The 57,671-nt window shown below is 44.9% G+C and carries 48 protein-coding genes and 2 pseudogenes (1 of these 50 running past the window's edge); 37 read left to right on the top strand and 13 right to left on the bottom strand.

The genetic code is table 11. The features are described 5' to 3' along the window. Positions 1-1,328 carry the 3' portion of an oligoendopeptidase F gene (pepF, locus tag ACLTL4_RS00920; RefSeq protein ID WP_173897483.1) on the top strand. The gene continues 463 nt to the left of window position 1, outside the view, so only the last 1,328 of its 1,791 coding nucleotides appear in the window; the start codon falls outside the window, past its left edge; it ends in the stop codon at positions 1,326-1,328. A gap of 73 nt (positions 1,329-1,401) precedes the next feature. Here the strand turns inward: pepF and ACLTL4_RS00915 are convergent, their stop codons facing one another. Genes ACLTL4_RS00915 through ACLTL4_RS00905 form a run of 3 tightly spaced genes read right to left on the bottom strand, consistent with a single transcriptional unit; the run spans position 1,402 to position 4,473 of the window. Next, positions 1,402-2,406: a Cof-type HAD-IIB family hydrolase gene (locus ACLTL4_RS00915; RefSeq protein WP_173895807.1), complete on the bottom strand. Its 1,005-nt coding sequence runs from the start codon at positions 2,404-2,406 to the stop codon at positions 1,402-1,404. Positions 2,407-2,417: 11 nt separating this feature from the next. Then, positions 2,418-3,263: a PHP domain-containing protein gene (locus ACLTL4_RS00910; protein ID WP_173866028.1), complete on the bottom strand. Its 846-nt coding sequence runs from the start codon at positions 3,261-3,263 to the stop codon at positions 2,418-2,420. A 31-nt stretch (positions 3,264-3,294) separates the two neighbouring features. Continuing rightward, positions 3,295-4,473: an FtsW/RodA/SpoVE family cell cycle protein gene (locus tag ACLTL4_RS00905; protein WP_173897484.1), complete on the bottom strand. Its 1,179-nt coding sequence runs from the start codon at positions 4,471-4,473 to the stop codon at positions 3,295-3,297. Positions 4,474-5,241: 768 nt separating this feature from the next. Between ACLTL4_RS00905 and ACLTL4_RS00900 the strand changes: the two genes are divergently transcribed. The 3 genes from ACLTL4_RS00900 to ACLTL4_RS00890 are packed head-to-tail and all read left to right on the top strand — an operon-like array spanning position 5,242 to position 6,393. Next, positions 5,242-5,364 carry a spore coat associated protein CotJA gene (locus tag ACLTL4_RS00900; RefSeq protein ID WP_147631673.1) on the top strand — a complete coding sequence of 41 codons (123 nt, stop codon included), beginning with the start codon at positions 5,242-5,244 and terminating at the stop codon, positions 5,362-5,364. Continuing rightward, entirely contained in the window at positions 5,361-5,750 is a 390-nt protein-coding gene (locus ACLTL4_RS00895) for a spore coat protein CotJB (RefSeq protein ID WP_330589858.1), read from the top strand. Before ACLTL4_RS00900 ends, ACLTL4_RS00895 begins: the two co-directional genes overlap by 4 nt. Before the next feature lies 1 nt (position 5,751). Beyond that, positions 5,752-6,393, top strand: a complete 642-nt coding sequence (locus tag ACLTL4_RS00890; protein ID WP_022118196.1) for a manganese catalase family protein — start codon at positions 5,752-5,754, stop codon at positions 6,391-6,393. A 101-nt stretch (positions 6,394-6,494) separates the two neighbouring features. On the opposite strand, the gene ACLTL4_RS00885 is transcribed toward ACLTL4_RS00890, so the two are convergent. Continuing rightward, positions 6,495-7,385 (bottom strand): Uma2 family endonuclease, encoded by an 891-nt coding sequence (locus ACLTL4_RS00885; RefSeq protein WP_330589857.1) that lies wholly within the window; start codon positions 7,383-7,385, stop codon positions 6,495-6,497. Positions 7,386-7,711: 326 nt separating this feature from the next. On the opposite strand from ACLTL4_RS00885, the gene ACLTL4_RS00880 reads away from it, so the two are divergent. Continuing rightward, positions 7,712-8,599: a peptidoglycan recognition family protein gene (locus tag ACLTL4_RS00880; protein WP_250840897.1), complete on the top strand. Its 888-nt coding sequence runs from the start codon at positions 7,712-7,714 to the stop codon at positions 8,597-8,599. A 107-nt stretch (positions 8,600-8,706) separates the two neighbouring features. On the opposite strand, the gene bilR is transcribed toward ACLTL4_RS00880, so the two are convergent. Then, a complete protein-coding gene (bilR, locus tag ACLTL4_RS00875) occupies positions 8,707-9,816 on the bottom strand; it encodes a bilirubin reductase (protein WP_147631607.1) in 1,110 nt (369 codons plus the stop codon). 251 nt (positions 9,817-10,067) lie between these two features. Between bilR and ACLTL4_RS00870 the strand changes: the two genes are divergently transcribed. From ACLTL4_RS00870 to ACLTL4_RS00775, 20 genes and pseudogenes are all read left to right on the top strand, one after another. Continuing rightward, complete coding sequence (locus ACLTL4_RS00870; RefSeq protein ID WP_412291229.1) at positions 10,068-12,998, top strand: Ig-like domain-containing protein; 2,931 nt, start codon at positions 10,068-10,070, stop codon at positions 12,996-12,998. Between the two features lie 246 nt (positions 12,999-13,244). Continuing rightward, positions 13,245-13,478, top strand: coding sequence for an acyl carrier protein (acpP, locus tag ACLTL4_RS00865; RefSeq protein ID WP_022118600.1), 234 nt, complete (start codon positions 13,245-13,247; stop codon positions 13,476-13,478). A 67-nt stretch (positions 13,479-13,545) separates the two neighbouring features. Beyond that, positions 13,546-14,472 (top strand): enoyl-[acyl-carrier-protein] reductase FabK, encoded by a 927-nt coding sequence (fabK, locus tag ACLTL4_RS00860; RefSeq protein ID WP_173897488.1) that lies wholly within the window; start codon positions 13,546-13,548, stop codon positions 14,470-14,472. 3 nt (positions 14,473-14,475) lie between these two features. Further along, complete coding sequence (gene fabD / locus ACLTL4_RS00855; RefSeq protein WP_173897489.1) at positions 14,476-15,402, top strand: ACP S-malonyltransferase; 927 nt, start codon at positions 14,476-14,478, stop codon at positions 15,400-15,402. Further along, positions 15,399-16,139: a 3-oxoacyl-[acyl-carrier-protein] reductase gene (gene fabG / locus ACLTL4_RS00850; protein WP_147631604.1), complete on the top strand. Its 741-nt coding sequence runs from the start codon at positions 15,399-15,401 to the stop codon at positions 16,137-16,139. The genes fabD and fabG overlap by 4 nt, the downstream gene beginning before the upstream one ends. A 21-nt stretch (positions 16,140-16,160) precedes the next feature. Further along, positions 16,161-17,393, top strand: a complete 1,233-nt coding sequence (gene fabF, locus ACLTL4_RS00845; RefSeq protein ID WP_173866021.1) for a beta-ketoacyl-ACP synthase II — start codon at positions 16,161-16,163, stop codon at positions 17,391-17,393. Between the two features lie 12 nt (positions 17,394-17,405). Next, positions 17,406-17,885 carry an acetyl-CoA carboxylase biotin carboxyl carrier protein gene (accB, locus tag ACLTL4_RS00840; RefSeq protein WP_173866020.1) on the top strand — a complete coding sequence of 160 codons (480 nt, stop codon included), beginning with the start codon at positions 17,406-17,408 and terminating at the stop codon, positions 17,883-17,885. 23 nt (positions 17,886-17,908) lie between these two features. Beyond that, on the top strand, positions 17,909-18,337 hold the full coding sequence (fabZ, locus tag ACLTL4_RS00835) for a 3-hydroxyacyl-ACP dehydratase FabZ (RefSeq protein ID WP_173866019.1): 429 nt from the start codon (positions 17,909-17,911) through the stop codon (positions 18,335-18,337). Positions 18,338-18,350: 13 nt separating this feature from the next. Next, positions 18,351-19,703, top strand: a complete 1,353-nt coding sequence (locus tag ACLTL4_RS00830) for an acetyl-CoA carboxylase biotin carboxylase subunit (protein ID WP_173866018.1) — start codon at positions 18,351-18,353, stop codon at positions 19,701-19,703. Positions 19,704-19,715: 12 nt separating this feature from the next. After that, positions 19,716-21,437, top strand: coding sequence for an acetyl-CoA carboxylase carboxyltransferase subunit alpha (locus tag ACLTL4_RS00825; RefSeq protein WP_173866017.1), 1,722 nt, complete (start codon positions 19,716-19,718; stop codon positions 21,435-21,437). A gap of 39 nt (positions 21,438-21,476) precedes the next feature. Beyond that, positions 21,477-22,523 carry an NAD(P)H-dependent flavin oxidoreductase gene (locus ACLTL4_RS00820; protein WP_022118610.1) on the top strand — a complete coding sequence of 349 codons (1,047 nt, stop codon included), beginning with the start codon at positions 21,477-21,479 and terminating at the stop codon, positions 22,521-22,523. A 149-nt stretch (positions 22,524-22,672) separates the two neighbouring features. Further along, a complete protein-coding gene (gene gltX, locus ACLTL4_RS00815; protein WP_215659769.1) occupies positions 22,673-24,124 on the top strand; it encodes a glutamate--tRNA ligase in 1,452 nt (483 codons plus the stop codon). Positions 24,125-24,127: 3 nt separating this feature from the next. Beyond that, positions 24,128-26,002: an ATP-dependent helicase gene (locus ACLTL4_RS00810; protein WP_412320157.1), complete on the top strand. Its 1,875-nt coding sequence runs from the start codon at positions 24,128-24,130 to the stop codon at positions 26,000-26,002. Then, positions 25,999-26,955, top strand: coding sequence for an AAA family ATPase (locus ACLTL4_RS00805; protein WP_022118613.1), 957 nt, complete (start codon positions 25,999-26,001; stop codon positions 26,953-26,955). Before ACLTL4_RS00810 ends, ACLTL4_RS00805 begins: the two co-directional genes overlap by 4 nt. Continuing rightward, positions 26,952-28,727: a cobaltochelatase CobT-related protein gene (locus ACLTL4_RS00800; RefSeq protein ID WP_412320155.1), complete on the top strand. Its 1,776-nt coding sequence runs from the start codon at positions 26,952-26,954 to the stop codon at positions 28,725-28,727. The genes ACLTL4_RS00805 and ACLTL4_RS00800 overlap by 4 nt, the downstream gene beginning before the upstream one ends. A gap of 94 nt (positions 28,728-28,821) precedes the next feature. Continuing rightward, positions 28,822-29,667, top strand: coding sequence for an energy-coupling factor transporter ATPase (locus tag ACLTL4_RS00795; RefSeq protein WP_412320154.1), 846 nt, complete (start codon positions 28,822-28,824; stop codon positions 29,665-29,667). Further along, a pseudogene (locus tag ACLTL4_RS00790) lies at positions 29,658-30,520 on the top strand (energy-coupling factor transporter ATPase). The gene ACLTL4_RS00795 and the pseudogene ACLTL4_RS00790 overlap by 10 nt, the downstream one beginning before the upstream one ends. After that, positions 30,514-31,320 carry an energy-coupling factor transporter transmembrane component T family protein gene (locus tag ACLTL4_RS00785; protein WP_173866012.1) on the top strand — a complete coding sequence of 269 codons (807 nt, stop codon included), beginning with the start codon at positions 30,514-30,516 and terminating at the stop codon, positions 31,318-31,320. Before ACLTL4_RS00790 ends, ACLTL4_RS00785 begins: the two are co-directional and overlap by 7 nt. 212 nt (positions 31,321-31,532) lie before the next feature. Continuing rightward, positions 31,533-32,294: a tRNA pseudouridine(38-40) synthase TruA gene (gene truA, locus ACLTL4_RS00780; RefSeq protein ID WP_147631595.1), complete on the top strand. Its 762-nt coding sequence runs from the start codon at positions 31,533-31,535 to the stop codon at positions 32,292-32,294. Positions 32,295-32,416: 122 nt separating this feature from the next. Further along, complete coding sequence (locus ACLTL4_RS00775; RefSeq protein WP_412320153.1) at positions 32,417-34,540, top strand: hypothetical protein; 2,124 nt, start codon at positions 32,417-32,419, stop codon at positions 34,538-34,540. Positions 34,541-34,663: 123 nt separating this feature from the next. On the opposite strand, the gene ACLTL4_RS00770 is transcribed toward ACLTL4_RS00775, so the two are convergent. Beyond that, complete coding sequence (locus ACLTL4_RS00770; protein WP_022119471.1) at positions 34,664-35,005, bottom strand: DUF1292 domain-containing protein; 342 nt, start codon at positions 35,003-35,005, stop codon at positions 34,664-34,666. A gap of 179 nt (positions 35,006-35,184) precedes the next feature. Here ACLTL4_RS00770 and ACLTL4_RS00765 point away from each other — a divergent pair, with 179 nt between their 5' ends. The 4 genes from ACLTL4_RS00765 to ACLTL4_RS00750 all read left to right on the top strand — a co-directional run bounded on the left by ACLTL4_RS00765 (position 35,185) and on the right by ACLTL4_RS00750 (position 40,265). Then, positions 35,185-35,940 (top strand): exodeoxyribonuclease III, encoded by a 756-nt coding sequence (locus tag ACLTL4_RS00765; protein ID WP_022119472.1) that lies wholly within the window; start codon positions 35,185-35,187, stop codon positions 35,938-35,940. A gap of 128 nt (positions 35,941-36,068) precedes the next feature. Further along, positions 36,069-37,904, top strand: a complete 1,836-nt coding sequence (locus ACLTL4_RS00760; protein WP_147631589.1) for an ABC-F family ATP-binding cassette domain-containing protein — start codon at positions 36,069-36,071, stop codon at positions 37,902-37,904. After that, a complete protein-coding gene (locus ACLTL4_RS00755; RefSeq protein WP_412320152.1) occupies positions 37,904-39,769 on the top strand; it encodes a hypothetical protein in 1,866 nt (621 codons plus the stop codon). The genes ACLTL4_RS00760 and ACLTL4_RS00755 overlap by 1 nt, the downstream gene beginning before the upstream one ends. Continuing rightward, the gene (locus ACLTL4_RS00750) at positions 39,723-40,265 is read left to right on the top strand and encodes a DUF5662 family protein (protein ID WP_147631586.1); all 543 of its coding nucleotides are present in this window, start codon (positions 39,723-39,725) and stop codon (positions 40,263-40,265) included. The genes ACLTL4_RS00755 and ACLTL4_RS00750 overlap by 47 nt, the downstream gene beginning before the upstream one ends. On the opposite strand, the gene ACLTL4_RS00745 is transcribed toward ACLTL4_RS00750, so the two are convergent. Beyond that, entirely contained in the window at positions 40,266-40,745 is a 480-nt protein-coding gene (locus ACLTL4_RS00745; RefSeq protein WP_173866007.1) for an S-ribosylhomocysteine lyase, read from the bottom strand. A 210-nt stretch (positions 40,746-40,955) separates the two neighbouring features. Between ACLTL4_RS00745 and ACLTL4_RS00740 the strand changes: the two genes are divergently transcribed. Beyond that, positions 40,956-41,456 carry a heme-degrading domain-containing protein gene (locus tag ACLTL4_RS00740; protein ID WP_022118942.1) on the top strand — a complete coding sequence of 167 codons (501 nt, stop codon included), beginning with the start codon at positions 40,956-40,958 and terminating at the stop codon, positions 41,454-41,456. Here ACLTL4_RS00740 and ACLTL4_RS00735 read toward each other — a convergent pair. Further along, positions 41,401-42,321: an RluA family pseudouridine synthase gene (locus ACLTL4_RS00735; RefSeq protein WP_173895783.1), complete on the bottom strand. Its 921-nt coding sequence runs from the start codon at positions 42,319-42,321 to the stop codon at positions 41,401-41,403. The two genes, ACLTL4_RS00740 and ACLTL4_RS00735, sit on opposite strands and share 56 nt — an antisense overlap. A 103-nt stretch (positions 42,322-42,424) precedes the next feature. On the opposite strand from ACLTL4_RS00735, the gene ACLTL4_RS00730 reads away from it, so the two are divergent. Then, positions 42,425-43,795 carry a sodium-dependent transporter gene (locus ACLTL4_RS00730; RefSeq protein ID WP_412291221.1) on the top strand — a complete coding sequence of 457 codons (1,371 nt, stop codon included), beginning with the start codon at positions 42,425-42,427 and terminating at the stop codon, positions 43,793-43,795. 128 nt (positions 43,796-43,923) lie between these two features. Here ACLTL4_RS00730 and ACLTL4_RS00725 read toward each other — a convergent pair whose 3' ends face one another. From ACLTL4_RS00725 to ACLTL4_RS00710, 4 genes are read right to left on the bottom strand one after another with little or no spacing between them, the layout of a single operon-like run. Next, the gene (locus ACLTL4_RS00725; RefSeq protein ID WP_412291220.1) at positions 43,924-44,430 is read right to left on the bottom strand and encodes a flavin reductase family protein; all 507 of its coding nucleotides are present in this window, start codon (positions 44,428-44,430) and stop codon (positions 43,924-43,926) included. Between the two features lie 16 nt (positions 44,431-44,446). Then, positions 44,447-46,330, bottom strand: coding sequence for an extracellular solute-binding protein (locus ACLTL4_RS00720; RefSeq protein ID WP_412291219.1), 1,884 nt, complete (start codon positions 46,328-46,330; stop codon positions 44,447-44,449). Further along, positions 46,327-47,142: an ABC transporter permease gene (locus ACLTL4_RS00715; RefSeq protein ID WP_412291218.1), complete on the bottom strand. Its 816-nt coding sequence runs from the start codon at positions 47,140-47,142 to the stop codon at positions 46,327-46,329. The genes ACLTL4_RS00720 and ACLTL4_RS00715 overlap by 4 nt, the downstream gene beginning before the upstream one ends. Continuing rightward, on the bottom strand, positions 47,132-48,205 hold the full coding sequence (locus tag ACLTL4_RS00710; protein ID WP_412320151.1) for an ABC transporter ATP-binding protein: 1,074 nt from the start codon (positions 48,203-48,205) through the stop codon (positions 47,132-47,134). Before ACLTL4_RS00710 ends, ACLTL4_RS00715 begins: the two co-directional genes overlap by 11 nt. Positions 48,206-48,483: 278 nt before the next feature. Here ACLTL4_RS00710 and ACLTL4_RS00705 point away from each other — a divergent pair, with 278 nt between their 5' ends. Then, a complete protein-coding gene (locus ACLTL4_RS00705) occupies positions 48,484-49,545 on the top strand; it encodes a lactonase family protein (RefSeq protein WP_173866001.1) in 1,062 nt (353 codons plus the stop codon). A 168-nt stretch (positions 49,546-49,713) separates the two neighbouring features. On the opposite strand, the pseudogene aroC reads toward ACLTL4_RS00705, so the two are convergent. After that, positions 49,714-50,780: pseudogene (aroC, locus tag ACLTL4_RS00700) on the bottom strand (chorismate synthase). A gap of 287 nt (positions 50,781-51,067) precedes the next feature. Between aroC and ACLTL4_RS00695 the strand changes: the two are divergent. The 5 genes from ACLTL4_RS00695 to ACLTL4_RS00675 all read left to right on the top strand — a co-directional run bounded on the left by ACLTL4_RS00695 (position 51,068) and on the right by ACLTL4_RS00675 (position 57,252). After that, positions 51,068-51,319, top strand: coding sequence for a LysM peptidoglycan-binding domain-containing protein (locus ACLTL4_RS00695; RefSeq protein WP_173895774.1), 252 nt, complete (start codon positions 51,068-51,070; stop codon positions 51,317-51,319). Positions 51,320-51,484: 165 nt separating this feature from the next. Further along, positions 51,485-52,318 carry a hypothetical protein gene (locus ACLTL4_RS00690; RefSeq protein ID WP_147631571.1) on the top strand — a complete coding sequence of 278 codons (834 nt, stop codon included), beginning with the start codon at positions 51,485-51,487 and terminating at the stop codon, positions 52,316-52,318. Positions 52,319-52,356: 38 nt separating this feature from the next. Continuing rightward, positions 52,357-53,793, top strand: coding sequence for a pyruvate kinase (pyk, locus tag ACLTL4_RS00685; RefSeq protein WP_022118664.1), 1,437 nt, complete (start codon positions 52,357-52,359; stop codon positions 53,791-53,793). Between the two features lie 3 nt (positions 53,794-53,796). After that, on the top strand, positions 53,797-55,812 hold the full coding sequence (locus tag ACLTL4_RS00680; protein WP_173895772.1) for an LTA synthase family protein: 2,016 nt from the start codon (positions 53,797-53,799) through the stop codon (positions 55,810-55,812). A 168-nt stretch (positions 55,813-55,980) separates the two neighbouring features. Next, positions 55,981-57,252 (top strand): diaminopimelate decarboxylase, encoded by a 1,272-nt coding sequence (locus ACLTL4_RS00675; protein WP_173867048.1) that lies wholly within the window; start codon positions 55,981-55,983, stop codon positions 57,250-57,252. Positions 57,253-57,671: the final 419 nt, after the last annotated feature.

Here is a 57,671-nt window from a genome sequence, read left to right as displayed (position 1 = left end):
AAGAACTTCTGGCAAGGGTAAGTGAACTTGGCCGTGCCCCTTCTAATATTTACGGTATGTTTAATAATGCAGATATTACCTTTCAGCCGGTAAAAGATGAAAATGGAAATGAGCAGCCGCTGACGCAGGAACGCTATGTACATTATCTGGAAAATAAAAACAGAGAGATCCGAAAAGAAGCGTTTACAAACCTGTATAGCGGCTACAAAGGGTTTGCAAATACGATTGCGGCCGTTTTTGATGCAAATGTGCGTCAGGCAGCTTTTTTTGCAAAAGAACGCAAATACAGTTCTTCTCTGGAAGCAGCACTGGATGGCGGAAATATTCCAATCAGTGTTTATACTAATTTGATTCGCACCGTAGAAGAACATCAGCAGCCGATGCAGCGTTATCTGGAACTGAGAAAAAGGCTGCTGGGCGTAGAACAGCTTCATATGTATGATGTCTATGTTCCGATGATTGAAAAGACCGAGAAAAAATATTCTTTCGAAGAGGCAAAACATATGGTGCTGAATGCACTTTCCGTTCTTGGAAGCGAATACACAGGCCTGCTTGAGAAAGGATTTCATGAGCGTTGGATCGATATTTATGAAAATGAGGGAAAGCGTTCAGGAGCCTATTCCTGGGGAGCTTATGGAACGCATCCGTATGTCCTTCTGAACTATCAGGGAAATTTAAACCATGTATTTACGCTGGCCCATGAAATGGGGCACGCTCTGCATTCCTGGTATTCCGATCATGCCCAGAATTATCTGAATGCCGGATATCGCATATTTGTTGCAGAAGTGGCATCTACCTGTAACGAGGCACTGCTGATCCATGATCTGATGGAAAAGACCGAAGATAAAAAAGAAAAGGCATATCTGATCAATTATTTCCTGGAGCAGTTTCGCACAACTCTGTATCGTCAGACCATGTTTGCACATTTTGAGCAGGAAATGCATCAGAAAGTGGAACAGGGCGAAACACTGACAGCGGATGTGTTGTGCGATGCTTACTATGCATTAAATCAGAAATACTATGGAGAAGCAATGGTTTCGGATGATCTGATCCGCTATGAGTGGGCAAGGATTCCACATTTTTACACACCGTTTTATGTTTATCAATATGCGACCGGATTTTCAGCGGCCATTGCGATCAGCACCAAGATCCTTGCAAAGGAAGAAGGGATTGTTGAGAAATATAAAGCCTTTTTAAGCGGTGGCTGTTCTATGGATCCGATCGACCTGCTGAAACTCTGTGGTGTTGATATGGAAAAGAAAGAACCGGTAGAAGAGGCATTGAAGGTGTTTGAACAATATCTTACAGAACTGGAAAAACTCGTATAAAAATGGGAGATGTGCAGTGAAAGGCACATCTCCTTTTTAAGCGGCGGATTGCAGAGGTACTTATCCGGATATCTTATTTTAATACAAATTTATGGATGATCTCGGCAACGCCGTCGTGGTTGTTGTCATTTTCTGTGATATAGTCAGCAGCCTGCTTCACTTCTTCTTCGGCATTTCTCATAGCACAGCCGATATGGGCGGCCCGGATCATGGAAATATCATTTTCGGCATCTCCGGCAGCAATGGTATTACACAGTGGGATTCCGGTGTATTCACAGAGAAAACGAACGGCAGAGCCCTTGTCAATACCGGGAGCGACGTGCTCCAGGTATTCATTGCTGGAGAAGAAACGGTTGATCTTGCCGTCTGCAAAGTCAGCGGTCTTTTCGAGATAATCACGGAGATGCTCCTTGTTTTCATAATTTACAACCAGCACTTTGACCGGTTCTGATTTCAGAAAAGCGGTCACATCCGGAACGACTTTGTATGGAATCTTGACGATGGAAGAGTAGCGTTTTACCTCTTCGGTATCGTGCTCTGTAACGATCTCACTGTCGGAATAGGTCTGGCAGTGAAGACCGCACTGAAGGGCTTCGTCAAAAATGCGGCGAACGAGCGGCATTGCAAGCGGTTTTTTGAAAATACTCTTTTTGCGGTACATATCGTAGATTTCACCGCCGTTAAAAGAAATCACAAAACAGCCCTTTTTCGTAAAACCAAGTTCTTTTGCCTGCATGATCGCACTGGCAAGAGGGCGGCCGGTGGAGATCACGATATGGTGTCCGGCTGCAAGAGCCTCTTCGATCGCCTGACAGTTGCCGGCAGAAAAAGTCTTTTCGTCGGTAAAGAGCGTTCCGTCCAGATCCAGGAAAACTGCCTTGGTATTTTTTTCTTTTTCCATTAATTCTTCCAGGGCATCGTCACTGTCGCTGATCCACACATCTTCTTCTTTGGCAGTAAGGCCGAGATATTCACGCAAAGTACATGCTTCATCACTGAAGTTCCATTTGTCTGTTAAAGAAAAGATATCATCAAATGGGACTTCTCCCATCATAAAACGTTCTCTGAATTTCATCATAAAAACTCCTTTTAGTATTGTCTGTCACGATGTTTTCTGAGGTTCTCAAAAGTCGTGTCCGGTATGCGAAGATTGCCGCGTCCCACACCCAGATCAATCCCCGGTATATTGCTGCCGTGAAAATCAGAACCACCGGAAACGGCAAGTCCCATAACCTGGGCGAGCCGGCGTACACGGTTTTCCTGAGAAACCGAGTGACGTGAATACATGGCTTCGATCCCGTTGAGGCCTTCTGGCTTCAGGGTACGGATCAGTTCCTTTAACTGAGAATCAGAAAGGTGGTACTGCATTGGATGTGCAAGGACGGCAATTCCATCCAGTTTATGGATCAGGTGCACGGCCATTGCCGGGGTTACCTTTTCACGTGGGACAAAACAAGGTCCGTCATTTCCAATATAATGAAAAAAAGCATCATTCATAGATGGAATACAGCCCTTTTCATATAAAAAACGTGCGAAATGTGCTCTTGTCAGAACGGCATCACCAAACATTTCCTGCAAAGCCTCGATAGTGATCGGAAATCCACAGTCGGCAAGCTTTTCAGCCATTTTACGATTCCGTTCAAAACGGGCATTGCGGAAATGATCCAGTTCCTGGCAGAAAGAAGTATCGTGCCAGTCAAAATCGAGACCGACGATATGGATATCCTGACCATTGTATTCAGTAGAAAACTCAATGCCGGAAATGACTTTTATTGGTTTGTCCTCGGCAGCCTGAAACGCCTCACCGAGACCATCTACGGTGTCGTGATCGGTCAGAGCGAAAGCCGTAAGATGATTTTCCATGGCATGTTCTACCAGCTGCGTTGGTGTCAGTGTTCCGTCTGAAAAGGTAGAATGAACATGAAGATCGATCATAATTAAGAACCTCCCTTTGCAGAAATAATCATCAGTTGTCTTTTATCCGGATCTGCCGCGAGACATTCAGGGCGATTCCCATTTCCGTCATCAGGAAGAGAATCGAAGTACCGCCGTAACTGATAAATGGGAGCGTAACACCGGTTGTAGGAATCACGTTCAATACAACGGCAATATTCAGAATGACCTGCAAAGCGATATGTGCAAAAATACCGGTAACGATCAGAGAACCGAGCAGATCCGGTGCATTCTGTGCGATAAACATCAGTCGGTACAGCAGAAAAACAAACAGGATGGTCAGAAGAACAGCACCAAAGAGTCCAAGTTCTTCGCAGATGATTGAAAAGATCATATCATTCTGAGCTTCCGGGATAGACTGGATTTTCTGAGTACTGTTGCCAAGACCCTTGCCGAACAGACCGCCGGAGCCGATAGCGTATAATCCCTGAAGTACCTGATAGCCGCCGCCATCGGAATATTTTTCCGGATCGATCCATGCAAGGACACGGTTGAAACGGAAGTTTCCACTTGCACCAAGCGAAGAAACATATCCACGCACGCCTACGATACCGACAGGAAGACCAATGCCGGCTGTTAGAACAAACGGTGCAGTCTTTGGATGTGCAACAAAAATCAGTGCACAGGTAATGCCGAGGATGATGATGGCGGTACTTAAGTTTTCGGTAAATTTCCAGGTCAGAAGGAACGTAAGTGCACCAAAAGCAAAAAGAACAAAAGGTGCCTTAAAGCCTTTTAACTTTTTGCCGAACTGCACGATCAGTACAGAAAGGAACAGAATGATCGCCAGTTTGGCAGGTTCTGCTGACTGAAACTGGATCGGACCAATTTTGATCCATCGTTTTGCACCGTTTACCTCGTGACCGATGAATTTGGTAACCAAAAGCAAAAGATTGCTGAAAAGGTAAAAATAGCCGGCATATCTGGCGTAAAAATGGTAATCGATCATGGAAAAAACAAAAATCGCTACCAATCCACCAACGCTGAACAATGCCTGCCGGAAAAGAAAATATGTATCACTTCCATACTCAACCTGGGCATCATAAGCACTTGTACTGTAAAGCATGATAAGCCCAAAACAGGTGAGAAGGACTACACAGGCCAGAAGATTGTAATCATAATACTGACCGTTTCTTGTCAGAAGTCTTACCTTACGTTTCCTCCTGACGGTTTTTGTGTTTGTCTGTGCCATATAAAATCCTGCCTTTCTATTAGGATTACTATGTATCATAACATATTTTAAAGTCAAAAGGAACCCATATCGAGCACCATTTCAGGAAAAAATTTCACTTAGCATATAGTAATCTGATATTAAGGGGCTGCCGTGACAGCAATAGATAACGTGGCGATGCACCGATTTCGCTATCTGGTCCGCCGTACTGCAATAACCTATAATCAAAAAGCATATTGAAAATGAAGAATGCATATGCTATAATGCCATTAGGCAAAGAGAAGTAGGTAGTCCAAATGATTCGACTACAAACGAAAACCCCAGAGCGGCAACTCTGGGGTTTTCTATTCTCTTTTTAATGGCAGAACAAATCCATAGGCTGGTTACCGACTATTTATCACTATCCAACCATTTGATGATGCAATGGCAAATTACACCACCCACAACAGTGACAATAAGAGAAGTAAGAAAATCCAAATGATTCACCTCCTTCCTGTTACCAGTATTGGAGGCGGTAACGCATCTATACTATCACACTCTTTTAAGTATTTCTACCTGTATTTTCATTATACCCTCTCCGTTTTTTCAAATATACCCATCCTGCACTGCTTTTCAGCGTTTGAAACACCCCGAACGGAACAGGTAAAAACTGCAAGGAACTATTTGCATCATTTTTCATAAACTTATATTGAACTGATTATTTAATAGGAGGAAACACAGTTGCAGTATCAAAATTCTTGCTGTCAGAGATCAGAAAAAGAATCTTGCCTGGAACAGTATCCGATTGCTATGGCATACGTTCCGTGGCAGAAATTTGATAAATCGTTTTCTTTATGTCATGCTTTAAAAGTAGGCACCATATTTCCATGCCTTGAAAAAACATTTTGCGGAAAAGGAGGCAGATGTCGATGAATGGCTGCAATCATTACAGAACCAATAATTCCTGTATGCGAAATGCAAATAACAGACAACCGATGAATAATCGACCTCGAATGGAAATGCAGACAGACAAAAATATGGAATGCAAAAGAAGACAACAGCCGGACAAAAAGAGTTTGCTGAATGAAATCAATGAATGCAGTTTTGCAGTCAACGATATGCTCCTTTATCTGGACACACATCCGTGTGACGAAGCAGCTCTTTCTTATTTCATGGAACACAAAAACCGTCGAGTTGCCGCACTGAAAGAATATGCAAAGTATTATGGTCCGCTTACCATTGATACCGCAGACGATGAAGCGAGCGAGAGTTTTTTATGGGTAGAAACACCTTGGCCATGGGAAGGAGGCGGCTGCTGATATGTGGAATTATGAAAAAAGACTGCAATATCCGGTTAATATCAAAAACCCGGATGGAAGAATCGCCCAGATCATCATGAGTCAGTACGGCGGACCGGATGGCGAGATTGGTGCATCGCTGCGTTATCTGTCCCAGCGTTTTTCCATGCCGAATCGAAAAATTATGGGTGTTTTAAATGACATCGGCACGGAAGAACTGGCACATCTGGAAATAGTATCAACAATCGTTCATCAGCTTACGCGTGGTCTTTCAGTAGAAGAAATTGAAAAATCCGGTCTGGCACCGTATTATGTGGATCATACCGTAGGAATCTGGCCGCAGGCTGCCGGTGGTATTCCATTTAATGCATGTGAATTTCAGTCAAAAGGGGATGCGATCACCGATTTGTATGAGGATATGGCTGCTGAGCAAAAAGCACGCAGCACTTACGATAACATTCTGAGAATGGTAAAAGATCCGGATGTCGCAGATCCGATCCGTTTTTTAAGGGCGAGAGAAATCGTGCATTTTCAGCGATTCGGTGAAGCACTTCGCATTTTACAGGATGAACTGGATTCTAAGAATTTTTATGCATACAATCCGAGTTTTGATAAACCAGTCAGCTGTCCTGTTTCTTCTGGTGGATGCATAGAAAGCAATTAATATGAAAAACAGAAAAGGGCTGTCGTGAAAGCGGCAGCCCTGCAACATCGGACTCTTACATTACAGATGAATTACTTGCTAATGTGATAGAATTACCGGAACTATTTCAGCAATTCATGAATATTGATTGAGAAGTCTGGATAAATCCCTACAGGAATATCCTCTTCAAAAGAGTAAAGGTTGTTATTTTCCTCTTCATTTTCGAAGCAGAAAACATTTACAATCTCTTTTGATGGGTTCACGATCCAGTATTCGCGAACACCGGCATTACGATATTTAAAAAGCTTGATGCCATAGTCACGTTTTTGTGTAGCAGGAGACACAATTTCAATAATAAAATCCGGTGCACCTTCAATACCTCTTTCGGATATTTTCTTCGAGTCACACAGAACAGAGATATCAGGTTCGACATAAGTTTTATCATCAGCGTTGAGTCGTACGGCAAGAGGTGCCGGAAGTACCTGAGAATCATTATGATTGTTTCGAATGTATTCGTGAATCGTTCCGGATAATTCCATAACAAGATGTTGATGTATATAATTTGGTGATACCATATTATAAATTTGACCATTGATTAGCTCCGCACGTTTGCCTTCCGGAAGTGCATCGATGTCTTGTGTAGTATAAGAATGCTCTTTTGACAATTCGGTTTGAGCGATACGAGTCGGATATTTCGGATTATCAATTTGATAATTTTTTAGAGATTCTAAATCTGGAGATGCTTTTTCGTATAGTGCATTAAAACCTCCTGTGCGAGATAATTCCATAATAATATGAGAGACGGACGCAATATAATTTTTGAAATAAGCAATTTCTAAATTACTGTATCCTTTTATATCTTGCCATTTGTATTCTGGAAGCCAGCAAGTAGCATGATGGAACCCGCCGGTGTCATTTGGTGTTTCAATATATACTTTTACTGTTCCGTCGATCTTCATTTCAGAATGTGTAATTTCTGTATCATCATTTAATGTCATAAACGGATACATCATAATAAACAACTCCTTTCAAAATAGGTAACTTATGCACTTAAAAGATTTCGTTTTCTGTTTCTATGAAGCGACTTCGTTTTCAAATAATGAAATCGTGGAATTTTTTTGCTTGAAAATAAAAATATATGGTTTGAATTTAGTATAATATAAGTATGAAGATGAATCAATATAAAATAATCAACACAAATAAAAAGTATTGATTTATATGCATGATATGTATAGCAATTGAAAATTGCCGGTTAGTATTTTTAGAAGAAATAAATCATCCGGATAAGCTTTTACAAAAAAGCTGCATACAATAAAGAAAAAGAAATTGTATGTGTAATATGAACAAAATTAATCGTATGATTTCAAAATATAACTATACACCCGGGAACAGTTCCAGAATCAAATATATCGTCATTCACTACGTTGGTGCACTGGGCGGAGCAAAAGAGAACTGCATCTATTACGGAGGCAGGGACCGCGGATCATCGGCACATTATTTTGTCGGGTTTGACGGTGAAATCTGGCAGTGTGTGGAAGATCAGAACATTGCCTGGCATTGCGGGGCGAGTAGCTATAAACATCCGGAATGCAGAAATGCCAACAGTATCGGGATTGAAATGTGCGTGCGAAAAAGGGGAACACAAACACTTGGAGCAACGGACAGGGACTGGTATTTCGAAAATAAGACGGTGCAGTCAACTATTGAGCTGGTCCGGTATCTGATGGAAAAATATCACATTCCGGCAGATCATGTGATACGCCATTATGATGTGACAGGGAAAATCTGTCCGAATCCGTATGTATATAATGAAGGAAAAAGCACCTGGGACACTTTCAAAAAGGCAATTTCGGCAAAAAATGCGGATCATGAAACGAAAAAGCAGGTGCCGGAAGTCTGGTATCGTGTCCGCAAAACCTGGAAAAATGCCGGCAGTCAGGTTGGAGCATTTAAGACATTGAAACAGGCGAAACAGTGTGCGGATCAATATGCCGGGTATCGTGTATACAATACTTCCGGAAAGAAAGTTTATGTCTCTTTGAAATTACCATATAAAGTGCAGGTTAAAACCGGAACCATTCCGGTCAGAAGCGGACCGGCAAAAACTTATCGCCGTGTGAAACAGATTTCAAAAGGAGTTTTTGAGATTACCGAAGAAAAAAATGGATTTGGAAAGCTGAAAAGCGGGGCAGGATGGATTTACCTTAAGAAAGTGGAGAGAGTATAAATCACACATGTTCAGAGATTTGGTGAAGAACTGATATCATAAATAGAGGGGCCGCCCTTTTTGACACCCCCATAATTGCCACAGACTTGCTGCTGTGAAATTTTTTGTTAACTTAAATTTTTCTCGTAGATACAATGTGTGCCCTGATGCTGCTGTAAGCTTCCGAGACATTTTTTATTGCAGCGAACACAGCGATGAATTTCTGTGATCTGTCTATTTTTTACTTTATCTGGCCATTCAGGGTCAGCAAGCAGCTGACGGCTCATGGCGGCACAGGTGATACGGCCGTTTGCAAGCTGTTCTTCTATAAAATCAGGCTGGTTCAGACCGCCAACACCGGTGATTGGCTTATCTGTATAGTTCCGGACTTCATCGCAAAATTTCAGGAAGCATCCCTGTTCTTTAAAATATGGATGATTTGCCGGCGGAATGGTATCTTCCAGACTGGAATGATTTGCAAGAGTGACATGAAAACTGGTTACACCGGCGTCTTCCAGCAAAGGAATAAAGATTCCAAGCTCAGATTCAAGCACACCGGCATTTCCATAGTGCGGATTTTCCTGACGGACAGCCAGTTTATAATCGATCGGAAGATCCGGCAAACGTTTGCGTATGGCCTGAACGGCTTCTGTGGCAAAACGTGCACGATTCCTGGCATTGCCGCCGTATTCATCCGTGCGATGATTAAAGATGACGGAGCTGAAACTGCCGCACATACGGTCTCCGTGAACCTGAACCATATCAAAATCGGCTTTTACTGCCAGTACAGCAGCTTCTCCAAATCCCTGTATGATTTTATGTATTTTGTGCTGGGACATTTTTGTGATATAAGGAGAAACTTCATTATTTAAAAGTGTACGTAGTTGCTGCATTGTGATTTTTTTGGACAGAACGCCAGGGACGTATTTCAGCATGGCGAGCATATTGGAGTCGGATTGATGAAGCTGAGCACAGATACGGCAGTTTTCCTGATGAACGATCCGGGCAAGCTTCTGATAATAGGCAAAGCCTTTTTTATCAAAGAGAGATTTTTCAAAAGTACTTTTTCCTACGGGTACATCACCGACAATGATCATGGCACAGCCACCGGCGGCGATTTTTCGAATTTTTTCAAAATATTCTTCGTCAGACAGACCGAATGTGGTAGGTGCGAAGATGATGCGGTTTTTCAGCTCTAAACCACCATAATTGACAGGATTGTTGATTGCCTGATACATTTTTTTCACCTCTTTTGACTGGAGAGTATAGTTCACGGCTGTATTTTTGTCAAGAGTAAAATATCACGAAATTTGTTCGCACAACAATATGCAAAATACAGACAGAAGAAAGAAAAAATATATTTACATTTTACCAAAAAACAGTTATCATAAACAAAAACTATTATACAAAATCACCAGGAAAGGATGTGCGTATCGGATTATATTATAAAAACAGAGATCGTTTTGAAAAAGAAAAAAGGAGGAAATGAATGAAAAAGTCGATATTCGGGTTCATTTTGGCAATCTTGCTGATCTGTCCGTTTATGTCACAGGTACTGCGGGCGGAAGCGAGAGACACAGACAGTAAAGTAACAGATGCAGATAAGATATTTTATTATTCTTTTGATAACATAAGCGGCGGTCTGATCGCAGATGAATGGGGCAGCAGAAATGCAGTGATTTCCGGTGGAAAGATCAGTACCGGAAAATCCGGCAGTGCACTTGAAGTTGAGAAAAATACAACAGGAGCTTCCGTTTCGAATGCTTCTGTTACAAACGATGCGTGGACGGTCAGCTACTGGGTATACAGTAAGGCTCTTTCAGAGAGAAGTTCTGTTCTGATGAGCAGCGATGGAAAATATTCTTTCGATGCTGCGATCAGTTCCTCCAATCTGAAATCCGGTGTACATGTAGGAACCAGAAGCGGTGATGTCCTGACATTTCAGTATACACTTCCGGCAGAAACATGGGTACATATGACATGGACACAGGATAAGACAAACGGTCTGTCTCTCTATGTAAACGGAACGTTTGTTCAGACAAATACCTGGACAAAAACAAATAATTTCCCTTGCCCGGCTGATCTTTTCGGCGGCAGCGGATTTGAAGGTAAGATTGACGAACTGAAAATTTATAACCGCGTACTCACGGAAAATGAGATTCTGGCGGGTATGATGGGCAAAGGACTGAATATTTCCGAAACCAAAAAAGAACTGAAAGTCGGTGAAAATTGGCAGATCGTGACAAATCTGATCAGTGATCAGGAAGATAAAACGATCACTTATACCTCCTCAAATCCGGAGATCGCAGCCGTAAGCGAAGATGGAACCGTACAGGCAAAGAAACGCGGTACGACGCAGATCTTTGTGAAAAATGCAGCATCCGGTTATGAAGAAACCGTAGAGATCAGTGTTATCAAAGAAATCACGATCCATAATACAGTTCCGGTTTATAAGCTGGATGACTCCAAACTTTCTGATATTGATAAAGATGAAACCAATGCACAAGGAAGACGTTACCTTGGTCAGCCGGATATGGTCATGCTGGATGACAACCGTACGCTGATCACAGTTTATCCGGTCGGACACGGACATGGTAAACTGGTTATGAAGGTAAGTGAGGATGCCGGAGAAACCTGGACGGAAAAGACCGATATCCCGTCCTCCTGGACAAAATCGCTGGAGACACCGACGATTTATAAACTGCATCTGGACAATGGAACGACAAGGCTGATGCTGATCACAGGTCTGCCAAACTGGGGAAATGGTGAGACGGATGCGAACGGTCACATTGGCGGATGGAATACTTCCTATTCTGACGATGGCGGAAAGACATGGAGCGAATATAAAAACTGGCATGAAAAGAAAAAAGACGGAACCACAAACTATACCATCGTTGCGATGGCAAGCCTTATACAGTTAAAAGATAAAAACGGAAACAATATCCAGAAATGGATGGGCGTTTACCATGATGTAAACTATGTCAACTACAAAACCTATCTGACCTTTGACGAGAGCGGAAATGAACAGTGGTCCGATCCGGAACCTTATCTGAATGAATATCGTACAACAGAGAGCAAGTATCAAATGTGCGAGATCGGAATGTTCCGTTCACCGGACGGAAAACGCATTGTCGGGCTGGCAAGAAGCCAGTCCCATAACAATCCGTCCACATTGATCTATTCAGATGATGAAGGAGAAACCTGGTCTGAGCCGATGGATCTTCCGGGATCCCTTGCCGGAGAACGCCACAAAGCACTGTGTGATCCGATCAGCGGCAAACTGGTGATCACATTCCGTGAAATCCAGTATGACCTCAATAAAAACAATCAGTTTGACGGTGGGAATGACTGGATGGCAGGTGACTGGGTTGCATGGGTAGGAACTTATGAAGATCTGATGGAACAGAATGACGGTCAGTGCCATATCCTGCTCTGTGAGGACTGGGCAAATAACCGTTACTCCGGGGATACCGGATATACCGGAATGGTCGTTTTACCGGATGGAACTTTTGTTATGGATTCTTACGGACACTGGGACAAAGAATTTTCACAGAGCTGGCAGGGTAGTGACGGCAGCGGTTATAATGTCAAGACAGACCTGTGCTACATCAAACAGGCAAAATTTAAACTGGCAGATGTGATCGGTGAGTCTGCGATTGCAGTTAAGGATGTCACGCTGGATCTATCCGAAGTAAAACTGACAGAAAGGGGACAGACCGTACAGCTTACAGCAACGGTAGCACCGAAGAATGCAACGAATAAGCAGGTAAACTTTTCGAGTGACAGGGAAGAGGTGGCAACCGTGGATGAAGAAGGGAAAGTTACCGCAAAAGCAGACGGAACAGCTGTTGTAACGGTTACAACGGTAGACGGAAATAAGACGGCAATCTGCAGCGTTACGGTAGAAATTCCAAAAGATCCAAAACCAGATCCAACACCGGCACCGAAACCGTCTGTTCCGGATAACCAGGAATCGACAACGGGTTCCACAATGACGGTTGGCAGTGAACAAAAGTCAGGAAAAGGCATTTACCGCATCACCGGAACCAGGAAAACAGTCACATTTGTAAAACCGCTGAATGATAAAAATACATTTTTTAACGTGCCTGCAAGTGTAAAACTGGCGGATGGACGTTATAAAGTAACCGCAATTGACAAGAATGCATTTAAAAATAACAGAAAGCTGAAGAAAGTTACGATTGGAAATAAAGTAACCAAGATTGGTGCCGGTGCATTTAGCGGGGCGAAAAATCTGAAAGCGATCACGATAAAATCAAAATTGTTGAAGAGCGTCGGAAAAAATGCATTGAAAGGTATCCATAAAAAATGCACGATTAAAGTTCCGAAAACAAAGTTAACAGCTTATAAGCGACTGCTGAAGAAAAAAGGCCAGAAAGCAAGCGTAAAAATTACAAAATAAGAACAGTTGCTTACCACATATAGAGAAAGAATCTTTGCCAGTTGAAACAAAACTTTGATTATCAAAATATTTTTCTTGACAAATGATTTTTCTTGCATTATACTTTGAAAGTCAAAATATTTGAGATGCATAATAAAATACAAGATGTCAGGGAAATAATCTTATCTTGTGGGCAAGAAGGATGCTTTGTATGCAAGTCCCTGGCACGATGCAAATAAAACCATGAAAAATAAAGGAGAAATCAAAATGTTTGAAAAAATGAAAGAATTAATCGCAGAACAGTTAAATTGCCCGGCAGAGGAGATCAAAATGGAAAGTTCTTTTAAAGAGGATCTGGGTGCAGATTCCCTGGATTTGTTTGAACTTGTGATGTCCCTGGAAGATACTTACGGTGTGGAAATCCCATCCGAAGAACTGGAACAGCTGACGACGGTTGAAAGTGTTGTGGATTACCTGAAACAGAAGGGCGTAGAAGCGTAAGCGTAAATAGCAGGAAAAGCATAAAAGCCTGTTTTGGAATCCGTAACAACAGATGGAGGAGTATAACATGAAATCAGAAGTGACAGAACTTCTTGGAATAAAATATCCGATCATTCAGGGCGGTATGGCATGGGTGGCAGAACATAATCTTGCGGCAGCGGTGTCAAATGCCGGAGGGTTTGGTATTATCGGAGCTGCAAATGCACCAGCCGAATGGGTGCGTGATGAGATCCGCAAGGCAAAAGAACTGACGGACAAACCGTTTGGTGTCAATGTCATGCTGCTGAGTCAGCATGCGGATGAAGTGGCACAGGCAGTTGCAGAAGAAGGCGTAAAAGCGGTTACGACCGGTGCCGGAAGTCCGGAAAAATATATGAAGATCTGGAAAGAGGCGGGTATTCTCGTCATTCCGGTGGTAGCTTCCGTGGCACTTGCAAGAAGAATGGAACGCATCGGAGCCGATGCACTGGTTGCAGAAGGAATGGAATCCGGCGGACACATCGGTGCTCAGACGACGATGACACTGGTTCCGCAGATTGTGGATGCGGTAAACATTCCAGTTATCGCAGCCGGAGGCATCGCCGATGGCAGAGGATTTGCAGCAGCAAGGATGCTTGGAGCAGATGCCGTTCAGATGGGGACACGTTTTATCGTTTCAAAAGAATCCATTGTTCACGAAGCTTATAAAGAACGTGTGCTGAAAGCAAGAGATATCGATTCGGAAGTTACCGGCATGAGCACCGGACATCCTGTCCGCTGTTTGAGAAATCAGATGACCAGAGAATATCTGAAACTGGAAAAAGAAGGGGCTTCGTTTGAAGAACTGGAGCTGATGACGCTCGGCACACTGCGTAAGGCAGTTGTGGAGGGAGATGTGACAAGAGGAACCGTTATGGCAGGTCAGAGTGCAGGTCTGGTGAAACAGGAACAGACTTGCAGTGAGATGATCGAAGAGATCATGGATCAGGCAAAAAAACTTCTGAAAGAGGCATAGAAGATGGGCAAAATTGCATTTGTATTCCCGGGGCAGGGTGCACAGCATGCCGGCATGGGAAAAGAATTTTATGAGAGAAGTGAAAAGGCAAGAGAGATTTTTGACCTCGCTTCGAAAGCGACCGGGCTGGACATTCCGGCACTCTGTTTTGAAGAAAATGAAAAACTGAACGAAACGCAGTACACGCAGATTGCAATTCTCGCCTGTGAAGCAGCGATCCTTGGAGCAGTGCGGGAAGCAGGGCTTGCTGCGGATGTCAGTGCGGGGCTCAGCCTCGGAGAATATGGTGCACTGATCACGAGCGGTGTGCTGGATATGGAAACAGCATTTCGCGTGGTGCGTCAGAGAGGCGTTTTTATGCAGGAAGCAGTTCCGACAGGCGGAGCGATGGCGGCTGTGATCGGTATGGATGGAGAACAGATCCGGAAAATCTGTCAGGAAACAGAAGGCAGAGTTTCGGTGGCGAATTATAACTGTCCGGGGCAGGTCGTGATCACGGGAGAAGATACTGCTGTTGAGAGAGCGGGCATGGCTTTAAAAGAGGCCGGTGCAAGAAGGGTGCTGCCGCTCAAGGTCAGCGGTCCGTTTCATTCTCCAATGCTGGAAGGGGCAGGAAAAAAACTGGCAGAAGTCTTAAAAACGGTAACGGTACAGGCACCGGTAACCCCATATGTGACAAATGTCACAGCAGAATATGTGACAGAAGAGGAAGCAATCAAAGAACTTCTTGCAAAGCAGGTAGCATCTTCTGTGTTATGGCAGCAGAGTGTGGAGCGTATGATCGCAGATGGCGTTGATACATTTGTGGAGATCGGACCTGGGAAAACGCTAACTGGTTTTCTTCGAAAGATCGACTGCAGTGTCAAGGGATTTTCCATTGAAAAACCGGAAGATCTGGAAAAAGTACTGGAAAGCAGAGGTAATCGATAATGGAAGAAAAAATCGCACTGGTGACCGGTGCATCCAGAGGGATCGGTTCTCAGATCGCAAAAACACTGGCAAAGAAAAATATTTTTGTTGTGGTAAATTACAGCGGTTCAAAAGAGAAAGCAGAGCAGACGGCAGAAGAGATCATAAATGCGGGAGGAAAAGCCGTGGTTTATGGCTGTGATATTTCAGATTTTTATGCCACAGAAGATATGGTCAAAGAAATCGTAAAGCAATATGGACGGCTGGATATTCTCATCAATAATGCCGGAATTACAAAAGACAATCTGATCATGCGGATGAGCGAAGCAGATTTTGACCGTGTGATTGAAGTCAATTTAAAAGGTGCATTTAATACGATCCATGCAGCGGCAAGACAGATGATCCGCCAGAAAAGCGGAAAAATCGTAAACATCGCATCCGTATCCGGTGTGCTTGGAAATGCCGGTCAGGCAAATTATGCAGCTGCAAAAGCAGGGATCATCGGCCTTACCAAAACCATAGCCCGCGAATTTGCAGGCAGAAATATTCAGGTAAATGCCGTTGCACCAGGATTTATTGAGACAGATATGACAGAAAAACTTTCTGATACTATAAGAGAACAGGCAACACAGCAGATTCCGATGAAAAAATTCGGGCATCCGGAAGATGTAGCGGAAGCAGTGGCATTTCTTACATCTGATGCGGCATCCTATATCACAGGTCAGGTGCTCTGTGTGGATGGCGGCATGGCGATGTAATGTAAAAACAGGAGGCAAGATATGAGACGAGTTGTAGTGACCGGTATGGGAGCCGTGACACCAATTGGCATCGGTGTTGAGAATTTCTGGAACAGTGTCAAAGAAAAAAGAACCGGATTTGATAAGATCACCAAATTTGACACCACAGGGTTCAAGGCAAGCTTGGCGGCAGAGATCAAAGATTTTGATCCGAAAGAATTTATGGATTTCAAGGCAGCAAGACGTATGGAGTTGTTCTGTCAGTATGCAGTGGCGGCTGCAGCGGAAGCAATGAAGAATGCGGGCATTGATATGGAAAAAGAAGATCCTTACCGTGTGGGCTGTTATGTCGGTTCCGGTATCGGAAGTCTGCAGGCAATGGAACGGGAGCATAAAAGACTGCTGGAGCGTGGAGCATCCAGGATCAATCCGCTTCTTGTTCCGCTGATGATCTCTAACATGGCATGCGGAAATGTTTCCATTCAGCTGGGACTGAAAGGCAAAAGCCTGAATGTGGTGACTGCCTGTGCGACCGGAACTCATTCCATCGGCGAAGCGTTCCGCAGTATTCAGATCGGAGATGCCGATGTGATCGTGGCAGGCGGTACAGAAGCAGCTATCTGTCCGATGGGTGTCGGAGGCTTTTCCGCTCTGACGGCACTGTCTTCTGCGACAGATCCGAAACGTTGTTCCATCCCGTTTGACAAGGATCGCAGCGGATTTGTGATGGGTGAAGGTGCAGGTGTTGTTATTTTAGAAGAACTTTCTCATGCACAGGCAAGAAACGCCAATATTCTGGCGGAAGTGGTCGGCTATGGCTGTACCAGCGATGCTTACCATATCACATCACCGGCGGAAGACGGTGAGGGTGCGGCAAGAGCGATGAGTGATGCCGTTGCAGAGGCAAACATTGATAAAACAGAGCTGACCTATATCAATGCACACGGAACCAGCACACATCACAACGACCTCTTTGAGACCAGAGCGATCAAAAAAGCCTTTGGAGAGCATGCGTACAACATCCGCATCAATTCCACGAAATCCATGGTCGGTCATATGCTCGGTGCAGCCGGTGCGGTGGAATTTATCACCTGCGTCAAAGAACTGGAAGAAGGTTATATCCATCCGACCGTCGGATTTCTGGAAGCAGAAAAAGAGATGGATTTAAATTATGTGCCAGATACAGAAATCAGGGAATCGTTTGATTATGCCTTAAGCAATTCCTTCGGATTTGGCGGACACAATGCAAGTATTCTGATCAAAAAGTATCGCTAGGAGGAATCAGATATGGAGATCGAAAAAATTCTTACGCTGATCGATAAAGTTTCTGCATCCGGGCTGACTGAATTTACTTTAGAAGAAGGCAATCTTCAGCTTTGCATGAAAAAAGAAAAAGTCGTAAAGATCTGCACGGAAGATACCGCAGCAGAGCAGGGCGAGGTTTTTATGGAAGCAGGGAAAAACAGTGTCGCATCCCGTAATCCTGCAAACCATGATCCGGAAGAATCTTTTACAGGGAATATCGAAAATGAGGAAAATCTCGTCTGCTCACCGCTGGTCGGCACGTTCTATCTGGCACCGTCTCCGGAAGAAGATCCATTTGTAAAACCGGGAGATACGGTGACAAAAGGTCAGACGATCGGCATCATTGAAGCAATGAAACTGATGAATGAAATTGTGGCAGAGTGTGACGGTACCGTAGAAAAAGTACTTGCGGAAAACGGTGAGATGGTAGAATATGGACAGCCACTATTCTGTATTAAATAATATCGTCTTTGGAGGAAGAAAAAATGTCAGTGATGAAAGCAAAAGAAATCATGGAAGTGATCCCACACAGACAGCCGATGCTTCTGATCGATACGATTGAAGAACTGACACCGGGCGAGCATGGAATTGGCAAGAAGTGTGTCAGTTACAACGAACCCTATTTTGCAGGTCATTTTCCACAGGAACCAGTTATGCCTGGTGTACTGATGATTGAGGCTCTGGCTCAGGTCGGTGCAGTTGTGATGTTATCGTGTCCGGAATATAAAGGGAAAACAGCTTATTTTGGTGGCATCAACCAGGCAAAATTTAAACGGAAAGTGGTTCCGGGGGATGTCCTGATGCTGGAAGTGGAAATGATCAAGAAGAAAGGTCCGATCGGGATCGGAAAAGCCGTGGCAACGGTTGAAGGGGAAGTAGCCGTATCTGCAGAGCTGACCTTTGCGATCGGATAAAAAGGAGAGAAAGATGTTTCAGAAAATATTGATCGCCAACCGGGGGGAAATTGCACTTCGGATCATACGTGCATGCAGAGAACTTGGCATTCGTACCGTTGCCATCTATTCACAGGCGGATGCGGAAGCACTGCACGCTCAGCTGGCAGACGAAGCCATCTGTATCGGACCATCTGCCGCAGCGGAGAGTTATCTTGATATGGAACGTATTTTAAGTGCCTGTATTGCAGCAAAAGCAGATGCCATTCATCCGGGATTTGGATTTTTGTCGGAAAACAGTAAATTTGCAGATATGTGCAGAAAATGCGGGATCACCTTTATCGGTCCGTCCGCAGAGGTGATCGAACGCATGGGAAACAAATCCGAAGCCAGAAATACTATGATAAAAGCCGGCATCCCGGTTGTGCCGGGAACCGAAAGACCACTCACTGATGCCGGGAAAGCAAAAGAGGCGGCAGATCAGATCGGCTATCCGGTCATGATAAAAGCGGCACTTGGAGGCGGAGGAAAAGGCATGCGGCTTTCGCAGACAGCGGAAGATTTTCTGGAAAATTTCAAGGTAGCACAGCTGGAAGCAATCCGCGGTTTCGGAGACGATTCCATGTATATCGAGAAATATATCGAAGAGCCGAAACATATTGAGTTTCAGATTCTTGCCGATAAATTCGGCAACGTCATTCAACTTGGGGAGCGTGACTGTTCCATTCAGAGAAATCATCAGAAAGTGATTGAAGAATCTCCAAGCAGCGTGCTGGATGAAAGACTGCGAAAAGAAATGGGAGCGGTGGCAGTGCGTGCCGCAAAAGCGGCAGCTTACGAAAATGCCGGAACGATTGAATTTCTTCTGGATAAGCAGAAGCGTTATTATTTTATGGAGATGAACACCCGGATCCAGGTAGAACATCCGGTGACCGAAATGGTATCTGGCGTGGATCTGATCAAGGAACAGATTTATATTGCAGCCGGTTTGCCGCTTGATCTGACGCAGGAAGAGATCACGTTACGCGGTCATGCACTGGAATGTCGCATCAACGCCGAAGATCCAAAGAAGAATTTTATGCCGTGTCCTGGAAAGCTCGGTCAGATACATTTGCCGGGTGGCTTTGGCGTGAGGGTTGATACTGCTATTTACGGTGGATGTGAGATATCGCCTTACTATGATTCAATGGCGGCAAAAGTGATTGTTCATGACAGGACAAGACAGGGGGCGATCCAGAAAATGAGAAGTGCCCTTGGCGAACTGGTTTTGGAAGGGATCACAACAAATCTTGATTTTCAGTTTCAGATTCTGGATGATGAGGATTTTATCAATGGAAATTTTGATACTTCTTTTATAGAGAAAAAGTTTCAGATGGAAAAAGAATAAGGAGGCCAAAGCATGGCAATTTTCAAATCCATGTTTAAAAAGACAGGCTATATAAAAATTGGATCGCAGCCAGAAGAGAAGGGACCGTCTGTACCGGATGGTATGTGGCTGAAGTGCTCAAAATGTAAAAAAATGGTCTATCGGGAAGATGTAAAAGAAAAGTTTTACACCTGTCCGAAATGCGGTGACTATTTTCGAATCAAGGCAAAGACCAGACTTCGCCTGCTGCTTGATAAAGGAAGCTTTCAGGAATGGGGAACGGATATCGAAGAGAAAAATCCGATTGATTTTCCGGAATACGAAGAAAAACTTTCTGATACAAGAAGAAAAACAGGATTAAAGGAAGCCGTTACGATCGGAAAAGGAAGCATCTGTGGATGGGAAACGGTAATCGGTGTGTGCGATGCCAGATTTCTGATGAGCAGCATGGGATATGTAGTAGGAGAGCGTATCACGCAGGCATTTGAACAAGCGACAGAGGAAAAACTGCCAGTGATCCTGTTTTGTTGTTCCGGTGGGGCGAGAATGCAGGAAGGGATTATTTCTCTGATGCAGATGGCAAAAACAGCAGCGGCAATCAGACGTCACAGCGATGCAGGCCTTCTTTACATTCCGGTGCTGACGGATCCGACAACGGGTGGTGTGACGGCAAGTTTTGCCATGCTTGGCGATGTGATCCTTGCAGAGCCAGGAGCCCTGATTGGATTTGCAGGTCCGCGTGTGATCCGTCAGACAACCGGTGAAAAACTGCCGGACGGATTCCAGAGAGCGGAGTTTTTGCTGGAAAAAGGCATGATCGATGCGATTATTGAGCGTAAAAATATGAGAGAAGAACTTGGAAAATTACTTAGGCTTCACACTCAGAAAGCAGCAAAAACCTTTGCATCAAAAGCAAGCATGTTCCAGACAGATCTTATAGAAGAAAAGCACTCTGATAAAGAAAATAAAAAGGAGAAAAGTGCCTGGGAGCGGGTGGAACTGTCACGCAGTCCGGCAAGATGCACGGCGGGAGATTATATCGATCAGATTTTTGAAGATTTTACTGAACTTCACGGGGATCGCTGCTTTGGAGATGATGGAGCTGTGATCGGCGGGATTGCCACACTTTCGGGTATTCCGGTTACAGTCATCGGACAGCAGAAGGGGAAAAATACCAGGGAAAATATCCGCTGCAATTTTGGCATGGCATCTCCGGAAGGCTATCGTAAGGCACTTCGTCTGATGAAACAGGCAGAAAAATTCCATCGTCCGATCATCTGTTTTGTGGATACGCCGGGGGCTGCCTGCGGGATCGGAGCAGAAGAACGCGGACAGGGCAGAGCGATCGCAGAAAATCTCAGTGAGATGTCAGGTCTGAAAGTTCCGGTACTCAGCATTGTGATCGGAGAAGGCGGAAGCGGAGGGGCACTTGCCCTTGCCGTGGCAAATGAAGTCTGGATGATGGAAAATGCCACCTACTCGATCCTTTCGCCGGAAGGATTTGCATCGATTCTCTGGAAAGACGGAAAACGTGCAAAAGAAGCGGCAGGGATCATGAAGATCACGGCAAAAGATTTAAAAGAACTTGGTGTGATCGAGTGGATCGTTCCGGAAGTCGAACCGGCACAGAAGAAAAATCTGGAAACGATTGCAGGAAACATGAAAGAACATATGCTCTGTTTCCTGGAAAAACAGGAAGAAAAAAGCGAAGATCAGCTTGCCATAGAACGCTACGAGCGTTTTCGCAGGTATTAGATGTCTGACTTTGACATCGTACAAAAGGACGGAATATATATGGACAGAAAACCATTAAAAATCGGAGACTTAACTGCAAGGATTCCGGTGATCCAGGGCGGAATGGGTGTTGGGATCAGTCTTTCGCATCTGGCAGGCAGTGTGGCGGCAAATGGCGGTGTCGGTATCCTTTCTGCCGCACAGATCGGATTTCGCGAGCCAGATTTTGAAGAACATCCAAAAGAAGCGAATCTGCGTGCCATACAGTCCCAGCTTGCAAAGGCAAGAGCACTTGCAGGCGGCGGAATCGTCGGATTTAATATCATGGTTGCCACAAAAGATTATGCAGATTACGTGAAGGCTGCTGTAAAAGCCGGGGCGGATCTGATCATTTCCGGGGCAGGGCTTCCGGAAAAACTCCCGGAATATGTAAAAGGCAGCAACACGAAGATCGCACCGATCGTTTCCACAGAAAAAGCGGCCAAAGTGATGCTGCGGATCTGGAAAAGAAAATACAATGTTGTGCCGGATCTGTTGGTGATCGAAGGACCAAAAGCAGGCGGACATCTGGGCTTTCACCGGGAACAGCTGGAAATGTTTACGGATGAGACCTATGCACAGGAAGTAAAAAAAATCCTGACCGTAGTAAGAGAAATCGAAGCGGACAGCCACAAAAATATACCGGTCGTGCTGGCAGGCGGGATCTATGACCGTGCCGATATGGATCGGGCTCTGGCACTTGGCGTGGATGGCGTACAGATGGGGACACGCTTTGTCACGACATACGAGTGTGACGCAGATCTGTCTTATAAACAGGCGTACATCGACTGTAAAAAAGAACAGATCGGTATTGTCAAAAGCCCTGTCGGCATGCCGGGGCGTGCTATTTTCAATACCTTTATCAAACATGGTTCGCATAAAATTGATAAAAAATGTCTCCATTGCCTGGAACACTGTAATCCAAAAGAAATCCCTTACTGTATCACACGTGCATTGATCGCGGCGGCGAAAGGAAATCTGGACGAAGCACTGCTGTTCTGTGGGGCAAATGCCTGGAAGGCAGAAAAACTGGAGCATGTGGCGGACATTATGGAAGAACTAAAGTAAAATCTTCGGAATTCTGGAAATGCAGATATCTGTCTGTTTTCAGAATTCCGGGGATTTTTTTCTCTGTACAAATTACAAAACAGAGTATATAATGAAGTGAAATGACGTTTTGGGAAGCATAGAAAAGCCCAAGGATGAGGAGGAAAGATATGAGCAAAGTCAGAACACGTTTTGCACCAAGTCCGACAGGAAGGATGCACGTAGGAAATTTAAGAACTGCATTATATGCATATCTGATTGCAAAACATGAAGGAGGAGACTTTATTCTCCGTATAGAGGACACCGACCAGGAGCGTTACGTGGAAGGTGCATTGGATATTATTTACCATACACTCAAAGAAACAGGTCTGGTTCATGATGAAGGTCCGGATCTGGATGGCGGCGTTGGTCCGTATGTACAGAGCGAGCGTCAGGCACAGGGCATTTACCTGAAATATGCCAAAGAGCTGGTTGAAAAAGGGGAAGCCTATTACTGTTTCTGCGGCAAAGAGCGTCTGGAATCTTTAAAACAGGAAGTTGCCGGAAAAGAAATTATTGTTTATGACAAACACTGTCTGCATCTTTCCAAAGAAGAAGTAGAAGCCAAACTGGCAGCAGGCGTTCCGTATGTTATCCGTCAGAACATCCCGAATGAAGGAACGACTTCTTTCGAAGATGAGATTTACGGAAAGATTGAAGTTCCGAACTCAGAGCTGGATGATATGATTCTGATTAAATCTGATGGATATCCGACCTACAATTTTGCAAATGTAGTTGATGACCACCTGATGGGCATCACTCATGTGGTAAGAGGAAATGAATATCTGTCATCTTCACCGAAATACAATCGTCTGTATGCGGCATTTGGCTGGGATGTTCCGGTTTATGTGCACTGCCCGCTGATCACAAACGAAGAGCATAAAAAGCTGAGCAAACGCTGCGGTCATTCTTCTTACGAAGACCTGATCGAGCAGGGATTTGTGACAGAAGCAGTTGTAAACTATGTGGCACTGCTTGGATGGTGTCCGTCTGACAACCGTGAGATCTTCTCTCTGGAGGAGCTGGTAGAAGCTTTTGATTATCATCATATGAATAAATCACCGGCTGTTTTTGATATGGGCAAATTAAGATGGATGAACGGTGAATATATCAAGGCAATGGATTTTGATAAATTCTACGAGCGTGCACTGCCATATCTGAAAGAAGCGATCCACAAAGATCTGGATCTGAAAAAGATCGCATCTCAGGTTAAGACACGTATCGAAGTATTTCCGGAGATCAAAGAGCTGATCGATTTTTATGAAGAAGTTCCGGAGTATGATACACAGATGTATTGCCACAAAAAAATGAAAACAACAGAGGAAACTTCTCTGAACCTGTTAAAAGAAGTACTTCCTCTGCTTGAGGCACAGGATGATTACAGCAACGATGCACTGTTTGAGGCACTGGTAGCATTCGGTAAAGAACATGGATATAAGACCGGGTATATCATGTGGCCGATCCGTACTGCTCTTTCCGGTAAACAGACAACACCGGCAGGTGCAACCGAGATACTGGAGATTCTTGGAAAAGAAGAATCCATCAAACGCATCCATGCGGCAATAGAGAAATTGGAGAAATAATCTATGAGTTTGAGTGAAACTCAGTCCAGGGCAGTCGCCCATGGAGCAGGTCCCTGCATCTGTCTTGCAGGGCCTGGCTCCGGAAAAACCACCGTTATCACCGAGAGAACAAAATACCTGATCGAAAAGCAGGGGATCAGCCCATCGGAAATCCTGGTCATCACGTTTACCAAAGCAGCATCCATCGAGATGCGGGAGCGTTTTCACAATGCAATGAAGGGACGTTATGCACCGGTTACTTTTGGTACCTTTCATGCGGTATTTTTTACGATCCTCAAAGCTGCCTATCACTATACGGCAGAAAATATTTTAAGAGAAGAAGAGAAATATACGATCCTGCGTGATATTTTGGAACCGATGGATCTGGAGATCGAAGATGAGAAGGAGTTTCTTTTGGGTGTCACAGAGGAGATCAGTCTGATCAAAAACGAGCGGATATCGCTTGAGCATTATTATTCTTCTAATTGCCCGGAAGATGTGTTCCGCAGTATTTTCAGAGAATATCAGCAGGCTCTGATACGGAAACGGAAACTGGATTTTGATGATATGCTGGTCTGCACTTACGAACTGTTAAAAGCAAGACCGGATATCTGCAGGGGATGGCAGAAACGTTTCCGCTATATTCTGATCGATGAATTTCAGGATATCAATGCGATCCAGTATGAGACGGTCAAACTTCTGGCACAGCCTGGAAACAATCTGTTTATCGTCGGCGATGATGACCAGTCTATCTATCGTTTTCGCGGTGCAAAGCCGGAGATTATGTTGAATTTTCAGAAAGATTTTCCGAAAGCTGTGATGATCCAGCTTGCAGAGAATTACCGTTCGACGGAGTGCATCATCAAAGGAGCCGGCAGGGTGATCGCTCACAACACCAACCGTTTTCAGAAAAGCACACATGGCATCCGCGGAAACGGAGAGAAGATCACAATCTCTTTCTTTCAGAATCAGGCAATGGAGGCTCTGGCGGTTGTCAAAAAAGTGCAGGATATGCTGCGAGACGGAAGAGAGCCGCAGGAGATCGCAGTTCTGTTCCGGACGAATACCGGAGCACGTATTTATCTGGAAAAATTCATGGAATACAACCTCCCGTTTCGGATGCGGGACGGACTGCCGAATATTTACGAACACTGGATCGCAAACGATCTGTTTACTTACATACGCATTGCAAACGGAAATCGCAGCCGGAAAGATTTTCTGCAGATCATAAACCGTCCGAACCGTTATATCAGCCGTGATTATCTGGATTCCCAGACGGTTACACTGGAAGGACTGCGGCAGAAATGTCAGGGGCGGGACTGGATGGAAGATCGGATCGACCGCCTGGAATATGATCTTTCCTGTATTGCGAAAATGAAGCCTTATGCGGCGATTAATTATATCAGGAATGCGGTAGGATATGAAGAATATTTGAGAGAATATGCACAGTTTCGCAGGATCAAGCCGGAAGAGCTGTATGAGGTTTTAGATGAACTTCAGGAAGCAGCCAGAAGTTTTGATACTTTTGATGCCTGGTGTGTCCATATGGAAGAATATAAAGAAGCTTTGCAGAAAAAGAGCAGTGAGCAGAAAGAAGAAGCAAAGGTGGTTGTTTTTACAACACTGCACAGTGCCAAAGGTCTGGAGTTTCCGGTGGTATTTCTTGTGGATGCAGTGGAAGGCAATATGCCGCACCGGAAAGCAGTGATGGATGCGGATATCCAGGAAGAACGCCGTCTGTTTTATGTGGGCATGACGCGGGCAAAAGACAAGCTCTATCTGTATTATGCAAAAGAACGCTATGGGCAGGAGCTGTCCTGTTCCAGATTTATTGAAGAACTGCGAGGAGACGGCACACCAAAACCCGGACAGGGAGAAAAAAGGAGACAGACGATATGACATCAAATACAGAGAAAAGTTTGCAGATTTTAAAAGAAGAGATACAAAGGCTGGAAGAACAGGGCATTTCCGGGCATATTTTAGAAGAACTTATGGAATTTCGAAGAGAAAATGATACGGGCGATGCGGCAGAAGAACGCTGCATCCGTCCGCAGATCCCGTTTTTCGGAAAAGAGGTTTTGGAAATGGCGATCGCGGCTCTGTTAGCGGGCGAAAACGTGCTGCTCTGCGGTGGAAAGGCCACCGGGAAAAATATTCTTGCAGAAAATCTTGCCTGGCTTTTTAGAAGGCCAACTTATAATATTTCTTTTCATGTCAATACAGACAGCAGTACACTGATCGGTACGGATACGTTCCGCAACAACGAAGTCCAGCTGCGGGAAGGTCCGATTATCCAGTGTGCAAAAACCGGAGGTTTTGGGATTCTTGATGAAATCAACATGGCAAAAAACGATGCCGTATCGGTGTTGCATGCAACTTTGGATTACCGCAGAGCAATTGATGTGCCGGGATACGAAAGAGTTGCACTTCATCCGGCTACGCGTTTTATCGGTACGATGAACTACGGCTATGCCGGCACAAAAGAGTTAAACGAAGCACTTGTTTCCAGATTTGTGGTCATCAATATGCCGTCACCGGATGAGGAAACTCTGAATCATATTTTAAAGAGCATGTATCCAACCTTAAAAGAATCTGCGGCAGAGCAGTTTGTCGGTCTGTTTCTGGATCTTCAGACAAAAGCCCAGAACAGCGAGATTTCTGCCAAAGCACTGGATCTTCGAGGGCTCCTGGCGGCGATCGGGCTGATGAAGATCGGACTTTCACCGATCCGGGCAATCCATATGGGCGTGGGCAACAAAAGCTTTGACCTGTTCGAAAGGGAGATGGTAGAAGATATCATTATGACCAGAATCCCGTCATCGCTTGAAGCAGCGGAGGTGTTTGAAGATTGACAAACGAAGAGCTGGAACATGGCAGTTTTGAGATTGAGAACCGCATCCGCAACCTGATGTGGACGATCAGCGGAGATTATGATCTGGATACGAAGCCGGATGTGACATCTTTTTACAAATCAAAATACATTTCTATTTACGATGCCATCAAGCAGGGAGCTTTTTCCAGGTTTTTTGACAAGGATGCTTTTGCACTCTATCTTCTGAAAAAAGTGTATCTCGGGGCAGATGAAAGTCAGCTTGTGACATTGGGACAGATCTGTGTGGAGGCGGCATGCCATGACAAGATCGCAAAGGAGCGGCCCGGTGTCCCGGATATCCGCAAAAAAGCGTTTGAGGCGATCATGGACCACGATTTTGAAAAAATGCTGGACACGTATACCGGAAAAGTCAAACTTGCCTATATGAGAGAAGCACTGACCGGGAGTGCTCCGGCGGACAGCCGCGTGATCCGCCCGTTTGAACAGCTGAAAAGGCTGGAACAGGCACAGAAAACGGAAGAACTGGTGCAGGCGGTTGATTGGTTTTACAATCAGATGGTTGATCCGACGTTTGAAAAGAGAGTCGGAGATCTGGAAAAAGTCCTTTCCGTCAGCACAGAAGAATTATCCGGCTTTGACTGGCAGGATTTTCTGGAAGAAGAAGCGGCGGAAGATGCTTATCGGAGGATGCAGCATCAGCTGGCAGATGCCATGACTTCTTTTTCTGAGAAGGAAAAAGAAAAAAAGGAACAGGAGCAAAAGGGCGGTACGCAGGTGATCGGGCTGGATGATGAAGCAATTGCAAAAATGAACAGTTACATTGAACTCAATTATGGCAGGAGTTACCTGACACCGCTGGTGGCAGAACGCATCAACCATCAGATCTGCACAGGGGCACATGCAGACTGTACTTTATATTTTACAGATGGGATCCTTGCAAATATGGTGAAAGTCAACGCCCAGTCAGAGTATGCCAGAAGGACGAAAGAAGTCAACTGGCGTGTATACGAGCAGAACCGCAGAATGGCAAAACAGAATATTGATATGCTGACCAATGTTTTAAAACGTGCACTGGTAGCCAGGAACGAAAAAGAAACCTATGTGGGAGAATCTGGTAGAATCCTGCCAAATCGCCTCTGGAATATCGGACGGACAGAGAACAGAAAATTGTTTCTGCAGGAGAGCAGGCGTTATAATACCGATTTTGTGGTTGAAGTGCTGATCGACGGCAGCGGTTCCCAGAGAAGCAGACAGAGCCATGTGGCACTGCAGGCTTTTATGATCAGTGAGGCACTCACCAATGTTGGAATCCCACACCGGGTTATGAGTTTCTGCACGTTCTGGGATTATACGGTCATGCGGAGATTTCGGGAATACGAGGATGGAAGAGAAGCAAACCTGCGTATTTTTGAATTTTACGGCTCTTCCAACAACCGGGACGGACTGGCTGTGCGTGCTGCAGCCGCAGGGCTTCTGAAAAGAGACGAAGAAAACAAAATCCTGATCGTGTTAAGTGACGGAAGACCAAATGATATTGTAGTCAATCGCCCGAACAGCCGCAATCCCAGGCCTTATTTCGGTGATTATGGCACAAAAGATACGGCAATGGAAGTACGGCATCTGCGAAATGCGGGTGTATCCGTACTCGGTGTTTTTACTGGGGAGGAAGGGGATCTTCAGGCGGAGCGGAGAATTTTCGGCAAAGATTTTGCCTATATCCGCAGAATTGATAATTTTTCGGCAGTAGTCGGAAGATATTTAAAAAAACAGCTGGAAGAGACTTGTAATTAACATCTAAATCCTTTACAATAAAATGCGAGTGCAAAAAAGCACTCCGAAAACTTGCGTAAAAGTATCTTAAAAATACAGGAAAGTATGGTGGACCATGGGAATCATTGAGGCGGCGAAGCTGGCATTTGAATATAAAAAGTATGACGAAAATGGGGGAGTCGAAGAGACGATCCGTGCCGTGGACGGTGTGGATCTGGATGTGAAAAAAGGCGATTTTGTGGCAATTCTGGGGCATAATGGTTCCGGAAAGTCCACGCTTGCCAAGCAGATCAATGCGATTTTGACACCGACAGACGGTACCTTGTATGTGGACGGTATGGATGTGCGGGATGAAAAGAATATCTGGGAGGTACGTAAAACGGCCGGGATGGTATTTCAGAATCCGGACAACCAGATCATCGGTACGGTGGTCGAAGAAGATGTCGGATTCGGACCGGAAAACATGGGAATACCGACCGAGGAGATTTGGGAGAGAGTTGAAGAGAGTCTCAAAAGTGTCGGCATGTGGGAATATCGCAAAAATTCTCCAAACAAACTTTCCGGCGGACAAAAACAGCGTGTGGCGATCGCCGGCGTGGTTGCAATGCATCCAAAATGCATCGTTCTGGATGAGCCGACCGCAATGCTGGATCCGAACGGCCGAAAAGAAGTGATTCGTGCCGTGCGTGCGTTAAATCAGGTAGAAAAAGTAACTGCCATTTTGATCACGCATTATATGGAAGAAGTTATCTATGCAGATAAAGTAATCGTGATGGATGATGGAAAAATCGTTATGCAGGGGACACCGTTCGAGATTTTTGCTCAGGTGGACACTCTGAAAAAATACCGTCTGGATGTGCCACAGGTGACTCTTCTGGCACACGAACTGAGAAAAACCGGTGTTGATCTGCCGGAATGTGTACTAAGTACGGAGGAGTTGGTAAAGGCATTATGTCAATGAAATTAAAAAAAGTAAGCTACGTTTACAGTGAGGGCGATGCGTTTGAGAAAAAAGCACTCGATGAGATTAGTCTGGAAATTCCGGACGGACAGTTTATCGGGATCATCGGTCATACCGGCTCCGGGAAATCTACGCTGATCCAGCATTTAAACGGACTGCTTCGGGCAACTTCCGGTGCGATTTATTATGATGGAGAAAATATTTATCAGGAAGGTTACGACATGCGTACCCTGCGAAGTAAGGTCGGTCTGGTCTCCAGTATCCGGAGCACCAGCTTTTTGAAGTCGATGTTTTTTCTGATGTCTGCTTTGGACCGAAAAATCTGGGATTATCCAAAGAAGAAGTGGAAGAGCGGGCAAAAAAAGCACTGACACAGGTTGGCCTGGATGAAAGCTATTATAAGAAATCACCGTTTGAACTTTCAGGCGGTCAAAAAAGGCGTGTGGCGATTGCAGGTATCCTTGCGATGCATCCGCAGGTGTTGATCCTGGATGAGCCGACCGCAGGCCTTGATCCGAAAGGACGCGATGAGATCCTGGATCAGGTAGCACTGCTTCAGAAAGAACGTAAGATCACAGTTATACTGGTGTCGCACAGCATGGAAGATGTTGCCAGATATGTAGATCGTATTATTGTAGTAAATGACGGAAAGATTTTGTTTGATGATACACCAAAACAGGTCTTTCAGCATTATAAAGAGCTGGAAAGCGTCGGACTTGCAGCACCTCAGGTCACTTATGTGGTAAAGGCTCTGAAAGAAAAAGGCTGGGATATTGACACGACAGCAACCACGGTAGAAGAGGCAAAAGAAGCCATTCTTTTGGCAATCAAGAAAAGGGAAAAGATATGTTAAGAGATATTACATTAGGACAATACTATCCGTCTGATTCCGTAATCCACAAAATGGATCCCCGCGTCAAACTGTTTGGGACGATCGTATTTATTATTTCACTGTTTTTGTTTCAGAAGATCAGTGTCTATGTTGTGGCAACACTGTTTCTGGCTGCTGTGATCATGATCTCAAAAGTGCCGTTTTCTTTTATGGTCAAAGGATTGAAGGGGATTTTTGTGCTGATGATGATCACCGTTGTGTTTAATCTGTTTCTGACACCGGGAACGACAGCATTTGCGATCTGGAAATTAAAAGTTACCTGGGAAGGTATCCGGCAGGCTGCTTTTATGGCTGTGCGCCTGACCTATCTGATCCTTGGATCTTCAGTGCTGACGCTGACTACGACACCGAATAATCTGACGGACGGACTGGAAAAAGCCCTTTCCCCGCTGAAAGTCATCAAAGTTCCGGTGCATGAGATATCCATGATGATGTCCATCGCACTTCGTTTTATCCCGATCTTGCTCGATGAGACAGACAAGATCATGAAAGCTCAGATGGCAAGATGTGCCGATTTTGAGAGCGGCGGACTGATCAAGAAAGCAAAAAGCCTGGTACCGCTGCTTGTTCCGCTTTTTATTTCGGCATTTCGCCGGGCAAATGACCTTGCGATGGCGATGGAAGCCAGAGGGTACCGCGGCGGTGAAGGAAGAACGAAGATGAAGCCACTGATCTATAAAAAAAGAGACCATGTTGCATATGTGATACTGCTGACTTATCTGGTATGTATTATTACAACGGGCAATATCATAGCATTTTAACCAAATCAAGGAAGTCCTCTGCTTCAATCGCGAATATCCGCTTGACAAGAAGCCCTGATTCATGAAAATTATTTCGTGAAACAGGGCTTTTAATAAAGAAAAAAACAGAATTCAAGTCGAACGCATATAAGATGCGGCATGCGATTCTGGACAGCTCGGCTGATATACATCTAAAATAAAAGCCATATCAGATGGCAGAATGGAGAAAAAATATGAAACGAGTGAAACTCATTGTAGCATACGACGGAACAAATTATCATGGCTGGCAGACACAGCCAAATGCAGTTACCATAGAAGAAGTCTTAAATCATCATTTATCAGAACTGTTAAAAGAAGAAATCAAAGTGATCGGGGCGAGCCGCACCGATGCAGGTGTGCATGCTCTGGGAAACGTGGCTGTTTTTGATACCAGTGCACGTATGCCTGCCGACAAGATTTCTTATGCATTAAATACAAGGCTGCCGGAAGACATCCGTATCCAGGACTCCTGCGAAGTGCCGTCTGATTTTCATCCGCGTTTTCAGAAAACCACCAAAACCTATGAATATCGCATCCTGAACCGCCGATTTCCGGATCCGACCAGAAGATTAAATTCTTTTTTTTATTATTATCCATTAGATGTAGTGAAGATGCAGGAAGCATCGTTGTATCTGGTAGGAGAACATGATTTTAAAAGCTTCTGTACCGAGAAACCGGAAGTAACAAATACAGTTCGCACAATCTATTCTCTGAATGTGATAAAAGAAGGTGATATGATCATAATACGTGTCACAGGCAATGGATTTCTTTACAACATGGTCCGCATTATTGCCGGCACGTTAATCCGCGTGGGAGGCGGATTCATCGAGCCGCAGCAGATCAAAAAAATCCTTGAGGCAAAAGACCGGACGCTCGCAGGGGAGACAGCGAGACCGGAAGGGCTGACACTGATCGGGATTCGCTATGGTGGGAATATTCAGGGCGAACGCATGTGAGACCTGACAATAAATGATTACAGGGGGTTTGTGAAGTTAGTGCAGATGTGAGAAAAATCACAGCGAAATATCAGAAATGTTGTAGAATAAAAACCGTGATCAAAAATCAGGAGGTGGATATTATGAAGAGAAGGAAAAACATACTGGCAGTGCTACTGGCAGTCACAGTTATGGCAACTGCGATGCCGGGCAGTGCGATAGCAGCACCGGTGGACGGACAGACAACGGAAGTCTCTGCCAAAGCCGGAACAGAAAAAGCAGAGAAAAAAGAGCAGATCCGTGTAATCAGCATTACGGATCCGAAACTGGAAAAAGGTTCTTTTGCCAGGGGAACAAAGGTCAAAGATATGAAACTTCCGGATAAGCTTTCTGCCAGAGGCTATAAAGAGAAAGACAGCAAAAAAGCAGAGGATATCAAGATCAAAGATGTTACATGGAAAACAGACTATAAAGAGGATTCCACAGCAGGCAAGTATACCTTTACCGCACAGATTACGGATGATTATAAGCTGGCAAAAGATGTGGTGCTTCCGAAACTGACGATTGAGATCACAGAAGCTCAGACAAAGACAACCGAAAAACAGCCAGAGACAAAGGCTGCAGAGACAAAACAGCCAGAGACAAAGGCAACCGAAGTAAAGAAGCCTGAGATGAAAACAACCGAAAAAACGCCAGAAGTGAAGAAACCGGAAACAAAGGCAACGGAAAAGAAGCCTGAGACGAAGATCAGTGAGAAGCAGCCGGAGACAAAGGCAACCGAAGCAAAGAAGCCTGAGACGAAAACAACCGAAAAAACGCCAGAAGTGAAGAAACCGGAAACAAAGGTAACCGAAAAAACGCCAGAAGTGAAGAAACCGGAAACAAAGGTAACCGAAAAAGAAACAGAAGTCAGGAAACCGGAAACAAAGGCAACGGAAAAGAAGCCTGAGACGAAGATCAGTGAGAAGCAGCCGGAAACAAAGGCAGATGCAAAAGCAAAAGATGCGAAGTCAACGGAGTCTGAAAAAGAATCCGAAACGAAACAGTCAGAGACGAAGGAATCCGAAACGAAACAGTCAGAGACGAAAGAATCGGAAACAAAAGAATCTGAAACAGAAAATACGAATCTGAAGATCACTGCTTTTGAAGTGAAAGATGCCAAAGTGACGATCGATGAGGAAAAACAGACAATCACCGTTCTTATGCAGAAGAGCGATACAGATCTGAAAAAACTGGCACCGAAGATCACGGTTCCGGCAGGTGTGACCGTAGATCCGGCAAGTGAAAAAGAAGTAGATTTCTCTGCATCAGATAAAATACCGGTCATCTATAAACTTACCAGAACCGCAGAAGACGGAAAAACCGTGACAAGAGAATATAAAGTTGCGGCGACCATCTGCAAACATGACTGGAAAGAAGCGACCTGTACGGAGGCAGCCATCTGCAAGCTCTGTGGGGTAACAGGAGAAGCGGCTCTTGGGCATGACTGGAAGGAAGCAACCTGTACAGAAGCGGCCGTCTGCAAACGCTGTGGCATCAAAGGATCAGCAGCTCTTGGGCATGACTGGACAAAAGCAACCTGCAAAGTAAAGAGCACCTGCAAACGCTGCAAGATCACACGAGGCAAACTGGCTGCTCATACCTGGAGCAAATGGAAAGTCACAGCCGAAGCAACGCATGAGAAGAAGGGGAAAAAAGAACGTAAGTGTGGCATATGCAAGAAGAAAGAGACCAAGACACTGCCAAAGATCAACTTGATCGGAGAAGCAGACAACAATAAGATTGAAGGACTGACAAATGGCGGCAATTATGCGACCGGTGCCAACATTACCTTCAAGGCAGTTGGTGACCGGATGGATAACAAAGCACCGATCGAAGGAGATGTGCGTTATCTTCCGGTATCCTGGACCTGCGGAACAGGAAAAGGAGATCTGAACGAAACAAACGCCTATGCCAGAACACTCCAGTTTACAACAGCCGGAACCTATACACTGAATGTGACATATGAGCGTCAGCTCTATAAAGACGGCAAGTGGATTGCCAAAGGGGATGCCGATGTACAGACAGTACAGCTGAATGTGACCGGCAATACAATCACCAACAGCACGAACAAAGGTGCTTCTGGTTCAAACTCGAATGTCCGGGTGGCAGCTGTAACCGGTGACAATTCCCCGATTGTTTTACTTTCAATCGTGCTTGCAGCGTCTCTTGCAGCACTCATCGCATTGTTTGTATCCGGCATACGACGCAAAAACAACAGAAAATAAGCCATCTGTCAAACTGTGACGGAAAACAGCAGAAATGATTTTTAAAGGAGTTAAAAAATCCCCTGCAGACAAAAACCTGCAGGGGATTTTAACATACACAGAAAAATTGCTCCATGAAAAAGATTAGTTTTCCATATCTTCAAATTCTGCATTATCCAGCCATTCATCGAATGCATCCGCAACCATTTCATATTCTTCGTCACTTTCGATGTTATCCAGTGTCGGATTTCCGTTTACTTCCTGGAAACGGTACAGATACACGTCACCTTCTTCAGAAGCATTGCCCTTTTCATCCAGCGGAAGCAGTGCAATGTATTCTTTTTCATCTGCTTCAAAGATCGTCAGGATCGCACACTCCATCATGGAACCATCGTCCAGTGTCAGAGTAACGGTTGCTTTTTCACAGTCACTTTTGGAACCGCATGCATCGCAGGAACCAGCACATCCGTTTTCAAAATCGCTCATTCGTATTTACCTCATTTCTTTATAGTTATGCTACTGTTCGTTGCAGCAAGAATGCCCAGGCATTCTTGGATTCGCTGTAACACTTCCTCCACTTTAACAGACAAGTACAAGAAATGCAAGTAGATTTGTAAAAGAAAAGATGATATGATAAAAAGAAAGCAGAGGAAGGAGCATGATGGATGAAACTGATATCGTGGAACGTAAACGGGCTGCGTGCCTGTGTACAGAAAGGATTTTTAGATATTTTTAAGGAGCTGGATGCGGATATGTTCTGTATTCAGGAAAGCAAACTCCAGGAAGGGCAGATCAGCCTTGAACTGGAAGGTTATCATCAGTACTGGAATTATGCGATAAAAAAAGGCTATTCCGGAACGGCCATCTTTACCAGAAGAGAGCCAATGTCCGTGGCATACGGCATCGGTATCGAAGAACATGACCAGGAAGGCCGCGTGATCACCCTGGAATTTGCAGAATTTTACCTGGTGACGGTCTACACGCCAAATTCGCAGAGTGAACTTGCAAGACTGGATTATCGTATGCGATGGGAAGATGCATTTCTTTCCTATCTGAAAGGGCTGGAAGAGAAAAAGCCGATTGTATTTTGCGGAGATCTGAATGTGGCACACAAAGAAATTGATTTGAAGAATCCAAAAACCAACCGAAAAAATGCCGGTTTTACGGATGAGGAACGCGGAAAATTTTCTACATTGCTGGGACAGGGATTTATCGACACCTATCGCTATTTTTATCCGGATCAGGAAGGAATCTATTCCTGGTGGTCTTATCGTTTCCAGGCAAGGAAGAAAAATGCCGGATGGCGTATTGATTATTTCTGTGTCTCGGAAAGTCTGAAGGAAAAACTGGTGGATGCCAAGATCCACACGGAAATCATGGGTTCTGATCATTGCCCGGTAGAGCTGGATATTGATCTTTGAAACGGAAAAAGAGTGTGAATATAATGCAAGGTGCATTGTGAAAAGAGACAATTTACAGTTTCTTATTGCAATGCATCTTTTGCTTTAGTATAATTGTATAGAAGACAGAGACAAGGAGCCGGCATTTTATGAATATTATCAATATAGAACATATCAGCAAGATTTTTGGCGGAAAAGTGATTTTTGATGACGTTTCCTGTGGCATTTCCGAAGGAGAGAAGATCGGTGTGATCGGTATCAACGGAACCGGAAAAACAACACTTTTGCGTGTGCTTGCTGGACTGGAACAGCCAGATGAAGGGCAGGTAATCACACAGAACGGGATCCGGATCGCATACCTGCAGCAGAATCCGGCATTTCCGGAAGAAAAAACCGTACTTTCCTATGTGACAGATGGTATGTGGGACATGGACTGGACACTGCAAAGTGAAGCAAAGAGCATGCTCAATCAGCTGGGCATTGTGGATCATGAGCAGCCGCTGGCAGAGCTTTCCGGTGGTCAGAGGAGAAAGGCGGCACTTGTACGGACACTGGTGCAGGATTTTGATGTACTGCTGCTGGACGAGCCGACCAACCATTTGGATAATGAGATGCTCACATGGCTGGAAGACTATTTGAATCGTTATAAAGGAACCGTGATCATGGTAACGCATGATCGCTATTTCCTGGATCGTGTGAGTAATCGGATCCTGGAGCTGGATCATGGGAAAATTTACAGTTATGAAGCAAATTATTCAAAATTTCTGGAGCTGAAAGTGCAAAGAGAAGAGATGGCACTGGCAACGGAGCGAAAAAGACAGAGCGTCCTTCGTATGGAACTTGAATGGGCAAAACGCGGCTGTCGTGCGAGAAGTACCAAACAGCGTGCGAGACTGGAGCGTCTTGAGGCTTTAAAAGCGGGAAAAGCACCGGTCAGTGACGCCACACTTGAGATTGAAGCAACAGCTGCAAGAATGGGCAGAAAGACAGTAGAACTGCATCATATCAGCAAACGCTACGGAGAGAAAGTACTGATCGATGATTTTGATTACATTGTTCTGAAAAATCAGCGGCTTGGCATCATCGGACCGAACGGATGCGGCAAATCAACGCTGATCAAGATCATTGCCGGGCTGATCGAGCCGGACAGTGGGAGCGTGGAGATCGGTGAGACGATTCAGCTTGGATATTTTGCACAGGAAGTGCCGGATATGAATACCGAGCAGCGGGTGATCGATTACATCAAAGATGTGGCAGAGTATCTGCCGACAAAAGACGGGAAGATCTCGGCATCTCAGATGCTGGAGCGATTTCTGTTTACACCGGAAATGCAGTATGCACCGGTATCCAAGCTTTCTGGCGGGGAGAAAAAAAGACTGTACCTGCTGAAAGTTATTTTTACCGGGGCAAATGTATATCTGTTTGATGAGCTCTCCAATGATATTGATATTCAGACGCTGACGATTCTGGAGGATTTCCTGAACAGTTTTCCGGGGATTGTGATCACCGTATCCCATGACCGCTATTTTCTGGACAATGTGGTGGACCGCATTTTTGAATTTGACGGAAACGGTCATTTGCAGCAGTACGAAGGTGGTTATACCGACTATCTGGAAACAAAACAGAAAAGAACATCACAAGAAACATCGGAAAGCGGGAATGCACTTTTCGGGAAATCCGGAAAGGGAAAGTCTGAGGAAGGGAGTTCAAAATCTTCCAGAGACTGGAAGCAGAACCGTAAGACAAAACTGAAATTTTCCTATAAAGAACAGAAAGAATTTGAAACGATCGATGACGACATCGCACAGTTAGAAGATGGGATCGCCGCTCTGGAAGCTGAGATTCTGGCAAATGCAACAAATCCGGGAAAATTAAACGAACTGATGAAAGAAAAAGAAAAGGCGGAGCATGCACTGGAAGAAAAGATGAATCGATGGGTTTATTTAAATGATCTGGCGGAAAAAATAGAGTCACAGAAAGGTTGATGAAAGTGGAAACATTCCAGGCAATGGGAGCCGTTCCGGTCAAAGACGGAATCGTCTTTTCGATGGAACGCAAAAACAACGAAGAAGCCAGCCTGCTTCTTTATAAAAAAGGCAGTAAAGAAGTAATACAGGAAATACCGTTTCCTGCAACAAACACGATTGGAGATATCGTCTGTGTCAAAGCAGAAAAAATAGCATCTGCACGATATGAATACAATTTTTGCATAGATGGAAAAGTAACTTTGGATCCTTATGCAAAAGTACTGATCGGAACCGGGAAATTTGGTGAGGAGCATCCGGAGGGACACGAAGTCCGCTGTGCGATGATCGCCGGAAATTACGACTGGGAGGATGACCGGAAACCGCAGATCGCATACGAAGATGCCGTGATGTACAGCTTTCATGTACGTGGGTTTACAAAACAGCGTTATTCCGGTGTGCGTCATAAGGGAACCTTCCTTGGAATCACCGAGAAGGCGGAATATTTCAAAGAGCTTGGCATCAATCAGATCAAGCTGATGCCGGCCTATGAATTCACTGAAATGGAGTCTGTGAAAACACATGCCCGGTACCGTAAAGAAGAAGAGCTTCCGAAGCGTCTGAACTACTGGGGCTATACAAAGGCCTTTCATTTTGCCCCGAAACGTGCCTATGCAGCGACAAAAGATCCGGTGCGTGAATTTAAAGATATGGTAAAGACCATGCACCGTCTTGGTATCGAAGTTCTGATGGAATTTTATTTTCCGGAAGGATGCAGCCCGCGTTATATTACAGAATGTCTGCAATACTGGGTGCAGGAATATCATGTGGATGGATTTCATGTCCGCGGCGTGCAGGGCATCTGTAACCTGATGGCGACGGATCCACTGTTTGCAGATACCAAGCTTTTAAATATTTATTTCCCGGTGGAGGAGATCTATGGCAAGAAGAATCTGCCAAAAAAACGGATGGTGGCAGAGTGCAACGATGGGTTTATGATCGATGTCCGGCGTTTCTTAAAAGGAGACGAAGAGAGCCTGAAAGCATTTGCAGAGCGGATGAGGCGGAATCCAAAGGGCAGCGGGCTGATCAATTACATAGCAAGCCATGACGGGTTCACATTATGTGACCTGGTATCTTATGAAGAACGTCACAATGAAGATAACGGCGAGCAGAACCGTGACGGAAGAGTGCAGAATTACAGCTGGAACTGCGGAGAAGAAGGAAAAAGCCGCAAAAAGAAAATTCTGGAGCTTCGAAACCGTCAGATGAAAAATGCATGGTGTATGCTGCTTTTGTCGGCAGGAACGCCGATGATCCTTGCCGGAGATGAGTTCTGCAACTCGCAGCTTGGCAACAACAATCCATATTGTCTGGACAATGAGATTTCCTGGCTTGACTGGAAAGGATATAAATCCGGAAACAGTGAAATGTTCCGGTTTGTAAAAGATCTGATCGCATTTCGCAAAAAGCATAAAATCCTGCATATGGGACAGGAACTGAGCATGACGGACAGCTTATCCTGCGGTTTTCCGGGGATTTCCTATCACAGCAGCAGTGCGTGGTACGGGGAACTGGACGGGCAGAACCGTAAGATCGGTGTCATGTACTGCGGCAAATATGCCGATGAGGATGAACTGATCTATATTGCCTATAATATGCACTGGATGGAGCATACTTTTGCACTTCCGGCTTTGCCGAGCGGCTATCGCTGGAATGTGGCTCTGGATACGAGTGAGGGCATTTTGGAAGAGGACAAATGGCGTCTGTTGCCGGACAGCAGACAGGTACAGGTATCGTCAAGGACGGTAACTGTGTTGATTGGAAGGAAGCATAAAGATGTTAAAGAAAGTAATCGGACACTTCACAACCATCACAAGGCATAAGATCCTGGTGATGAAAGAGTGTTTTAAAATCGGACTTTACAAACAGGGACTGACACACGACCTGTCAAAATATTCGCCGACGGAGTTTCTGGTCGGATGCAAATATTATCAGGGCAACCGCAGTCCGAACAATGCAGAGAGAGAAGAGACCGGCGTATCCAAAGCATGGTTGCATCACAAAGGACGCAACCGCCATCATTTTGAATACTGGATCGATTACAGTGTGGAAAAAGACGGCAACCCGATGACCGGTATGCCGATGCCGAGAAAATATATCGCAGAGATGATGATGGATCGTATGGCGGCATCCAAGATCTACAACGGAAAAAACTATAACGATCATTTCCCGCTGCAGTATTATGAAAAGGGGAAGCACCATTATATGATGCATCCCCAGACAGAAAAAGATCTGGTAAAACTGTTGACAATCCTCGATAAAAAAGGCGAAGATTATCTTTACCGTTATATCCGGCAGGTTTACCTGAAAGGAAAGTGATCATTCCGGATAGATCAGGCGGTCTGCTTTGATATCGGTCAGAACTTCATCTAAATATTTTTTTGCCAGGTAGTTTGCCATGGAAAGATTCATATCCAGATAATTGCCGCAGTCTTTTGGTGATGCCCCAGGTACTTCATCGTGGAAATCGCGGATAAAGGTAAACATTTCTGTGACCAGAGGGACGATGTCTTTGGATTCATAATCTCCTGCGAGAAGCAGATAAAAACCGGTGCGACATCCCATCGGGCCAAAGTATACAGTTTTATCAGCAAAAATCGGATGATTGCGAAGGAAAGTAGCACCGAGATGCTCGATCGTGTGGAGTTCAGCGGTATTCATGACAGGCTCCTCATTTGGGGAAGTCATGCGAAGATCAAACGTTGTGATCGTATCTGCACCGATGTGGTCCTTGCGGGATACATAAATGCCCGGCTGCAGTTTGATATGGTCTATGGTGAAACTTGCTATTTTTTTCAATGGAAAAACCTCTCTTTCTGTTTTTTTCAATATTTTTGATGTGGGTATCAGACGAGAAGGCACATATTGCGGCTTCCTGTTTTGATCCAGACATCCTGTCTTCAGTATAGCATTTTGAAAGGCATGTGAAAAGCAGAAATTTGTTGAGTCCGGACAAAAAGAGTGGTAGAATAAAAGACAGTCATAGTGATACAAAAGGAGTGATAGCATATGACGATTGATGAATTATTGGGGCTGCTTGATATGCAGGAAGAGATTTTGCAGTTTTCTCACTTTACAAATGCAGATGCATGGGAGGTGGGTAACTGTATCGTGGCGGAAGCAATCAAAAGAAAACTTCCGGTGGCAGTCAGTATCCGTCTGAATAACGGGCTGACGGTATTTCAGTATGCATCTGACAGTGTGAACCTTCAGAGCGAACGGTGGCTTCAGCGAAAAATGAATACCGTGCGTACCTTAGAGAGAAGTTCCCTTTATACGAGTGTGCTTCTGCGTAAAAGTGAAGAGACGCTCGCAGACTGGTATCTTGATGAGAAAGATTACGCAGCCTGCGGAGGAGGATTTCCGATCCGCATCGAAGAAGTAGGTGTGATCGGAGCCATTCTGGTCGAAGGGCAGGATCATTTTTCTGATCACGATCTGATCGTAAAGAGCATCAGCCGTTATCTGCATATTGATGAAGTTCCACGCATCCGCACGCAAATGTTTTAAAATCATCCGGAATCGGGGCAGTAAAATCCATGGGCTTTCCACTGATCGGGTGGCAGAAAGTCAGCCGACAAGAGTGGAGAGCCTGTCTTTTTATAAGCCGGTAATCCGGATTGTAAAGATAGTCTCCGGGAAGCGGGTGGCCGATGTGGTTCATATGAACCCGGATCTGATGCGTACGTCCCGTTTCCAGCTGTAAAAGCACAAGAGAATAAAAACCGTCAAATTTAAGCAGGCGATAATGCGTTATTGCCCGTTCACCATGGACAAAATCAACCTGCCGCAGGATGGCAGAATCACAGGCTCTTGCGATCGGTGCATCGATCGTACCACATTTTGGAATCTCTCCTGTAGCGATGGCAAGATACTGCCGGTGGATCTTACGTTCTGCACTCATTCTGGAGAGCAGGGCACCGCTTAAACGGTTTTTGGCCAGGATCAGAAGTCCGGTGGTATCACGGTCCAGTCGGTTGATGCAGCGATAAACAAAGGTTTCTCCTTTTTGCCCAAAATACCAGGCAGCAGCGTTGGCGAGTGTATTCTCATAATTATGGATCGATGGATGGATCGGCATATCCGATGGTTTATTGATGATCATCAGATCTTCATCTTCATAGACAACCGGAAAAGGAAGGTTTACAGGAACGATATGTTCCGACGGTGTTTCTTCCGGTATCACAATGGTCAGCCGGTCATCCGGCTGAAGGACATAGTTCATATAAACGCCTAAACCGTTTACAAGAACCGTGTCGTCGGTATGCTTCAGACAGGTCAGAATGTGGCGGGAATAGCCGTGATTTCTCAGGTAATCCGTTATTTTTGTGCCGGATTCTTCGGCAGATATGGAGTAAACAAATGTACGTGTCATAGAAAATCCTTTCAGAGTTACTTTTTGTAAAACTAAAGAAGAGTATAGGGCACAAATTTTTGCTTGTCAAAGAAAAGATGAAAAAGAAAGGAAAAAGTAAGAAATGGAACGAGAGAAGTTTGGTTCAAGACTTGGTTTTATCTTGATCTCGGCAGGATGTGCCATCGGTCTTGGAAATGTATGGAGGTTTCCGTACATTGTTGGAAAGTACGGAGGAGCGGCGTTTGTACTGATCTACCTGGCGTTTCTTCTGATCCTCGGTCTGCCGGTCATGGTAGCTGAGTTTGCGGTCGGACGTGCGAGTCAGAAAAGTGCAGCCTGTTCGTTTGATGTTCTGGAGCCGAAAGGAACGAAATGGCACTTGTATAAATATGGTGCGATCGCCGGAAATTATTTGCTGATGATGTTCTACACAACGATCGCTGGATGGATGATCCTGTATTTTGTGAAGATGGCAACGGGACAGTTTGATGGCTTAAATTCCGATCAGGTAGGGGAGGCCTTCAGTCATATGCTCGGACAGCCGGTACTGATGACGGTATTTATGGCGATCGCTGTTTTGCTTTGCTTCGGCATTTGTGCAAAAGGTCTTCAGAAAGGTGTGGAGCGTATCACAAAAGTGATGATGGTATGTCTGCTCTCCCTGATGGTCGTTCTGGCAGTTCGTTCGGTCCTGCTTCCGGGCGGACAGGAAGGACTGAAGTTCTATCTGTATCCAGATTTCGGAAAAGTAAAAGAAGCTGGGATCGGTGAAGTGGTCTATGCTGCGATGGGACAGGCATTCTTTACACTCAGTATCGGAATCGGGGCACTGGCTATCTTTGGAAGCTACATTGGAAAAGAGCGTGCCCTGACAGGCGAGGCAGTCAGCATCTGTGTGCTGGATACCTTTGTGGCACTGATGTCAGGACTGATCATTTTTCCGTCCTGTTTTGCCTACAATGTGCAGCCGGACAGCGGCCCGAGCCTGATCTTTATCACACTGCCGAATGTATTTAACGCCATGGCAGGAGGAAGATTGTGGGGTACGTTATTCTTTCTGTTTATGACATTTGCATCCTTATCTACGGTTATCGCCGTTTTTGAAAATATCATTTCTTTTATTATGGATCTGAAAGGATGGGATCGCAAAAAGGCGGTTTTGATCAATCTGGTCGGTGTACTGGTTCTTTCTATGCCATGCGTGCTTGGCTATAATGTATGGAGCGGTATCACACCACTTGGAGCTGGAAGCACGATCCTGGATCTGGAGGACTTTATTGTCAGCAACAATCTGCTGCCACTTGGAAGTCTTGTCTACCTGCTGTTCTGTACGACGAAGCTTGGATGGGGATATGAGAATTTCCTCAAAGAGACGAATACCGGAAAAGGTATGAAATTCCCAAGACAGATCGCGTTTTATGTGAAATACATTTTGCCGCTGATCGTCCTGTTTATCTTTGTGATGGGATATTATACAAAATTCTTTGCATAAAAAGATACCTGGTTAAACGGTCTTTTGAACTGGCATCATGGTGTCACACATTATAGAAAAAGTGACAGATTCACAATCGAAATCTGTCACTTTTTCTATGAGCAATTATGCAAGATTGTACAAATGTTTTATTCACGGACCAGTATTTTTTCAATCTCCAGAATGTACATGGTATGATAATCTTTCTGAGGATACCATTTTTCGTCAAGAGATGAATCGATAAAGCATTCTGGTCTGTATTCCTGTGCATAGAGTTTTTTGCCTGTGATCACGGTATTTGCTTCGGCAAAATACGGAACATCGTCCGTGTGAGCTACGGTAAGACCGCTTTTGGCAATCTTGTCTTCGTCTCTTCCGGATACGGAGCCAAGATAGCTGAGTGTCTTGCGGTACTCTTCATCAAGAACAGAGAGAGAAAGCTTATCGGAAGCGTCGATAAATTCTTTTGTATAACGTTGCGGACGGATCACGATAAAGGCCACGTTTCTGCCCCACATCACACCGACACCGCCCCAGGAAGCAGTCATGGTGTTTGCTTTTCCGTCTTTTTCGGCTGTTACGAGCAGCCATTCTTTTCCAATCATCTGAAATGGATTTTTCTGAAGTTCTTCTGGTTTGATCTTTTTAAAACTCATAGTATATACCTCCAGGTTATTTTGATTTTACTTTATTCCAAAGTTCATTATACACCTCATCGTTCTTTGTGCCAAGATACTGAAACGTTTCCAGATTTGGTACAGTGGAAAGATCCGGGAAAGCGATCTTGCTGTTGCGGATGCTTTCATCCTCGATCAGTTCGCGTGCTGCGGTGTTTGGCGTTGAGTAGGTAATGTATTCAAAATTCATCAGGGCGATATCCGGGCGGCAGAGGAAGTTGATAAATTTCTCAGCATTTTCCTTGTGCTCGGCATTTTTCGGGATCACCCAGGAATCGATCCAGAGATTGCTTCCCTCTTTCGGGATCACGTACTCCAGATTCGAGTTTTCCTGCTGGGTGTAGATGGCTTCACCGGAATAAATGACACCGATCGCTGCTTCATTTCCAATCATTTTGTCACGGACCTGATCGATGACATATGCCTGTACCAGCGGTTTCTGGCGGGTCAGCAGGTCTTTAGCTTCGTTCAGTTCATCCAGATCCGTGGAATTTAAGGAGTAGCCGAGGTATTTGAGTGCCACGCCAAATGCGTCACGGACGGAATCCTGCATCAGGATGTTGTCTTTGTATTTCTCATCCCACAGAACACTCCAGCTGTCGATCGGCTCATCTACCATGGTCTTATTATAGAGGATACCAACGGTACCCCAGCAGTACGGAACCGAGTATTTGTTTTCCGGATCAAACTCTTTTGAACGTTCCAGATAGTCTTTGCCGATGTTTTTGATATTCGGAATATTGTCAAAATTGATTTCGGCGAGCAGGTCATTCTCCCTCATTCTCTGGATCATATAGTCTGAAGGACATACCAGATCATAGGCAATGGCACCGGAACTGATCTTCGGATACATGATCTCGTTTGTCTCAAATTCTTCATATACAACATCAATGCCGGTTTCTTCTTCAAACAGGGTGATGACATCCGGATCCATGTATTCGCCCCAGTTGTAGACGATCAGTTTTTCTTTTGTCAGCATCTGACCCTTGGAAGCATAGTAAATACCGCCTCCGACAAATACCAGGCAGATCGCGACAGGGATCACACGTTTGATCAGGATCCTGCCGGCTCTGGAACGGCGGCGGACGTGTTTTCTGGTTGCCGCTGTCTCTGCGTCCTTTTTCGGTGATACGTTGACCAGGATCAGAAGTACCAGAACCGTAACAAACAGCAGGGTAGAAAGTGCGTACATTTCCGGTTTGATGCCCTTACGCACTTCTGAATAGATTTTGGTAGAAAGGGTATCCACACCGGGACCTTTTGTAAAATGTGTGATCACAAAATCATCCAGTGACATGGTAAACGCCAGCATAAAACCGGAGAGCACACCCGGCAGAATGTCAGGAAACGTCACTTTAAAAAAGGCATAAAGAGGAGAAGCCCCAAGATCCAGTGCCGCCTCATAAGTACGTCGGCTCGTCTGTCGCAGTTTCGGTGCCACACTCAGTATGACATAAGGTATATTGAACGTGATATGGGCGATCAGAATTGTTCCGAATCCAAGCGTAACGTGAAAGGCAATAAATAAAAGCATCAGAGAAACACCCATCACGATCTCTGCATTCATCATCGGGATGTTGGTCAGCCCGGAATATAAAGTACGCCATTTCTGTTTCATGCTATGGATCGCGATCGCTGCGGCTGTTCCGATCACGGTTGCGATCACGGCTGCGAGCAGGGAGATGATCAAAGTGGTGTAAAGTGCATTCATGATCTGTTCATTCTGAAAAAGGCTGCTGTACCATTTCAGAGTAAATCCGCCCCATTTTGCCCTGGTCTTTGAATTATTGAAAGACAGCACGATCAGAGTGAGGATCGGTGCGTAGAGCAGGATGAAGATCAGGGCAAGATATATTTTTTCGAGATATTTCTTTATCAAAACGAAGAGCCCTCCCCTTCTTTGTCATATTTTGCTACCAGTGCCATGCTGGCAATGATAAATACCATCAGGACCATGGAAAGTCCGCTTCCGACGTGCCAGTTGCTGTTTTGCTTGAAAGACTGTTCGATGACATTGCCGATCAGCAGGATCTTGCCTCCGCCGAGAAGATCGGAAATAACGAAAGTTGTCAGAGCCGGTACAAATACCATCGTAATGCCGCTGATGATGCCGGGGATGCTCAGTGGCAGTATGATTTTTAAAAAAGTATAAGAAGAGCTTGCTCCAAGGTCTCTTGCTGCATTGATGACATCACGGTCGATCTTGATCAGTACATTGTAGATCGGCAGCACCATAAAAGGCAGAAAATTGTAAACCATGCCAAGAATGATCGCCCAAGGAGTGTTGATGATCTCCAGTGCCGGGAGATGCACAAAAGAAAGGATGCTGTTGATCACACCGTTTTTTTCCAGAAGCGTCTGCCATGCCATGGTGCGGAGCAGGAAATTCATCCACATCGGAAGAATGAAAATCAGCACGATAAAACTGGACTGATTGACATTCTTGCTGCTTAAGATCATGGCAAGCGGATAGGCAAGCAGCAGACAGATCGCTGTACTCACGAAAGAGAGGAGCAGTGACATGCCAAGTGCCTTTAAATTTTCCTGTGTGGTGATCTGGGCAAGATTTGCAAAAGTGATACTGCCTTCATCATTTGTCATGGCATAGTAGAAGACCACCAGCAGAGGGATCACGACAAAAGAAATCGACCAGAACAAGTACGGCCCTGCAAGATAACGTTTATTCTTCAATGTTGACGGCCTCCTCATCTTCAGATTCCGGTTTTTTCATGATCTGGATATCAAAAGGATCTACATGGATGGAAACCTGTGTGCCGACCGGGAACATCTTGGTTCTGTGCACCAGCCAGTCGTATTCATTTGCACGGACTTCCATTTCATAATGAACGCCTTTGAAGATCAGATGCGTGACAACACCGTCAATGCTTCCTTCACCCGGTTTGCGAAGGCAGATATCTTCCGGACGGATCACGACATCGACCGGTTTGTTCTGTCCGAATCCTTCGTCCACGCAGGCAAACGGAACACCAAGTATTTTTACCAGACGGTCTTTTAACATCAGGCTCGGAATGATGTTGCTCTCACCGATAAAGTCAGCGACAAAAGCATTTTCCGGTTCATTGTAAATACGCTCCGGCGTGCCAATCTGCTGAATATAGCCCTGATTCATAACCACGATCGTGTCAGACATGGTAAGTGCCTCTTCCTGATCGTGTGTTACATAAATAAAAGTAATGCCAAGTTCGTTTTTGAGGCGGATCAGTTCATACTGCATATCCTGACGCAGTTTCAGATCCAGGGCACCGAGCGGTTCATCCAGAAGAAGTACTTTCGGTTCATTTACAATCGCACGGGCAATCGCAATACGCTGTTGCTGGCCGCCGCTTAAAGAATCCGGCATACGGTTTTCATATCCGTCCAGATTGACAAGCTTTAAGGCATACTTGATCTTATCATAAATATACTGTTTGCTTTTTTTCTTGATCTTCAGGCCAAACGCAATATTTTCGGCAATAGTCATGTGGGTAAACAGTGCATATTTCTGAAAAACGGTATTCAGCTGCCTTTTATTAGGCGGAAGATTCGTAATATCTTCACCGTCAAAGATTACCTGACCGCAGTCGGGAGTTTCAAATCCGCCCAGAATACGAAGCGTCGTTGTTTTGCCGCAGCCGCTTGGACCAAGCAGGGTCAGAAATTCATTTTCACGGATATAAAGGTTCAGATCATCCAGAACGGTCTGTGTACCGTAGGATTTTGAAATGTTGATAAAATCAATCAGCTTGTTGCTCATGCTTTATACCTCCAGTCTGAGTTTGTTTTTTAGTGAAGCACCTCCTAATCTTACAACAAAAAAAGGCCGTCTGCAGTGCTTTCTGCGAACATCGGGCATCTTGCCGGATATAGCGCAGAGTGCTTACGCAGTGACCTCTTTGCTTCCAAAAATATCATACACGTATCGATAAAAAATTGCAATATCTTTTTTGTGCAAAATGTTTTAATTTGTCTTAACAAATCAAAAAAAATATGGTAAAATAAAAACAAGACTGACAAGTTAAAGGAGGATTACAGATGAGTAAGGATAAGTATGTTGCATATGTCGGAACTTATACACACGGAAGCAGTATTGGTATCCATGTATACGACCTGGACGTAGAAAATGGTTACATGACAGAACGCGAAGTCGTTCCGGTAAATAACGCATCTCATGTGGCAAAATCCAACAATGGAAAATATCTGTATTCGATTGCAGATGAAGGTGTTGAAGTCCTGAAGATCAAAGAGGACGGCGGACTGGAACCAATCAACAAAGTCGGTATTGACGGTATGAGAGGATGTTTCCTTTCAACAGACAAAGAAGGAAAATTCCTTTTTGTTTGCGGCTACCATGACGGCAAGATCACAGTGGTGCGTATCAAAGAAGACGGAAGTCTTGGAGAAGTGCTCGACGGCATTTTCCATCAGGGACTCGGCAGCGTTGCAGAGCGAAATTTCCGCCCGCGTGTCACCTGTGCGATGATCACACCGGACGATAAATATCTGTGCGTGGTAGACAATGGTATTGACCAGATCAAAGTCTATACGGTAAATCAGACGAACGGTAAACTGAAACTCTATGATATCATCCGCTGCGAACTGGAGTCCGGACCGCGTCTGATCCGTTTCAGCAGAGACGGACGTTTCGCTTATGTGAACTGCGAGCTGACCAACGAAGTGCTGGTCTATGCATACGATGCGAGCGGAGAGGGCGGCAAATTCGAACAGATTCAGAAAGTGGACATCTCCGACAGCAAAGACCACTATGGATGTGCTTCTTCCGGACTGCGTATCGCACCGAGCGGCAAATATCTCTACTGCACCACAGCAGGTTCTGAGACAGCCGGCGTGTTTAAAATTGATCCAGAGACAGGTATGCTTTCCAAGATCTGTATTCTTCCGATCAGCGGAAAGTATCCAAAAGATATTGCTGTATTCCCGGATGAGAAGACCATGGTCGTGCTGAACCATGAGTCCAATGAGATCCGCTTCTTCACGGTGGATTACGAAAAGGGTCTGCTTTATATGAAAGGAAGACCGATCAAGATCGATACGCCGAACTGTATCCTGATCTCCAAAGCCGGACAGCCGGATTAAGGACGGACACCGGATCAAAGGGATTCAGAAAAACATAAAGAATATAAAAAATACCGACTTTCTCTGAAATAAGATTGAAAAATCAAAAAACAGAAAGTCGGTATTTTTATGTAATGCCTTTCGAATCATACAGAAAGGATTCATGATCTTATATGCTTTTTCAGCATTTTATTTACGGAAAAATCGCTCCAGATTTGTCATGTTGGAAGTAATGCTGCACATCAGCATATCGACCAGCGTGATCGCAGCCATGGATTCAACGACAACAACGGCACGCGGTACGATGACCGGATCGTGGCGGCCTTTTACAGAAATCTGTCTGCTGCCTCCGTCTTTTGTAATGGTGGACTGTTCTCTTGAGATCGAAGGCGTCGGTTTGACGGATACACGCAAAAGGATGTCACTTCCGTCGCTGATGCCGCCCAGGATACCGCCGGAGTGGTTGGTAAGCTTGATGATCTTTCCATCCGGATCCCTTGTATACTGGTCATTGTTTGTATGACCGAGTGCATGGGCAACTGCCGTGCCGTCACCGATTTCGAAAGCCTTTACGGCACCGATCGATAAAATCGCTTTGCCCAGGTTGGCACTTAATTTTTCAAATACCGGTTCACCGATACCGGCCGGCATATTCTGGATCACGCACTCAATGCTTCCGCCGCTGGAATCTTCATTTTTCATACATTCTTCAAGAAATTCCCCTGCTTTTTTTGCTGCGTCGGCATCCGGCATATAAAAAGGATTTTCCATGATCACACTGCGGTCAAAGCAGGCCGGATCTGCGGTGATGTCACCGATCGATTTTGTGTAAGTTAAAATCTTTATGCCGAGCTGATCAAGAATCTTGCAGGCGATTGCAGCTACAACGGCCCAAGACTCCTCCGCCGCGTCGGAAACCATATTTCAGATCAAGGTCAGATCAGCCCGGGCGGTAGTAAAGCGATCTCACTGTAGTCTTTGGAACGCTGATTCTGATTGCGTACCAGCATGGAAATCGGCGTTCCGGTTGTCTTTCCTTCAAAAACACCGGAGAGGATCTCAACCGCATCATCCTCTTTTCGCGGAGTCGTGTAACGACTCTGTCCAGGTTTCCTGCGGTTTAAAAATTTTTGGATATCGTCCTCGCAAAGCGAAAGACCGGCAGGGCATCCGTCCACAACGACACCGACGCCGGCACCGTGAGATTCGCCCCATGTAGTTATTTTAAATAAAGTTCCAAATGTAGAACCTGCCATAAAATTACCTCCTAAGTAAAATAAGATGTCGGGACCAAAAGACAGCTGCCCCATACCGGATGCCTGAAAACAGTTCTGTTACAGAGTTACAGAGAAATTTTCTCACTTTTAAATATCCCATATCATCATTTTGAGGTTATTATAATGAAAGATTTCAGAAAATTCAATAGAAAGTTGGAAATAGTGGAAAGCCTTGGAGGCTATCGTTTGCCGAATATCTGTGAACAGCAGCAGGCTGTGCTTCATATAATAGAGCGAGCAGAAAGCAATCGTGGAGCTGACAGAGAATGGACAATGCAAAAACATGTCGTTTTGGATTTATTCATGTGATCGAGCAGGGAGATACTTTATATAAACTAGGAAAGAGATATGGTGTAACCGTTTCGGCCCTTCTGTTTGCCAATCCCTGGGTAAACGTATACAATCTGCAGATCGGAGATGAACTGTGCATTCCGGATTTCGGATGCCGAAGATGCAAAGAGACAAAAGGGGAAAATTTGGATAAGAAAAGAGCGGATGAAATGCAGAGCCTTTCATAATCTAAAGTGTTTGTAAACTTTGTGAAAAATCAGGCACTTTGATTGACAAAAGATACAATCAAATTTATAATAGATTCGGCATTGACAGGCAGGCGGGACAGAGCATTTTTGTCCCGTGAAAGCTTGCAGAACACACGATGCGGAAAGGAAGATGAAAGAACTTTTATGAACTTTTTAAACAAAATGGAACGTAAATTCGGACGGTATGCCATACACAATCTGTCCACGTACATCATCGGAGCTTATGTTATCGGTTATTTTCTGTATTTCCTGGCACCGGGTGTACTGTATAACTATTTAAGCCTTGAGCCGTATTATATCTTAAGAGGGCAGATCTGGAGACTGATCACCTGGGTTTTAATTCCGCCGGAATCACCTGGTATTTTTACGATCATCATGCTGATGCTGTATTATTCTCTTGGCAATTCACTGGAGCAGACCTGGGGGGCGTTCCGGTATAATGCTTATATTTTTTCAGGAATTATTTCGACAATTATCGGAGCATTTATCTTATATGCTGTGATGGGCGGAAATATCGTGTTCGGGCAGGCACTGTTTTCCACATATTATATCAATATGTCCATTTTTCTGGCGTTTGCAGTCTGCTATCCGAATATGGAGTTGCTGTTGTATTTTATCATACCGATCAAGGTCAAATGGTTTGGGATTCTTTACGGAGCTTTCATTGTCCTTTCCTTCCTTCAGACAAACTGGGCTGGAAGAGTGGCGATCATTGCATCCATGTTCAATTTCATCCTGTTTTTCCTGATGACGAGAAATTACAACAAGGTTTCACCAAAAGAAATCCGTCGGAAGCAAAATTTCAAAAGGCAGACCAGTCAGTCAGGCAGATCCGGTATTACCAAGCACAAGTGTGCGATCTGCGGCAGAACCGAGCTGGACGGTGATGATCTCGAATTTCGTTTCTGTTCCAAATGCGACGGAAATTATGAGTATTGCCAGGATCATCTGTTTACGCACAAACATATCAAAAAATAAAAATGTGGTCAGGCCGCAAAGCGGCAGCAGGAGGAATAATGAAGAAAACAAAGATTATCTGTACAATGGGACCAAGAACGATGGACAAGATCATTCTCAAAGAACTGATCGCAGGCGGAATGAACGTGGCACGTTTCAATTTTTCTCATGGAAGCTACGAAGAACATGCTGAGCGTATCGCACTGGTGCGTCAGGTTTCCGAACAGCTTGGCATTCCGGTTGCACTGATGCTGGATACGAAAGGACCGGAGATTCGTACCGGGCTTCTCAAAGACGGCAAGAAAGTATCTCTGGAGCAGGGAAAGGAATTTACACTGTATACAGAAGAGCGAGAAGGCGATGAAACAGGATGTTCCATCACCTATCAGCAGCTTGTCTACGATGTGAGAAAGGGTGACACGATCCTGATCGATGACGGTCTGATCGGTCTGGAAGTACAGCGTGTTTCTGCCGACAAGATTGAGTGTATCATCAAAAACGGCGGTGAGCTGGGTGAGCGAAAAGGCGTCAATGTTCCAAATGTAAAAATACATCTTCCGGGTGTGACACAGAAAGACAGAGAAGATATTCTGTTTGGTATTGAACAGGGTGTGGATTATATCGCAGCCTCCTTTGTACGAAACAGTGACTGCATCATGGATATCCGCGAGATCCTGGAAGATAATCACGGCAGAGATATCGGCATTATTGCCAAGATCGAAAATGCAGAAGGTGTGGAAAATATTGATGAGATCCTGGATGCGGCAGACGGCATCATGGTTGCACGAGGGGATCTCGGCGTGGAGATCCCGGCAGACCAGGTTCCGCATATCCAGAAGAAGATCATCCACAAATGCAACCGCAAATGTAAACCGGTTGTCACTGCAACACAGATGCTGGATTCGATGATCCGCAATCCGCGTCCGACCAGAGCAGAGGCCGGTGATGTGGCAAATGCGATCTACGACGGCAGTGATGCGATCATGCTTTCCGGAGAGACCGCAATGGGCAAATATCCGGTAGAAGCAGTCCGCATGATGGCAAAGATCGCAGAGACGACAGAAGCTCATCTGGATTACTCCAATCTTCAGAAATTAAATAAAAAACAGCGTAAAAAAGATATTTCCATGGCAGTTGGATTTGCAAGTGTGTCCACAGCTGAGATCCTTAAAGCATCCTGTCTGGTTGTTCCGACCATGACCGGCTACACGGCAAGGATGATCTCCAGCCTGCGTCCGAAGACACCAATCTATGCGATCTCTCCAAGTGAGCAGGCAGTCCGCAGGATGCAGCTTTACTGGGGTGTCTATGCGATGCCGGGTGAAACAGAAGACAGCACAAGGCATATGATCACCAACTCCATGAAGATCATTTTACGCCGCAAACTGATTAAGAAAGGAGAACTGGCTGTATTTACAGCGGGCGATCCGGCAACCAACATGGTATCTGGCCGTGGACGTTCCACAAATGTAATGCAGGTGGTTGAGGCAAAATAGGCGATGACAAAGTCGAAGAAGAGAAGAGGAGTTGCACTTGGTGCAGCTCTTCTTATGATTATTTTAGAAATACTGGCAGTAAAAGGCGATGGATTTCAGCTGGCAAAAGCAGGACTGGCACTGCTCCTTGCAATCCTGGCGGGCGGTTTTATCGCCTGGGATTTTAAAATACCAAAGAAATTAAGCCCGATCGTGTTTCTGGCACTTCCGGCGGCAGCCTTGTGCTGCATGGAGTTTTTTACCCATGTGCCATGGGATCTGACACCGTTAATCTTTTTTTTGAACTACCTGTTTTATCTGGTGTTATATCTGATCGTAACAGCAGTATCCGGCAATATGAGATGGGGAGCTATGCTTACACCGGTTTTTCCGGCTCTGGCAGGGACAGTCAACTATTTTGTGGTCAGTTTTCGTTCTTCTCCAATCGTGCCCTGGGATCTGTATTCGCTTCGCACGGCAGCAAGCGTGGCAGATAATTATACGCTGGATGTTTCCTGGCGGCTGTATTTTGTACTTATGGGATTTCTGTGGCTCGCGATCCTCGGAGAAAAGATGCGCTTTCCCTTTGGAAATGTGAAAAAACGCCTGCTCTCCGTTGCAGTATCTTTGGTACTGATGTTTGCTTTTGTCAGCTATGTGCAGACAGAAAACTGTGAGGAAATTTTTGGACTGGATGATATTCTGTTTACGCCAAATGTCCTTTACCGAAACAATGGTTTTATGGTAGCGTATCTTGCCAACTTGCAGTATCTGCATATTGAAAAGCCGCAGGGATATTCCACAGATGCGGCACAGAAGATTGCAGAGGAAACATCCGTTTCATCCGGAGGCGAAGAGAACCATACCGACAAAACGGATATGGAAGATCAGCCAAATATTCTTGTGATCATGAATGAGGCATTTTCAGATCTTTCTGTCTATGGAGACTTTAACACAACGGAAGATTACATGCCGTTCTGGCGGTCCCTGAAAAAGAATACCGTCCGCGGCAATCTCTATGTTTCGGTAAAGGGCGGAAATACGGCAAATACCGAGTTTGAGTTTCTGACCGGAAATACGATGGCATTTCTGCCGACCGGAAGTGTTCCGTATCAGCAGTTTTTAAACGGAGCCATGCCGTCCCTTGCATCACAGCTTGGAAAACTGGGCTATCAGACAGCAGCTCTTCATCCTTATTATTCAACCGGATGGAACCGGGACAAAGTTTATCAGTATCTTGGCTTTGACAGCGAGTATTTCCGGGATACCGGAGACTTTCCGGATGCAACGTTGCTGCGTGGTTGGGTGGATGATGAGTCTGCTTTTGACAAGCTGATCGAGCTTTATGAAGAAAAAGAGGAAGGCAGTCCACTGTTTGCATTTGAAGTAACGATGCAGAACCACGGAGGCTACAGCAAAGAATATGAGGATCTGACAAATGAGATCCAGTTCAGCGATGCCGGCGAAGATCTGCGTTCGGTTCATCAGGTTCAGATCGAGGCAACTGAGAAATATCTGACTCTGATCAAAAAAACCGATGAGGCTTTTGAAAATCTGATCGACTATTTCCAGGATGAGGATGAAAAGACCATCATTCTGATGTTTGGTGATCATCAGCCTGCAGAATATATCACCAACTCTGTTCTGCGTGTTTTAGGAGAAGACACAGCCACGCGAAACGATACAACGGACAAACTGAAAACCAGCTACGAAGTGCCGTTTGTCATGTGGGCGAATTACGACATCGAGGAAAAAGAAGTCGATGCGATCAGTACCAATTATTTGAGTGGTCTGCTGATGGATACTGCCGGACTTGAAAAGACCGGTTATCAGAGCTGGCTGGAAAAACTGCAGCAGCAGTATCCGGTTGTGACAGCGAACTTCTATCAGGGAACAGATGGCACATTTCAGCAGTGGAGCAATGAAAAACAGAGCGGTATTTTGAATGATTATGCAATTTTGCAGTATAATAATCTTGTTGATAAAAAACATCGGATAAAAAATTTCTTTGCAGATATCAGTGAAAAGGCTCTGGAATAATTCAAAAGTGCATACATGCAGGTATTGACAAACAAAGGCTTCCGTATTATATTTTTTACATATTGTTGTCTGACAGAGCAGCGTGCTAAAGTTGCAGATATAAAAAGGAATCTGTCAGCAGCATATTCTGCAGGTGTTCATGCAAGTGAACAGGAAAGGAACGTACCGATGAATAAAAAACCATTTGTGACTTACGATAAACTTCAGGAAATTGTAAAAGAATTTCCGACACCGTTCCATCTTTACGATGAAAAAGGCATCCGCGAAAATGCGAAAGCTTTAAAAGAAGCCTTTGCATGGAACAAGGGATATAAAGAATATTTTGCAGTCAAGGCAACGCCAAACCCGTTTCTGATCCAGATTTTAAGAGAATACGGCTGTGGCTGCGACTGTTCTTCCATGACAGAGCTGATGCTCTCCAAAGCGATCGGTGCAACCGGAGATGACATTATGTTTTCTTCCAACGATACACCGGAACAGGAGTTTGCTTATGCAGCATCTTTGAACGGTATCATCAACCTGGATGATATCACACACATTGAAAAAGTGGAGAAAGCTGTTGGAAAGCTGCCGAAAAAGATGAGCTGTCGCTACAATCCGGGAGGAATCTTTAAGATCAGCAATGACATCATGGATAACCCTGGCGACTCCAAATACGGTATGACAACAGAACAGATCTTCGAAGCATTCCGTATCATGAAAGCAAAAGGTGTGGAAGAGTTTGGTATCCATGCATTTTTGGCAAGCAATACGGTCACAAATGATTATTATCCGCTGCTGGCTCAGAAACTGTTCGAACTGGCAGTACGCCTGAAAGAAGAAGTTGGTGTACACATCGGATTTATCAATCTTTCCGGTGGTGTCGGTATCCCTTATCGCCCGGATCAGGAGCCAAATGACATCCGCGTGATCGGAAAAGGCGTGGAGAAAGTATACAATGAGATTCTGGTTCCGGCAGGCATGGGTGATGTGGCGATCTACACAGAACTTGGCCGTTTTATGATGGGACCTTATGGCTGTCTGGTAACAAAGGCGATCAACGAAAAGCACACCTACAAAGAATACATTGGTGTGGATGCGTGTGCGGTAAATCTGATGCGTCCGGCGATGTACGGTGCTTATCATCATATCACGGTTATGGGTAAAGAAGATCAGCCATGCGACCATATGTACGATGTAACCGGTTCTCTGTGTGAGAATAACGATAAGTTTGCAATCGACCGTATGCTGCCGAAGGTAGATATGGGAGATCTTCTGGTCATCCATGATACCGGTGCACATGGATTTTCCATGGGATATAATTACAACGGCAAATTGAAATCTGCAGAAGTTCTGCTCACAGAAGACGGAGAGGCAAAACTGATCCGCCGTGCAGAGACACCGAAAGATTATTTTGCAACCTTCGACTGCTTTGACTTTTACAAAAAAGTACTGGAGTAATCGATAATTTTACCATGGAGAGAATAAAATGGCAAAATGGATCAAGGTACTGACCGGATGCGTGGTCGCTGTTCTGGTATTCTTTTTGAATGGGATTGAAGCAGGAGAACATCTTCCGGAAAACAGAAAATAGAAAAATCAGCCAGACGCTTTAGACGCAGAGCCAAAGTCACAGATGTGACAGGGAGCTGCATCTGAAGCGTTTTCTGTTTGCTAAATCAGATGTGAGAGGACTTTCGCTTCTAAAGACGGCGAGCAACAAGCTTGTATTCGTGTCGGGATTCGCTCTGGTATTCTTTAAGACTTATGTTATAATAAAGCAAAAGTGCATGCTAGGTTTTGTGTGCGTTCAATGGAAGAATCATTTAGGACAATAAGCGGGAATCCTCGGCAATTCAATTACCGAGATGAAAGTGCAG

The sequence above is a fragment of the Hominisplanchenecus sp. genome, from assembly GCF_046967715.1.
Lineage (GTDB): Bacteria > Bacillota > Clostridia > Lachnospirales > Lachnospiraceae > Hominisplanchenecus > Hominisplanchenecus faecis.
The sequence above is the reverse complement of the archived record's forward strand: the minus strand, read 5'-3'. Positions and strand labels throughout refer to the sequence as shown.

Excerpts from the sequence above, each read along its gene's own strand:
- ACLTL4_RS00825 (WP_173866017.1), top strand. The coding sequence starts at position 19,716 with ATGGCAATTTTCAAATCCATGTTTAAAAAGACAGGCTATATAAAAATT.
- ACLTL4_RS00730 (WP_412291221.1), top strand. The coding sequence starts at position 42,425 with ATGGAACGAGAGAAGTTTGGTTCAAGACTTGGTTTTATCTTGATCTCG.
- ACLTL4_RS00915 (WP_173895807.1), bottom strand. The coding sequence starts at position 2,406 with ATGATGAAATTCAGAGAACGTTTTATGATGGGAGAAGTCCCATTTGAT.
- ACLTL4_RS00765 (WP_022119472.1), top strand. The coding sequence starts at position 35,185 with ATGAAACTGATATCGTGGAACGTAAACGGGCTGCGTGCCTGTGTACAG.
- fabZ (WP_173866019.1), top strand. The coding sequence starts at position 17,909 with ATGTCAGTGATGAAAGCAAAAGAAATCATGGAAGTGATCCCACACAGA.
- ACLTL4_RS00785 (WP_173866012.1), top strand. The coding sequence starts at position 30,514 with ATGTTAAGAGATATTACATTAGGACAATACTATCCGTCTGATTCCGTA.
- ACLTL4_RS00705 (WP_173866001.1), top strand. The coding sequence starts at position 48,484 with ATGAGTAAGGATAAGTATGTTGCATATGTCGGAACTTATACACACGGA.
- gltX (WP_215659769.1), top strand. The coding sequence starts at position 22,673 with ATGAGCAAAGTCAGAACACGTTTTGCACCAAGTCCGACAGGAAGGATG.
- ACLTL4_RS00870 (WP_412291229.1), top strand. The coding sequence starts at position 10,068 with ATGAAAAAGTCGATATTCGGGTTCATTTTGGCAATCTTGCTGATCTGT.
- fabD (WP_173897489.1), top strand. The coding sequence starts at position 14,476 with ATGGGCAAAATTGCATTTGTATTCCCGGGGCAGGGTGCACAGCATGCC.
- ACLTL4_RS00740 (WP_022118942.1), top strand. The coding sequence starts at position 40,956 with ATGACGATTGATGAATTATTGGGGCTGCTTGATATGCAGGAAGAGATT.
- ACLTL4_RS00760 (WP_147631589.1), top strand. The coding sequence starts at position 36,069 with ATGAATATTATCAATATAGAACATATCAGCAAGATTTTTGGCGGAAAA.
- ACLTL4_RS00770 (WP_022119471.1), bottom strand. The coding sequence starts at position 35,005 with ATGAGCGATTTTGAAAACGGATGTGCTGGTTCCTGCGATGCATGCGGT.
- ACLTL4_RS00820 (WP_022118610.1), top strand. The coding sequence starts at position 21,477 with ATGGACAGAAAACCATTAAAAATCGGAGACTTAACTGCAAGGATTCCG.
- fabK (WP_173897488.1), top strand. The coding sequence starts at position 13,546 with ATGAAATCAGAAGTGACAGAACTTCTTGGAATAAAATATCCGATCATT.
- ACLTL4_RS00725 (WP_412291220.1), bottom strand. The coding sequence starts at position 44,430 with ATGAGTTTTAAAAAGATCAAACCAGAAGAACTTCAGAAAAATCCATTT.
- ACLTL4_RS00885 (WP_330589857.1), bottom strand. The coding sequence starts at position 7,385 with ATGATGTATCCGTTTATGACATTAAATGATGATACAGAAATTACACAT.
- ACLTL4_RS00775 (WP_412320153.1), top strand. The coding sequence starts at position 32,417 with ATGAAGAGAAGGAAAAACATACTGGCAGTGCTACTGGCAGTCACAGTT.
- ACLTL4_RS00690 (WP_147631571.1), top strand. The coding sequence starts at position 51,485 with ATGAACTTTTTAAACAAAATGGAACGTAAATTCGGACGGTATGCCATA.
- ACLTL4_RS00755 (WP_412320152.1), top strand. The coding sequence starts at position 37,904 with ATGAAAGTGGAAACATTCCAGGCAATGGGAGCCGTTCCGGTCAAAGAC.
- ACLTL4_RS00805 (WP_022118613.1), top strand. The coding sequence starts at position 25,999 with ATGACATCAAATACAGAGAAAAGTTTGCAGATTTTAAAAGAAGAGATA.
- ACLTL4_RS00830 (WP_173866018.1), top strand. The coding sequence starts at position 18,351 with ATGTTTCAGAAAATATTGATCGCCAACCGGGGGGAAATTGCACTTCGG.
- ACLTL4_RS00695 (WP_173895774.1), top strand. The coding sequence starts at position 51,068 with ATGGACAATGCAAAAACATGTCGTTTTGGATTTATTCATGTGATCGAG.
- fabF (WP_173866021.1), top strand. The coding sequence starts at position 16,161 with ATGAGACGAGTTGTAGTGACCGGTATGGGAGCCGTGACACCAATTGGC.
- pyk (WP_022118664.1), top strand. The coding sequence starts at position 52,357 with ATGAAGAAAACAAAGATTATCTGTACAATGGGACCAAGAACGATGGAC.
- bilR (WP_147631607.1), bottom strand. The coding sequence starts at position 9,816 with ATGTATCAGGCAATCAACAATCCTGTCAATTATGGTGGTTTAGAGCTG.
- accB (WP_173866020.1), top strand. The coding sequence starts at position 17,406 with ATGGAGATCGAAAAAATTCTTACGCTGATCGATAAAGTTTCTGCATCC.
- ACLTL4_RS00900 (WP_147631673.1), top strand. The coding sequence starts at position 5,242 with ATGGCATACGTTCCGTGGCAGAAATTTGATAAATCGTTTTCTTTATGT.
- ACLTL4_RS00795 (WP_412320154.1), top strand. The coding sequence starts at position 28,822 with ATGGGAATCATTGAGGCGGCGAAGCTGGCATTTGAATATAAAAAGTAT.
- ACLTL4_RS00750 (WP_147631586.1), top strand. The coding sequence starts at position 39,723 with ATGTTAAAGAAAGTAATCGGACACTTCACAACCATCACAAGGCATAAG.
- ACLTL4_RS00880 (WP_250840897.1), top strand. The coding sequence starts at position 7,712 with ATGAACAAAATTAATCGTATGATTTCAAAATATAACTATACACCCGGG.
- ACLTL4_RS00710 (WP_412320151.1), bottom strand. The coding sequence starts at position 48,205 with ATGAGCAACAAGCTGATTGATTTTATCAACATTTCAAAATCCTACGGT.
- acpP (WP_022118600.1), top strand. The coding sequence starts at position 13,245 with ATGTTTGAAAAAATGAAAGAATTAATCGCAGAACAGTTAAATTGCCCG.
- ACLTL4_RS00910 (WP_173866028.1), bottom strand. The coding sequence starts at position 3,263 with ATGATCGATCTTCATGTTCATTCTACCTTTTCAGACGGAACACTGACA.
- truA (WP_147631595.1), top strand. The coding sequence starts at position 31,533 with ATGAAACGAGTGAAACTCATTGTAGCATACGACGGAACAAATTATCAT.
- ACLTL4_RS00735 (WP_173895783.1), bottom strand. The coding sequence starts at position 42,321 with ATGACACGTACATTTGTTTACTCCATATCTGCCGAAGAATCCGGCACA.
- ACLTL4_RS00675 (WP_173867048.1), top strand. The coding sequence starts at position 55,981 with ATGAATAAAAAACCATTTGTGACTTACGATAAACTTCAGGAAATTGTA.
- ACLTL4_RS00810 (WP_412320157.1), top strand. The coding sequence starts at position 24,128 with ATGAGTTTGAGTGAAACTCAGTCCAGGGCAGTCGCCCATGGAGCAGGT.
- ACLTL4_RS00890 (WP_022118196.1), top strand. The coding sequence starts at position 5,752 with ATGTGGAATTATGAAAAAAGACTGCAATATCCGGTTAATATCAAAAAC.
- ACLTL4_RS00895 (WP_330589858.1), top strand. The coding sequence starts at position 5,361 with ATGAATGGCTGCAATCATTACAGAACCAATAATTCCTGTATGCGAAAT.
- ACLTL4_RS00680 (WP_173895772.1), top strand. The coding sequence starts at position 53,797 with ATGACAAAGTCGAAGAAGAGAAGAGGAGTTGCACTTGGTGCAGCTCTT.
- ACLTL4_RS00905 (WP_173897484.1), bottom strand. The coding sequence starts at position 4,473 with ATGGCACAGACAAACACAAAAACCGTCAGGAGGAAACGTAAGGTAAGA.